59 protein-coding genes (1 of these 59 cut by a window edge) are annotated in these 57,671 nt (G+C 33.4%); 33 read left to right on the forward strand and 26 right to left on the reverse strand.

Annotated elements, in window-relative coordinates; genetic code table 11:
• Positions 1-277 precede the first annotated feature (277 nt).
• The 3 genes from RB619_RS09520 to RB619_RS09530 all read left to right on the forward strand — a co-directional run bounded on the left by RB619_RS09520 (position 278) and on the right by RB619_RS09530 (position 4,277).
• Entirely contained in the window at positions 278-1,984 is a 1,707-nt protein-coding gene (locus RB619_RS09520) for a tetratricopeptide repeat protein (protein WP_308096767.1), read from the forward strand.
• A gap of 8 nt (positions 1,985-1,992) precedes the next feature.
• The gene (locus tag RB619_RS09525) at positions 1,993-2,661 is read left to right on the forward strand and encodes a response regulator (RefSeq protein WP_308096769.1); all 669 of its coding nucleotides are present in this window, start codon (positions 1,993-1,995) and stop codon (positions 2,659-2,661) included.
• A gap of 263 nt (positions 2,662-2,924) precedes the next feature.
• Positions 2,925-4,277 carry a GH1 family beta-glucosidase gene (locus RB619_RS09530; RefSeq protein ID WP_308096772.1) on the forward strand — a complete coding sequence of 451 codons (1,353 nt, stop codon included), beginning with the start codon at positions 2,925-2,927 and terminating at the stop codon, positions 4,275-4,277.
• 70 nt (positions 4,278-4,347) lie between these two features.
• Here RB619_RS09530 and RB619_RS09535 read toward each other — a convergent pair whose 3' ends face one another.
• Both RB619_RS09535 and RB619_RS09540 read right to left on the reverse strand, forming a co-directional pair.
• Complete coding sequence (locus tag RB619_RS09535) at positions 4,348-4,713, reverse strand: hypothetical protein (RefSeq protein ID WP_308096775.1); 366 nt, start codon at positions 4,711-4,713, stop codon at positions 4,348-4,350.
• A 357-nt stretch (positions 4,714-5,070) separates the two neighbouring features.
• Positions 5,071-5,706 (reverse strand): hypothetical protein, encoded by a 636-nt coding sequence (locus RB619_RS09540; RefSeq protein ID WP_308096777.1) that lies wholly within the window; start codon positions 5,704-5,706, stop codon positions 5,071-5,073.
• Between the two features lie 559 nt (positions 5,707-6,265).
• Between RB619_RS09540 and RB619_RS09545 the strand changes: the two genes are divergently transcribed.
• Positions 6,266-6,472: a hypothetical protein gene (locus RB619_RS09545; protein WP_308096780.1), complete on the forward strand. Its 207-nt coding sequence runs from the start codon at positions 6,266-6,268 to the stop codon at positions 6,470-6,472.
• A 52-nt stretch (positions 6,473-6,524) separates the two neighbouring features.
• Positions 6,525-8,234 carry an ATP-binding protein gene (locus tag RB619_RS09550; RefSeq protein ID WP_308096782.1) on the forward strand — a complete coding sequence of 570 codons (1,710 nt, stop codon included), beginning with the start codon at positions 6,525-6,527 and terminating at the stop codon, positions 8,232-8,234.
• Positions 8,235-8,477: 243 nt separating this feature from the next.
• Here RB619_RS09550 and RB619_RS09555 read toward each other — a convergent pair whose 3' ends face one another.
• The 5 genes from RB619_RS09555 to RB619_RS09575 all read right to left on the reverse strand — a co-directional run bounded on the left by RB619_RS09555 (position 8,478) and on the right by RB619_RS09575 (position 15,498).
• On the reverse strand, positions 8,478-9,917 hold the full coding sequence (locus RB619_RS09555) for a TolC family protein (protein WP_308096785.1): 1,440 nt from the start codon (positions 9,915-9,917) through the stop codon (positions 8,478-8,480).
• The gene (locus RB619_RS09560; protein ID WP_308096788.1) at positions 9,910-13,077 is read right to left on the reverse strand and encodes an efflux RND transporter permease subunit; all 3,168 of its coding nucleotides are present in this window, start codon (positions 13,075-13,077) and stop codon (positions 9,910-9,912) included. The genes RB619_RS09555 and RB619_RS09560 overlap by 8 nt, the downstream gene beginning before the upstream one ends.
• Positions 13,078-13,189: 112 nt before the next feature.
• Positions 13,190-14,272, reverse strand: coding sequence for an efflux RND transporter periplasmic adaptor subunit (locus RB619_RS09565; RefSeq protein WP_308096790.1), 1,083 nt, complete (start codon positions 14,270-14,272; stop codon positions 13,190-13,192).
• A gap of 178 nt (positions 14,273-14,450) precedes the next feature.
• Positions 14,451-14,834, reverse strand: coding sequence for a hypothetical protein (locus RB619_RS09570; RefSeq protein WP_308096793.1), 384 nt, complete (start codon positions 14,832-14,834; stop codon positions 14,451-14,453).
• Between the two features lie 259 nt (positions 14,835-15,093).
• Positions 15,094-15,498 (reverse strand): GNAT family N-acetyltransferase, encoded by a 405-nt coding sequence (locus RB619_RS09575; protein ID WP_308096796.1) that lies wholly within the window; start codon positions 15,496-15,498, stop codon positions 15,094-15,096.
• Between the two features lie 178 nt (positions 15,499-15,676).
• On the opposite strand from RB619_RS09575, the gene RB619_RS09580 reads away from it, so the two are divergent.
• Positions 15,677-16,240: a hypothetical protein gene (locus tag RB619_RS09580; protein WP_308096798.1), complete on the forward strand. Its 564-nt coding sequence runs from the start codon at positions 15,677-15,679 to the stop codon at positions 16,238-16,240.
• A 51-nt stretch (positions 16,241-16,291) separates the two neighbouring features.
• Here the strand turns inward: RB619_RS09580 and RB619_RS09585 are convergent, their stop codons facing one another.
• The 5 genes from RB619_RS09585 to RB619_RS09605 form a co-directional block, all read right to left on the reverse strand.
• Complete coding sequence (locus RB619_RS09585) at positions 16,292-16,903, reverse strand: hypothetical protein (RefSeq protein WP_308096800.1); 612 nt, start codon at positions 16,901-16,903, stop codon at positions 16,292-16,294.
• A gap of 145 nt (positions 16,904-17,048) precedes the next feature.
• Positions 17,049-17,447, reverse strand: a complete 399-nt coding sequence (locus RB619_RS09590; RefSeq protein ID WP_308096802.1) for an ACT domain-containing protein — start codon at positions 17,445-17,447, stop codon at positions 17,049-17,051.
• An 8-nt stretch (positions 17,448-17,455) separates the two neighbouring features.
• Entirely contained in the window at positions 17,456-19,333 is a 1,878-nt protein-coding gene (locus RB619_RS09595; RefSeq protein ID WP_308096804.1) for a M1 family metallopeptidase, read from the reverse strand.
• Positions 19,334-19,580: 247 nt separating this feature from the next.
• Positions 19,581-21,161 carry an NADP-dependent glyceraldehyde-3-phosphate dehydrogenase gene (locus RB619_RS09600; protein ID WP_308096806.1) on the reverse strand — a complete coding sequence of 527 codons (1,581 nt, stop codon included), beginning with the start codon at positions 21,159-21,161 and terminating at the stop codon, positions 19,581-19,583.
• 77 nt (positions 21,162-21,238) lie between these two features.
• Complete coding sequence (locus RB619_RS09605) at positions 21,239-21,550, reverse strand: rhodanese-like domain-containing protein (protein WP_308096808.1); 312 nt, start codon at positions 21,548-21,550, stop codon at positions 21,239-21,241.
• Positions 21,551-21,900: 350 nt separating this feature from the next.
• Between RB619_RS09605 and RB619_RS09610 the strand changes: the two genes are divergently transcribed.
• Both RB619_RS09610 and RB619_RS09615 read left to right on the forward strand, forming a co-directional pair.
• A complete protein-coding gene (locus RB619_RS09610; RefSeq protein WP_308096810.1) occupies positions 21,901-22,542 on the forward strand; it encodes a Crp/Fnr family transcriptional regulator in 642 nt (213 codons plus the stop codon).
• A gap of 126 nt (positions 22,543-22,668) precedes the next feature.
• The gene (locus RB619_RS09615; RefSeq protein WP_308096812.1) at positions 22,669-23,454 is read left to right on the forward strand and encodes a sulfite exporter TauE/SafE family protein; all 786 of its coding nucleotides are present in this window, start codon (positions 22,669-22,671) and stop codon (positions 23,452-23,454) included.
• Between the two features lie 268 nt (positions 23,455-23,722).
• Here RB619_RS09615 and RB619_RS09620 read toward each other — a convergent pair whose 3' ends face one another.
• The 4 genes from RB619_RS09620 to RB619_RS09635 form a co-directional block, all read right to left on the reverse strand.
• Positions 23,723-24,214, reverse strand: a complete 492-nt coding sequence (locus RB619_RS09620; RefSeq protein ID WP_308096814.1) for a hypothetical protein — start codon at positions 24,212-24,214, stop codon at positions 23,723-23,725.
• A 177-nt stretch (positions 24,215-24,391) separates the two neighbouring features.
• Complete coding sequence (cydB, locus tag RB619_RS09625) at positions 24,392-25,468, reverse strand: cytochrome d ubiquinol oxidase subunit II (RefSeq protein WP_308096816.1); 1,077 nt, start codon at positions 25,466-25,468, stop codon at positions 24,392-24,394.
• 2 nt (positions 25,469-25,470) lie between these two features.
• Positions 25,471-26,817 (reverse strand): cytochrome ubiquinol oxidase subunit I, encoded by a 1,347-nt coding sequence (locus RB619_RS09630; protein ID WP_308096818.1) that lies wholly within the window; start codon positions 26,815-26,817, stop codon positions 25,471-25,473.
• Between the two features lie 295 nt (positions 26,818-27,112).
• Positions 27,113-27,706 carry an HD domain-containing protein gene (locus tag RB619_RS09635; protein ID WP_308096820.1) on the reverse strand — a complete coding sequence of 198 codons (594 nt, stop codon included), beginning with the start codon at positions 27,704-27,706 and terminating at the stop codon, positions 27,113-27,115.
• Positions 27,707-27,916: 210 nt separating this feature from the next.
• Here RB619_RS09635 and RB619_RS09640 point away from each other — a divergent pair, with 210 nt between their 5' ends.
• From RB619_RS09640 to RB619_RS09750, 23 genes are all read left to right on the forward strand, one after another.
• On the forward strand, positions 27,917-29,335 hold the full coding sequence (locus RB619_RS09640) for an MBL fold metallo-hydrolase (protein WP_308096822.1): 1,419 nt from the start codon (positions 27,917-27,919) through the stop codon (positions 29,333-29,335).
• A gap of 153 nt (positions 29,336-29,488) precedes the next feature.
• Positions 29,489-30,052, forward strand: a complete 564-nt coding sequence (locus tag RB619_RS09645) for a YeeE/YedE thiosulfate transporter family protein (protein ID WP_308097201.1) — start codon at positions 29,489-29,491, stop codon at positions 30,050-30,052.
• A 10-nt stretch (positions 30,053-30,062) separates the two neighbouring features.
• Positions 30,063-30,539: a DUF6691 family protein gene (locus tag RB619_RS09650; RefSeq protein ID WP_308096824.1), complete on the forward strand. Its 477-nt coding sequence runs from the start codon at positions 30,063-30,065 to the stop codon at positions 30,537-30,539.
• A gap of 453 nt (positions 30,540-30,992) precedes the next feature.
• Positions 30,993-31,454 carry a MarR family transcriptional regulator gene (locus RB619_RS09655; RefSeq protein WP_308096826.1) on the forward strand — a complete coding sequence of 154 codons (462 nt, stop codon included), beginning with the start codon at positions 30,993-30,995 and terminating at the stop codon, positions 31,452-31,454.
• A 4-nt stretch (positions 31,455-31,458) separates the two neighbouring features.
• Positions 31,459-32,091, forward strand: coding sequence for an NAD(P)H-dependent oxidoreductase (locus RB619_RS09660; RefSeq protein WP_308096828.1), 633 nt, complete (start codon positions 31,459-31,461; stop codon positions 32,089-32,091).
• Positions 32,092-32,122: 31 nt separating this feature from the next.
• Complete coding sequence (locus RB619_RS09665) at positions 32,123-32,689, forward strand: YceI family protein (RefSeq protein WP_308096830.1); 567 nt, start codon at positions 32,123-32,125, stop codon at positions 32,687-32,689.
• A 204-nt stretch (positions 32,690-32,893) separates the two neighbouring features.
• The gene (locus RB619_RS09670) at positions 32,894-34,174 is read left to right on the forward strand and encodes a hypothetical protein (RefSeq protein ID WP_308096832.1); all 1,281 of its coding nucleotides are present in this window, start codon (positions 32,894-32,896) and stop codon (positions 34,172-34,174) included.
• 301 nt (positions 34,175-34,475) lie between these two features.
• Positions 34,476-35,876 carry an anthranilate synthase component I family protein gene (locus RB619_RS09675; protein ID WP_308096834.1) on the forward strand — a complete coding sequence of 467 codons (1,401 nt, stop codon included), beginning with the start codon at positions 34,476-34,478 and terminating at the stop codon, positions 35,874-35,876.
• Between the two features lie 95 nt (positions 35,877-35,971).
• The gene (locus tag RB619_RS09680; protein WP_308096835.1) at positions 35,972-36,415 is read left to right on the forward strand and encodes a hypothetical protein; all 444 of its coding nucleotides are present in this window, start codon (positions 35,972-35,974) and stop codon (positions 36,413-36,415) included.
• An 88-nt stretch (positions 36,416-36,503) separates the two neighbouring features.
• Positions 36,504-37,070 carry an aminodeoxychorismate/anthranilate synthase component II gene (locus RB619_RS09685; protein WP_308096837.1) on the forward strand — a complete coding sequence of 189 codons (567 nt, stop codon included), beginning with the start codon at positions 36,504-36,506 and terminating at the stop codon, positions 37,068-37,070.
• Between the two features lie 116 nt (positions 37,071-37,186).
• Entirely contained in the window at positions 37,187-37,591 is a 405-nt protein-coding gene (locus RB619_RS09690) for a GNAT family N-acetyltransferase (RefSeq protein ID WP_308096838.1), read from the forward strand.
• Positions 37,592-37,729: 138 nt separating this feature from the next.
• A complete protein-coding gene (gene trpD / locus RB619_RS09695) occupies positions 37,730-38,722 on the forward strand; it encodes an anthranilate phosphoribosyltransferase (RefSeq protein ID WP_308096839.1) in 993 nt (330 codons plus the stop codon).
• Positions 38,723-38,802: 80 nt separating this feature from the next.
• Positions 38,803-39,585: an indole-3-glycerol phosphate synthase TrpC gene (trpC, locus tag RB619_RS09700; RefSeq protein WP_308096840.1), complete on the forward strand. Its 783-nt coding sequence runs from the start codon at positions 38,803-38,805 to the stop codon at positions 39,583-39,585.
• Positions 39,586-39,749: 164 nt separating this feature from the next.
• Positions 39,750-40,382, forward strand: coding sequence for a phosphoribosylanthranilate isomerase (locus tag RB619_RS09705; RefSeq protein ID WP_308096843.1), 633 nt, complete (start codon positions 39,750-39,752; stop codon positions 40,380-40,382).
• Between the two features lie 12 nt (positions 40,383-40,394).
• Positions 40,395-41,576: a tryptophan synthase subunit beta gene (gene trpB, locus RB619_RS09710; protein WP_308096846.1), complete on the forward strand. Its 1,182-nt coding sequence runs from the start codon at positions 40,395-40,397 to the stop codon at positions 41,574-41,576.
• Positions 41,577-41,721: 145 nt separating this feature from the next.
• Positions 41,722-42,039, forward strand: coding sequence for a gamma-glutamylcyclotransferase family protein (locus RB619_RS09715; RefSeq protein ID WP_308096848.1), 318 nt, complete (start codon positions 41,722-41,724; stop codon positions 42,037-42,039).
• Positions 42,040-42,053: 14 nt separating this feature from the next.
• Positions 42,054-42,791 carry a carbon-nitrogen hydrolase family protein gene (locus RB619_RS09720; protein WP_308096850.1) on the forward strand — a complete coding sequence of 246 codons (738 nt, stop codon included), beginning with the start codon at positions 42,054-42,056 and terminating at the stop codon, positions 42,789-42,791.
• A 102-nt stretch (positions 42,792-42,893) separates the two neighbouring features.
• Positions 42,894-43,655 (forward strand): tryptophan synthase subunit alpha, encoded by a 762-nt coding sequence (gene trpA, locus RB619_RS09725; RefSeq protein ID WP_308096852.1) that lies wholly within the window; start codon positions 42,894-42,896, stop codon positions 43,653-43,655.
• A gap of 16 nt (positions 43,656-43,671) precedes the next feature.
• The gene (locus RB619_RS09730; RefSeq protein WP_308096854.1) at positions 43,672-44,010 is read left to right on the forward strand and encodes a lipocalin family protein; all 339 of its coding nucleotides are present in this window, start codon (positions 43,672-43,674) and stop codon (positions 44,008-44,010) included.
• A gap of 176 nt (positions 44,011-44,186) precedes the next feature.
• Complete coding sequence (locus tag RB619_RS09735; protein ID WP_308096856.1) at positions 44,187-44,816, forward strand: TetR family transcriptional regulator; 630 nt, start codon at positions 44,187-44,189, stop codon at positions 44,814-44,816.
• Complete coding sequence (locus RB619_RS09740) at positions 44,806-46,143, forward strand: TolC family protein (RefSeq protein WP_308096858.1); 1,338 nt, start codon at positions 44,806-44,808, stop codon at positions 46,141-46,143. Before RB619_RS09735 ends, RB619_RS09740 begins: the two co-directional genes overlap by 11 nt.
• A 12-nt stretch (positions 46,144-46,155) precedes the next feature.
• Positions 46,156-47,235 (forward strand): HlyD family secretion protein, encoded by a 1,080-nt coding sequence (locus RB619_RS09745; RefSeq protein WP_308096861.1) that lies wholly within the window; start codon positions 46,156-46,158, stop codon positions 47,233-47,235.
• A 5-nt stretch (positions 47,236-47,240) separates the two neighbouring features.
• Complete coding sequence (locus RB619_RS09750; protein ID WP_308096863.1) at positions 47,241-48,830, forward strand: MDR family MFS transporter; 1,590 nt, start codon at positions 47,241-47,243, stop codon at positions 48,828-48,830.
• Positions 48,831-49,013: 183 nt separating this feature from the next.
• Here the strand turns inward: RB619_RS09750 and yaaA are convergent, their stop codons facing one another.
• Complete coding sequence (gene yaaA / locus RB619_RS09755) at positions 49,014-49,772, reverse strand: peroxide stress protein YaaA (RefSeq protein WP_308096866.1); 759 nt, start codon at positions 49,770-49,772, stop codon at positions 49,014-49,016.
• A gap of 383 nt (positions 49,773-50,155) precedes the next feature.
• Between yaaA and RB619_RS09760 the strand changes: the two genes are divergently transcribed.
• Positions 50,156-51,616: an HD domain-containing protein gene (locus RB619_RS09760; RefSeq protein WP_308096868.1), complete on the forward strand. Its 1,461-nt coding sequence runs from the start codon at positions 50,156-50,158 to the stop codon at positions 51,614-51,616.
• 12 nt (positions 51,617-51,628) lie between these two features.
• Positions 51,629-52,654: a COX15/CtaA family protein gene (locus RB619_RS09765; protein WP_308096870.1), complete on the forward strand. Its 1,026-nt coding sequence runs from the start codon at positions 51,629-51,631 to the stop codon at positions 52,652-52,654.
• A 291-nt stretch (positions 52,655-52,945) separates the two neighbouring features.
• On the opposite strand, the gene RB619_RS09770 is transcribed toward RB619_RS09765, so the two are convergent.
• The 9 genes in view from RB619_RS09770 to RB619_RS09810 are tightly spaced (at most 35 nt apart) and all read right to left on the reverse strand, a layout consistent with a single transcriptional unit that may run on beyond the window.
• Entirely contained in the window at positions 52,946-53,713 is a 768-nt protein-coding gene (locus tag RB619_RS09770) for a LytTR family DNA-binding domain-containing protein (RefSeq protein WP_308096872.1), read from the reverse strand.
• A 35-nt stretch (positions 53,714-53,748) separates the two neighbouring features.
• The gene (locus RB619_RS09775; RefSeq protein WP_308096873.1) at positions 53,749-54,117 is read right to left on the reverse strand and encodes a 2TM domain-containing protein; all 369 of its coding nucleotides are present in this window, start codon (positions 54,115-54,117) and stop codon (positions 53,749-53,751) included.
• Positions 54,118-54,135: 18 nt separating this feature from the next.
• Entirely contained in the window at positions 54,136-54,504 is a 369-nt protein-coding gene (locus RB619_RS09780) for a 2TM domain-containing protein (RefSeq protein WP_308096874.1), read from the reverse strand.
• A gap of 18 nt (positions 54,505-54,522) precedes the next feature.
• The gene (locus RB619_RS09785; RefSeq protein ID WP_308096875.1) at positions 54,523-54,828 is read right to left on the reverse strand and encodes a 2TM domain-containing protein; all 306 of its coding nucleotides are present in this window, start codon (positions 54,826-54,828) and stop codon (positions 54,523-54,525) included.
• Between the two features lie 2 nt (positions 54,829-54,830).
• The gene (locus RB619_RS09790) at positions 54,831-55,160 is read right to left on the reverse strand and encodes a 2TM domain-containing protein (RefSeq protein WP_308096877.1); all 330 of its coding nucleotides are present in this window, start codon (positions 55,158-55,160) and stop codon (positions 54,831-54,833) included.
• 2 nt (positions 55,161-55,162) lie between these two features.
• On the reverse strand, positions 55,163-55,465 hold the full coding sequence (locus tag RB619_RS09795) for a 2TM domain-containing protein (RefSeq protein WP_308096878.1): 303 nt from the start codon (positions 55,463-55,465) through the stop codon (positions 55,163-55,165).
• A 2-nt stretch (positions 55,466-55,467) separates the two neighbouring features.
• The gene (locus tag RB619_RS09800) at positions 55,468-55,770 is read right to left on the reverse strand and encodes a 2TM domain-containing protein (protein ID WP_308096880.1); all 303 of its coding nucleotides are present in this window, start codon (positions 55,768-55,770) and stop codon (positions 55,468-55,470) included.
• Between the two features lie 2 nt (positions 55,771-55,772).
• Complete coding sequence (locus tag RB619_RS09805; protein ID WP_308096882.1) at positions 55,773-57,131, reverse strand: 2TM domain-containing protein; 1,359 nt, start codon at positions 57,129-57,131, stop codon at positions 55,773-55,775.
• Between the two features lie 22 nt (positions 57,132-57,153).
• Positions 57,154-57,671 carry the 3' portion of a hypothetical protein gene (locus RB619_RS09810; RefSeq protein ID WP_155102064.1) on the reverse strand. It continues 106 nt past the right edge of the window, so 518 of the gene's 624 nt are visible here — the last part of the coding sequence; its start codon lies off the right edge, out of view — the gene reads right to left on this strand; the stop codon is at positions 57,154-57,156.

The raw sequence follows: 57,671 nt of genomic DNA on the forward strand, positions 1-57,671 counted from the left end.
CAAAAAAACGATTCAGAACAGTTCAGAACAGCAATGCTTATGCCAAATTTTTAAATCTTAAAAAAATGAAATAAAATATTTTTATTGGAAGCGTTCGCTTAATTGAACACAACCCTCTTTTCTTTTACTGTTGATGAATAAGATGTTGCAAAAAAAGAAATCAAACCTTTTAGACCAACTTTTGCTGATGATATTTCTGTCATACCAATGCCTCCAAAAAATGAATAAAAAAATTGTACTTAATAATTAATTAGTACTTTCGGCGAAAGTAAGTTTTATGTTGCGATCCCCTTTTTTTTGTTTTCTCTTTTTTGTCTTTCTTCTTTCCTGCAAAGACAAAACAGATGTTCCTGTAAAAAATGAGGCTCTAAAAAAAGAAGCCAAAGAACTTAGAGGTAAAGGAATCAAAACGCTTGAGAAAGAAAACTATGATAGTGCGTTTTACTATTTCAATAAATCTATAATTTTATATAAAAAGACGGCTGACAGCGCTAATATTGTATATGTCCTTTCTCAAGTGGCTAATATACAGCAAATCAATGGCGATTATTACGGAAGTAAAGAAACACTTACAGAAGCGTTGCCCTATGTGAGAAAAAAAGATATTTATTCCTCTTATATAAATAATCTTTTTGGAATAGCTGAAAAAGAATTGTCTAATTACAAAGATGCAATTTACTATTATAATGAAACCATAAAAGATTATAATAAGCCTGGAGTTAAACGATATTCTTTAAACAACATTGCGGTTATATATATCAACCAAAAAAAATATGATAAAGCTATAAATCTACTAGAATCTGCTATAAAAATAAAAATAACTAAAACAGAATTACAATATGATACATCCCGGATCTTAGATAACTTAGGCTATGCTTATTTTAAAAATGGATTGCCAGAAAAAGGGCTTTTATACATGAACAAAAGCTTAGAGTTGAGAAAAACTTATCCAGATGATTACGGAAGTATAGAAAACAGCCTCCATTTATCCGAATTTTATAGTGAAACTAATCCTCAAAAATCAAAAGAATTTGCATTAAAAGCTTATGGTACAGCTACAAAAATGCACAGTATTGATGAACGCCTAGAATCTTTAGCTTTATTAATGTCAAATAAGTCGGTTGCTGAAAATACTGAATATGCTAAAAAATTCACTTTTTTAAACGACAGCATTACCAAAATCAGAAATAATTTTAAAAATAAATCTGCTAAAATAAAATACGATTCTCAAAAGGAAAAAAATGAAAATGAAAAACTTCGTTTAGAAAAAGCTGAAAATCAATTGGCATTGCAACGCGCGCAGTATCGCCAATTTATATTTATTTCGATTTTTCTTCTTCTTTTTCTTCTGATATTTTATCTGAGAAAATATTACCGAAACAAAAACCGGATTGAAAAACTAAAAACTGCCTATGAAACTGAAATCAGAATTTCTAAAGATATTCATGACGAACTCGCCAATGATGTTTTTCATACAATAGCATTTTCGCAGACACAACCATTGGAAAATGAAAATTCCAAAGAAACACTGATTCAAAAATTAGATCATATTTATGCTAGAGTCCGCAGTATTTCAAAAGAAAACAATACTATTGATACCGGAATACATTATGTTACAAACCTGAAAGAAATGCTTTCGACCTATAATAATGAAACCAGAAACATTATTATAAATAGTATTGAGAAAATAAATTGGGAGGCAATTGACGATATTAAAAAAATCACAATTCAGCGCCTATTACAAGAATTAATGGTCAATATGTCTAAGCACAGCGAGGCTTCACTGGTGGTTGTGAAATTTGATCACGATACAAATAAGATATTTATAGACTATACGGACAACGGAAAAGGAGCTAAAAAAAATAAAATTATTAAAAATGGTATCCAAAATATGGAAAACCGTATTTTGTCTACAAAAGGAACCCTTACTTTTGACACTGAACCCAATAAAGGTTTTAAAGTAAAAATATCCATGCCTAAATAATTTTCAATATGTTTAAAAAAGTAATAATAGCCGAAGACCTTGACAGCATTAATTTTGGAATAGAACAAGTCCTAAAAGATTTAGGGATTGAAAACTTTCACTATTCTAAATATTGTGATGATGCTTTTTTAAAAATACGAAAAGCTGTTCAGGACAATGAACCATACGATTTATTGATAAGTGATCTTTCATTCAAAACAGATCATCGTGAAGTAAAATTGGCCAGCGGTGACGAATTAGTTCAAAAAACGCGTGAATTACAGCCAAATATCAAAATACTTACATACTCAGTCGAAGACAAAAGCTATCGTATTAAATCGCTTTTTGAAAATGCTGCCATAAATGCTTTTGTGTTAAAAGGCCGAAACAGTATTGAAGAACTAAAAAAAGCCATTAATCTTATTTCGGCTTCTGATGAAAAATTTATTTCGCCAGAAATTGCTTCTATACTACAGGAAAAAAACAATTTTGAGATTGATGATATTGATATTAAAATCTTGAGATATTTAGCCGAAGGAAAATCGCAGGACGACATCATAAATATCTTTAAAAATGCTGATATCAAACCAAACAGCAAAAGCGCGATCGAAAAAAGATTGTCTAAACTGAAAGATTTTTTCAAAGCAAATAATAGTGTTCAGTTGATTTCGATTATTAAAGATATGGGGATAATCTAGTCTCTTATAAAACTATAATTTCTAAAGCTCCAAAAGGAGCTTTTTATCGTTTTTTACATCACTTTCATCTTATTTAATTATTTGATAATAATGACTTTACAATTTATTCACATTAGTTTTATTAATTTGAATAAAAGTAAAAGTTATGAAACTCTTTAATCTAAATTTTCTAGTATCATTCAAAGAATGGCTTTTTTTAAGAGCTATGCAATCTTCTTTCCTTCATTAAGAAATCATTTAAAAATCAAGGAATATATAATTGAATGAATAAAATTGAAAACTCGTTTCTGAACAAAAATCAATTTGGACAGGATTTCTTGTGGGGTGTTTCTACCGCCGCATTTCAAATTGAAGGTGCTCATGATGCAGACGGAAAAGGTTCTTCGATCTGGGATGTTTTTACCTCTCAAAAAGGGAAAATTAAAAACGGACATCATGCTGTAACCGCTTGTGATTTCTATAATTCGTATCAAAATGATATTAATTTAATCAAAGAATTAAATATCCCGAATTTTAGATTTTCGATCAGCTGGCCCCGAATTATGCCTACAGGAACTCATCCTGTAAATCAGGCCGGAATTGATTACTACAATAAAATCATCGATTCATTATTGTCACAAGGAATTGAACCTTGGGTTACGCTTTACCATTGGGATTTGCCTCATGCGCTCGAACAAAAAGGCGGCTGGACAAATCGCGAATCGGTTTCTTGGTTTTCAGATTATGTTGAAATTTGTGCCAAGCATTTTGGCGATCGCGTCAAAAACTGGATGGTTATCAATGAACCTTCTGTGTTTACCGGAGCTGGTTATTTTTTAGGCATTCATGCCCCAGGAAAAAAAGGCATTACAAATTACCTAAAAGCCATGCATCACGTTACGATGGCAACCGCTGCGGGAGGAAATATACTTAGAAACAAGATTCCGAATGCAAATATTGGGACCACTTTTTCATCTACTCATATTGAGCCTTTTTCTCAAAATCAAAAAGATGTCGAAGCAGCTAAACGCGTCGACACTTTATTAAACAGAACTTTTATCGAACCGCTCCTCGGACTTGGATATCCAAAGGATGATTTACCTGTTCTAAAAAAACTAAATAATTATATTGCGCCAGATGATTTACAAAACATCGCGTTTGATTTCGATTTTATTGGTTTGCAATGTTATACCAGAGAAGTTGTAAAATCGTCGTTAATAATTCCGTACATAGGTGCCGAATTAATTAGTGCCGAAAAAAGAAATGTCATAGCAACTGATATGGGCTGGGAAGTTTACCCTCCGGCTCTCTACCATGTTTTAAAAAGATTTAACGAATACGACGGCATCAAAAAAATTATTATTACCGAAAATGGCGCCGCTTTCCCAGATACTGTTACAAACGGAAAAGTGCACGACATCAAACGTACGCATTATATTCAGGATCATTTGGAACAAATTTTAAAAGCCAAAGAAGACGGCTTAAATGTAGACGGATATTTTGTTTGGACACTTACCGACAACTTCGAATGGGCCGAAGGCTACAACGCCAGATTTGGACTTGTTCATGTTGATTTTGAAACCCAAAAAAGAACCATTAAAAACTCTGGATTCTGGCTCAAAGATTTTTTATCTTAAAGCTTTCCTTAAAAATAATAAAAGCCTTTCGCATTGAATGTGAAAGGCCTTTTTGTTTGCGATAAGCTTATCAATGAACTCTAAAATTATATTGCTGTTTTAAAATTCCGATGGTAAGCTTTCCGTTGTTATTTAAATGGGCAGTTACCATAATATATTTTTCTTCAGGATATTTTATATCAAAACTAAAGGTTGTGTCTTTTGCTTTAACCTCAAGAACGTGTTTTCCTTCTTCAGATATTGAAAGTTCTGCTGTTTCGTAAGTCGGCATTTCATTTGTTGCGTTTAAGTTAATATCCTGAACTTTCTTTTTATCCAGAAATACTTCCAATTTTAACTTATCCAATTTCATATTTGTTGGTTGTTCAAACAACACTACATACTTTTTACAACCGATAGCGCATAAAGCGATCAATAGAATTAAAACCTTTTTCATAAATGCTATTTTAGATTGATTTTAAACCGAAATCAAATTGTTCCTCACTCCTCTATAAATATAAATAAATTTATTTCAATACCTCCAAAAAACAAGTTTTAGCGCCTCATTTATTAAGCATTAAAAACATGAAAAAAAATCAAAAAAAATAGCTAAAAAAATCACTTATTTTACTGATTTTATTTGGTTTAACCGTATATTTTTCGTATCTTTATATTGTAAATAACAGTAAATATATGCCGAAAAACAAACTTTTTAAATGCCTAAATTACACTTCAAAAAATTATTCTTTTTCCAACTTTTTGCATTTTATTTTTCAAAAAAATGCTTTCAATCTTCATTTGGAAATTATCCTTTTTAATCTTTTTTCTGCACAAAGTATAAACATGCAGAAGACACTAATGCGACCGCTCCAATTGCAATCGTAATTACTTTTCTTGGATATATTATCTGACCTATTTTTTTAGAAAATATATCTTTTAAATTGAAAAAAAGATTTCCTCTTTTAGGAACTTCTTTAGACGCTACATTTTCATTTTTCACAAAACTCTTTAATTCTATGACTTCATTCTCGATTGCAGCAGTTGCTCCTATTCCTCCTATGTTTTCTGCCAACTTGGCTTCTTCATTTCTACACTTTCCATTAAACCTTTTAAAAGGGCGCGGTTGAAAATCGACCAAAATGGCCGCAAGATTTATTGCGTCAATATTTGAGGGATCTGTTTCACCTTTAAAAAAGGTTTCGATGGGTCTAAACTTATCTTTTTGTTCCTTAAACCTATTCTTTTTTGTATGATCAAAATCCAAACACAATAAATTCCTAAAAACATTCAAATCATCTTGAGTTGGGTTATTCTCGAAAATAAGCCAGCACAAATCGCGCAGTTTTCCTCGAGACGGGCTATACAAATAATCAAAGTATTCTCCCTCTTTTTCGAGTTCGTATTTAATTTTAATCCCTTTTTTATATTCTTCTAATGTATTATTCATCATGTCTTTTTTAGGAATCTCTTTAGACTCTTTACTTTCATTTTTAATCTAAATCTTTTTATATGCCTTTAATTTTGACTTCTAAAATTCAAATCTGTACAAGCCTTTCAATTTTTATTTTAATTCTAATTTATTTCTACTTTTTTTTCACAATTCACCCAACTTTTTTCAGGTTTATTGCATCTATTATTATAGGGATTTGTCTAAAATCAAATAAAATTTAATCAAAAAATAGGCATCGCATTTTTATTTTATTGGGAAATCATAGGAATCTCAGGAAAACATAGGAATTCCGGGAATTCCGTATCTACAGTGCTCTAAAACTGCCTTTCCTTTGTATCAGAAATTAGTTCAAGTTTTGTCTGCAGACTAAAACAAAAATAAAAAACTAGTTCTAATTAATATTGTGGAAAACCGTAAGACCGAGTTTATTCGGGAAGTTTAAATTACGTCTTACTGTTCTACACGATCAACTTCCCAAAATCAATTTGGTATTGTCAATAATGAACTCTGGATAACTCCGGACAGCAATACCTATGTCTAATTTCTAAATCAAATCAAAATGAAAAAATTATTATTTTTTAGCGCTTTTGCGTTATTATTCAGCATATTTTCTTGTACTCCTGACGAATTTGAAACGCAGCCAAAACAAGAAACCAAAAAAATTGTTAATCCAGCAAAAGACACTTTTGCTGATGATGGACCTGGTGATACTGGTGGTACTACGACACCTCCAACACCACCACCTCCAACGCCAACGGATCAATAAAAATATTTTTAGTATCTAAATTAATTACTATTTTCGGGGAAAGTAAATTTATATGTTACGGTCCCCGTTTTTTTATTTTATTCTTCTTCTTTTTCTTTTTTCTTGTAAAGAAAAAAAGACCGTCGATCCTAATACAGCAGCTATACAGAAAGAAGCTCTTAGCATACGAGATAAAGCTATTGAAAATTTTGGAAAACAAAACTTTAATGAGGCTTTTCATGGCTTTAATAAATCCAAAACACTTTACGAAACTTTAAAAGATAGTGCCAATATTGGATATATTCTTTTACAACTGGCAGCAATACAGCAAGTCAACGGAGATTATTATGGTAGCAAGGAAACTGTTACTGAAGCATCAACCTATTTCAAAAAAAAGAATAAATACACCGCCTCTATAAATATCACATTAGGCATTGCCGATAAAGAACTTTCTCTATACAATGATGCTATTTTTTATTATAAAGAATCTGCGAAAGAGTATAAAGATCCTATTGAAAAACTAGGCCCTCTATCTAATATTGGCCCAATCTATATCCAACAAAAAAAGTATGATAAGGCAATTGCTCTTTTAGAATCTATTTTGAGCAAAAATTTATTAAATGATAAAGGTCACGCCCCCATTAAAGCTCGAATTCAAGATAATTTGGGTTATGCCTATTTTAAAAATGGAATGGAAGAAAAAGGATATTATTTAATGGATAAAGCGCTTCAGAAAAGAAACGAAATTAAAGAAACGTACGGAAGTATTGAAAGCTACTTACACTTAGCTGATTATTATTCAAAAAAAGACATTCAAAAATCTGATGAAAATGCGCTAACAGCATATAGCATCTCAACAAAACTAAATAGTGTTGATGAAAGATTAGAAGCGTTGCAAATTTTAATTTCAAATGATCACAGCCCTAAAAAACACAAATATGTTCACCAGTATTTTACACTAAATGACAGTATCATTAAAGTTAGAAACAACTTCAAAAATAAATTTGCCAAAATTAAGTACGATGCTAAAAAAGAAAAAGACGAAAACGAAAAACTTCGTTTAGAAAAAGCAGAAAATTTATTGTCTCTTCAAAAAGAGAAATACCTGCGAATTGTTTTTGTCATCATATTTGTTTTCCTAGTCATTTTAATAGCAATTCTAATTCGCTATTATAAAAATAAAAACAAAGCAATCGAATTTAAAGCTTCGTATGAAACCGAAACCAGGATTGCTAAAAAAATCCATGATGAACTGGCAAATGATGTTTTTAATGTGATTGCTTTTACCGAATCGCAACCTTTGTCTATAGAAAACACAAAAGAGAATCTACTTCAAAAATTAGATGATATTTACGGCCGTGTAAGAGGAATTTCAAAAGAAAACAATAGAATTGATACTGGTACCAATTTTACCAGCAACATAAAAGAAATGCTTTCGAGTTATAATACGAGCGAAAGAAATATCATATTTACTAATTTCGAAAACATACATTGGGAAATTATTGATGATATAAAGAAGATTACCATTAGCCGAATTTTACAAGAGTTATTGGTAAATATGAAAAAACACAGCAAAGCGAATCTTGTTGTTTTAAAATTTGAAAATGATCCAAATTCAATCTTAATAAACTACAGCGATAATGGCATTGGTTGCGAAAAAAATAAGATTGTAAAAAATGGCCTTCAAAACATGGAAAGCCGTATTCATGCCGTTAAAGGAACTGTTGATTTTGAAACAGAACCTTATAAAGGTTTTAAAGTGAAAATAAACATTCCTAAATAAGCAAAAATTAAAAAACCTCCCAGAATATCCTTAAAGGCTTTTTGCATTATCTTATCTAAACTGGACTGAAGTCCAGTTCAGTTTTACAATATAATTTATCCTTTTCGAACTATAGAAAGAGCCTTTGATTCTTAATATATTGTAGGTGTTTCGAAGCTTTGGGATTAATTGTGTGCAAATAAAAAACCTCTCAGAATTTTACTTCTGAGAGGCCTCTACTAATAACTAATTAAAATGGGCATTCTACTTCCAACCTCCGCCTAGGTCTCTGTAAACATGAACCGCAGCGTTAAGTTGTTCTTTTTTAGTATCAATCAATTCTAAATTTGCTTCTAATGCGTCACGTTGCGTCATTAAAACTTCGAAATAATCTACTCGTGCCGATTTAAATAAATCATTTGAAACATCAATAGATTTGTTTAATGCCTCAACTTGTTGTGATTTTAAATCATAACCTTTTTGCAAATTATCAATTTTAGAAAGCTGATTAGATACTTCTAAATAAGCGTTTAAAATCGTTTTATCATAATTATATAATGCCTGAAGTTGTCTCGCATTTGCGCTTGAAAACTCTGCTTTAATTGCATTTCTGTTGATCAGCGGTGCGGCAAGATCTCCTGCTAACGAATATAAAAGTGATTCAGGAAACGTAAACAAGTATGATGGCTTAAATGCCTGAACTCCAAAAGCAGCAGAAATATCAAGTGAAGGATAAAACTCTGCTCTAGCTACTTTTACATCTAGTTTTGCAGCTACCAATTCTAATTCTGCCTGTTTAACATCAGGACGATTCATTAACAATTGAGACGGAATTCCAGCACTTACTGAAGCTGGCAATAAAGTCAAGAACTTCGTATTTGTTCTTTTAATTTCTTGCGGATAACGTCCTAGTAAGAAATTGATTTTATTCTCCGTTTCTTTAATTTGCTGTAAAATATCAAACTCCAAACTTTTTGAAGTCAATACTTCAGCTTCAAACTTTTTAACCCCAAGTTCAGTCGCTCTTGCGGCCTGCTTTTGAATTTTTACAATTTCTAAAGCATTACTTTGCAAAGTAATCGTTTGTTTTACAATATCAAGCTGACTATCTAAAGCCAATAATTCATAATAAGAATCGGCTATCTCAGCAATAAGATTGGTAACTACAAAATTTTTACCTTCCACAGTTGCTAAATATCTGTTTACTGCTGCTTTTTTAGAATTACGAAGTTTTTTCCAAATATCAACTTCCCAGTTTGCATAAGCAGCAATTGTAAAATCACCAAGCGGGTCTGGAGTTTCAACACCCGGTTTAATTTCAGTAGTGGCATCACCAGCACCTTGGCTGGTATACCTTCCTACTTTTTCTACTCCAGCTCCGGCACGAACGCCAACTGTTGGCAATAAAAGTCCTTTACGAACTCTAACGTCATTTTTTGCGATCTCGATTTCCTGTAGCGTCATGTTTAACTCCTGATTGTTTTTCAGGGCCACATCAATCAAATCAACAAGGTTTTGATCCTTAAAAAACTCATTCCATTTTACAGTTGAGGTATTGATTGTATCCAGAGTGGCAGCAGCACCAAATGATTGCGGAACCGGCGCACTGGCAGTTGCAGTCTCGGGAGCAGGAGTTTTACAACTCACTGCTGCTAGACATAATCCCAATACGGCACTATATTTATATACTTTTAATTTATACATGATTGTTGTCAATTTCTTCAGTTAATGGATTCTCTTCTTCATGTTTTACCAGTTTGTGTTTCTCGGCAATTCGTCCAAAGATGTAATACAATCCCGGAATTAGGAATACACCGCAAATCGTTCCGATAAGCATACCTCCAGCTGCTGCAGTACCAATTGTTCTGTTACCAATTTTACCTGGACCAGTTGCAAACGCAAGCGGAAGCAAACCAGCGATAAAAGCAAATGAAGTCATCAAGATAGGTCGGAACCTTGCTTTTGCTCCTTCCATCGCTGCTTCAAAAACTGTTTTTCCTGCGGCATGTCTTTGAATCGCAAACTCTACAATCAATACGGCATTTTTACCTAATAAACCAATAAGCATTACCATGGCAACCTGAGCATAGATATTGTTTTCTAATCCTGTGAATTTCAATAAAAGGAAAGCTCCAAAAATACCTGCCGGTAAAGAAAGAATTACTGATAATGGCAAAATAAAACTCTCATATTGAGCTGCTAAAACCAAGTAAACAAATCCTAAACAGATCAAGAATACCCAAATCGCCTGATTACCTTGAGCAACCTCATCGGCAGAAATACCTGCCCAATCAATGTCATATCCTCTTGGTAATTTTTTAGCTGCAACTTCCTGAATTACTTTAATTGCTGTACCAGAACTATAACCCGGAGCAGCTCCACCACTAATTTCAGTAGAGTTGTACATATTATGTCGTGTGATTTCTGAAAGTCCGTAAACCTTTTCTAGTTTCATAAAAGCAGAAAAAGGAACCATTTCATCACGATTGTTTTTTACGTACAGTTTTAAGATGTCATCTGGCTGTGCACGATATTCTGGCGAAGCCTGAACAATTACTTTATAGTTGATTCCGTATTTAATGAAACTGATTTCGTAATTACTACCTACAAGAGTTGACAAAGTATTCATTGCATTTTCGATAGAAACACCTTTTTGCTGTGCCAAATCATTGTCAACTTTCATCATATATTGAGGGAAACTCGCACTAAAGAAACTAAATACGTTCGATAATTCTGGACGTTTATTTAGTTCTTCAACGAACTCTTTATTCACAGCTTCCATTTTTTTGAAATCCCCAGAACCGGTTTTATCCAATAAACGTAGCTCAAATCCTCCTGCCGCTCCATAACCCGGTACTGCAGGTGGTTGGAAAAACTCAATATTTGCACCCGGAATATCTTTTGATTTTTCTTCCAGTTCGGTCATAATTTCCTGAACTGATTGTTTACGGTCGCTCCAATCTTCTAAGTTAACCAAACATGTTCCGGCATTAGATCCTGTACCTTCCGTTAAAATTTCGTAACCTGCTAATGAAGAAACTGATTTTACACCTTCTACACTTTCAGATATTTTTTGAAGTTTCTCAGCAATATTATTTGTACGCTCTAAAGATGAACCCGGAGGTGTCTGGATAATAGCGTAAAACATTCCCTGATCCTCATTCGGAATAAATCCAGAAGGAACTGTACTACTGATAAACCAAGTCCCGATACAGAAACCAATAAGTGCTGCAAATGTAACAACTCGTCTGTCAACGATTTTTCCTAACACATTTTGGTATTTACCTTGTGCTAAGTTGAACTTTTCATTAAAAGCATCAATAAATCTGTTTACTGGCGTTTTCTTTTTAGGAATACCATGCGTATTCTTTAACATCATTGCACAAAGAGCTGGTGTTAAAGTCAAAGCCACAATACCAGAAAGAATAATTGCAGTTGCCATTGTAATAGAAAACTGTCTGTAGAAAACTCCAACAGGACCTGACATAAACGCCACCGGAATAAATACCGCCGCCATTAAGAATGTAATTGCTACAATAGCTCCAGCAATTTCGTGCATCGCTTTTTTAGTTGCTTTAAGTGGCGAAAGATGTTCTTCTTCCATCTTAGCGTGAACGGCCTCAATTACCACAATCGCATCATCGACGACGACTCCAATTGCCAATACTAAAGCAAACAAAGTAATTAAGTTCAATGAAATATCAAAAAAAGTCATGAACACAAATGTTCCTACCAATGATACCGGTACCGCAATTGCGGGAATAATAGTTGAACGCCAGTCTCCTAAGAAAAGGAATACCACTAAACCTACCAAGATAAATGCTTCAACAAGCGTGTGAATTACTTTTTCGATCGAAGCATCAAGGAATTTAGAAACGTCATAAGAGATTTCATAATCCATTCCTTTTGGAAATTTTTGTTTGATTTTTTCCAATTTCGCTTTTACATCTTCAATAACCTGATTTGCGTTACTTCCAAAAGATTGTTTCAATACAATCGCTGCAGAAGGTCTTCCATTCAAATTAGAATAGATATCATACATCGAACTTCCAAATTCAACATTTGCAATATCTTTCAAACGTAAAAGTTCTCCATTTGAATTTGAACGAACTACGATATTTCCGTATTGTTCTTTAGTTGTAAAACGTCCAGAATATTTCAATACATACTCAAAAGCCTGAGAACGTTTTCCAGAACTTTCTCCCGTTTTACCAGGTGAAGCTTCTAAACTCTGACTAGATAATGCTTCCATCACCTCATCAGCAGATATTTTATAGGCTAACATACGATCTGGTTTTAACCAAATACGCATTGCATATTCACGTGTTCCTAAGATATCTCCAGATCCAATACCATTTACCCTTTTTAATTCTGATAATACGTTGATATCTGCGTAGTTGTAAAGGAACTTCATATCAGTATTTTTATCTGTACTGTAAAGATTCACGTACATCAACATACTCGGAACCTCGCGTGTAATCTTAACACCTTCACGAACTACCAAAGGAGGAAGTTTATTAGTAACCGAAGCCACACGGTTTTGAACGTTAATTGCAGCTTGATTCGGATCTGTACCTAAATTAAATACAACCTGAATACTTGCTTCACCATCATTTCCGGCATCTGAAGTCATGTATTTCATTCCAGGAACACCATTTAAGGCTCTTTCCAACGGAATAACAACTGACTTGATCATCAATTCACCATTCGATCCAGGGTAATCTGCTGTAACGTTTACCATTGGAGGAGAAATTGAAGGGAACTGAGTAATTGGTAAATTCAATACCGACAATACCCCTAAAAAGACAATTATCAGCGATATTACTATCGACAGAACAGGTCTTTGAATAAATTTATTAAACATTTTATATTTTTTTAATGATTAAAACCAATTTTAAGTTTAAAGTGTTTCAGGTTTCAAGTTTCAAGTTTCATGCGAACGTGAAACTTGAAATCTGAAACTTTTTAAACTAAATCTACTCTGCTTTTACGCGAAGATTATTTATTACCTTTTGAGGAGCTTGGTATTCATATTTAATTTTGTCGTTCTCTTTTACTTTCTGAACTCCGTCAAGCAAAATTCTATCGTTTTCAGAAAGTCCGCTTTTAATAACGTACAAATCAGGAATTTCACCAGTAATTGTAATTTCTCTAGAAGTTACTTTGTTGTCTTTACCCACGATAAAAACATATTTTTTATCCTGAATTTCATAAGTCGCTTTTTGCGGAATTACGATCGCATTTTTAAGCGGAACATTCATTTGAACTTGTCCAGTTTCTCCGTTTCTTAGTAATTTGCCCGAATTTGGAAATCTTGCTCTAAAAGCGATATTTCCAGTTTCATTGTTGAATTCACTTTCGATAACTTCAACATTTCCTTTTTCTTTGAAAATATCTCCATTAGCCAAAACCAAAGCCACTTTATTATCTGCACGATCTTTAATATTCGTTTCATAACTAATGTATTCTGGCTCAGAAACATTGAAGTAAGCAAACATCTGACTGTTGTCTGAAAGACTTGTCAGTAATTCGCCTTCATCAATTAAACTTCCAAGTTTTAACGGAATTCTGTCGATTGTTCCATCAAATGGAGCTCTGATTTCTGTGAATGATAAATGTAATTTTGCCAATGCAACTTCAGCTTTTGCTGACTGTAATTTGGCCTGAGCAACACTTAATTCGTTTTTAGAAACGATATTTTTATCTGCCAATAGTTTTGAATTTTGTAATTCAATTTCTACTGATTTTTGTTCCGCCTGCGCTTTAAGCAATTCAGACTGGTACATGTTTGGCATAATTTTAAACAAGATTTGTCCTTTTTTAACAAACTGTCCTTCGTCAACATAAATGTTTTGTAAAAACCCTTTTTCCTGGGCACGGATTTCAATATTTCGAACAGATTTAATCTGCGAAACATATTCTTTAGTAAATGAAGTGTCAATTTTTACCGGACTCGTTACAGTGAACGTTTCCACTTCTTCTTTTTCTTCTTTTTTAGTTGTACAACTAACAAGGCACACAAAGGCAATTAAGCCTGTGAACAAAATAATTCTTTTCATGATTTAGTTTGGAAATTAAGCGATTGGATGCTTGGAATACAGTGATTCCTCTAGATGGAAAAATGCATCAGAAACCGGTAAGTTATAACCTCACTTTCAAACAAGAAGAAGTAGAAAAAAAATATACATCAACAAGACAGCAAGATTACTTCTTAGGTAACCGATGTATAGTATTGAATCAAATTCTTAATACGCGTTGCGTAATGTAAATAGGATTTGAAGGCGCAAGAAAAGGCGCAAAGATTTTAAAACGATTTGATTCGTTTGTTGCAGATTGATCTGAAAAAGTCAAATACCAGTTATCAAGTAAACTGTAATTAACCGCAACAAATTTAGCAGTAAGCCCATCATTAACATCATCATTTCCAAGTAAATCTTCTTCAAGATCGATATCAGCGTCTTCAATAAGTGAAGTGCCTCTTTCTTGATTAGTGAATTTTACTCGATGCTTTTTTTCAAAAGTATGATGGTGAGAAGCACCAAAAGTACTTGCATTCAAATATTGGCCTCCGCCTGACAGAAGCAAATTCATGAATACTAAAAATACTATTAACTTTCTCATTTGGGTGCGAAAGTAAGCAAAGTATCTAAACAAAAAAATATTTTTTAATAAGCTTTAACATTTAATAAAACCGAAAACGTTTTCATTATTTTAAAAAGCACCATTTTTATTAAAATCTTATTTTTTTATACAGAAAAATAACAAAAAAACGACTATGGATTAGAATTCCATCATGATAGATTGCATAATGAAGTCAAAATTATCAAAATCACAACTATCTGACTTTGTATACATTATTTATCAAAACTGCTTTTAATTTCTATAGCAAAATTTCCATTATAGTAAATTCTTGTTCTGCTTTGACAAAAGTTTGCTGCGTATCTTTCATTCCGAATTTTTCGTAAAATGATTTTTTATTGCTTCGTGCATTGCACCAAACTCTTTTCATTTTTTTCTCTTCTGCCAGATTTAAAATATATTGCAGCAATTCAGATGCAATTCCTTTTTCTTGATATGCTTCTAAAGTCGCTAATTTTCTAAACTGCATTTCCTCTTCAGTAAAAAAACAAGAAACAATTGAAACCAGTTTTTCATCTTCAAAAACGCCAAAGTGCAACCCGAAATCATCTTCCTTTAATTGAACAAATTCAAAAGGCTGATCAGGCCACATTACTTCATGGCGAATTTGCCAAGTCTCCGAAGGTTCAATTGCTCTAATTATCATTTTAAAAAATATTTGATTTGATTCAAATTTACATCATTTAGAAATGCTATTTTCTTTCAAAACAAAAAACAGCAGTCGGCTAAAAATCAAAAAGATAACCTAAAATAAATCAGAAAAATCATGCTGTTTAAATTAATAATAATTAATTTTATGGAATCAAAAACAAATAAAACCAGTTATGAAAAAATTCTTTCTTGCTACATTATTATGTATTTGTGCCAATGGATTTGCACAGTTAATACAAGTTGGACCTCAATTTTCTACTAACATAACTTCTGCAATTACAGATGATTTTGCTTCAAAAAGCTCTGGTACGGAATATGGTTTTGCCGGTTTTGTGCGCGTAAATCTAGCGCTTTTTTATGGTCAGGGAGAATTTGGTTACGCCAAGTCAAAATTTAGTGTTTCGCAAACCGGAATTGGAGAAACAGAATACGAACTTGGAGGCACTGATGCGACGCTAATAGCCGGTTTAAAAGTTGTTCCGCTAGGAAAACTTGGAAATGTAAGGATTTTTGTTGGCTACAACTGGAAAAATTATTCTGATATTAATGCAAGCAACAATCTTAATTTTATTGCTTTTGAACGAAACAACAGCAGTTTCTTAGGTGGTGCCGGGGTTGATTTATGGCGATTTACTATTGATTATAGATACCTTGCCGGAGTAACAGATCTTGATCCTTCTGGAAGAAGTATTAAAACTGGAATTTCGAATTTTTCTGTCGGATTTAAATTCTTATAAGATACACTGTAAAACATAAAAAAAGGGAATCAAAACTGATTCCCTTTTTTATTATTTCATTTTAACAAAATAAGCTTCTTTATTATCGCTGGTTATTTTTTCAAAACCTGTTTCCGTCTTTTTGCCAATATTAATAACATGCAATACATTAGTTTCTTTATTTAGAAGACAACTCCAAATCGTTCCATCAGAAAGAATAATATCTGAAAACGCTGCGTCAGATGCATCTTTGTTATAATACTTTAAATCTTCTGTTTTGATCAATTTTTTGATTTGTGTTTTCGTATCCGTTTCATAAAACAAAATCTTTTCTTCGCTGATTTCAACTATTTCTTCGATTTGATTTTGACCTGTACCCGAAGTCTGCGCCCAAGTAGGTTTATCTCCTGTCATTTTCCAAGTACCAACAATATAACTCAAAGCATCATCTCGCAATATGTTTTTTAAAGCATCTACTTTTTTGATCGACTCTTTTCCTAATTCATTTTCAGGTTTAAGTTTAGATGCAATAGAAAATAAATCTAATGCATTTTTAAAATCTGCTTTATTGTAATAGGAAACAGCCAGATCGTATTTGTTTTTCTGAAACTTGATTTTAATATCCGTTTGTGCTATATTTTTTATTGAAACTAGCATAAAAACAAGAATAAAATAATTTTTCATTGGTTTGGGGTTTGTTTTTTAAAATTTCCGCAAACTTAGTAAATTAATCATTCTAATAGTTACGGTTTCCCACAATAACAGCATAAAAAAACTGCTTCATTTTTGAAGCAGTTTTATATGAGCAATTTAAAAGTGAAATAAAAATTTATTCCTGATTTGAAAATGAATTTAAAATTTCCATCGCTTTTTCTGTATCATTTTTATTTACAAAAATATGATCATGATAAAATGCTGCAACAACGTTACAGCTGATTTCTTTTTCTGAAAGTGCTTTAGAAAAAGCTGCCGTTAATCCAACAGCTTCTAATGAAGAATGTACAGTGAGTGTAATCCAAGACATTACAATGGAATAATCCAGATTTAATCTTGATGCAATTTCTTTTTTCAGAATTAGCGTTATGGCTTCTTCTTCTCTAAAAATCATATCAATTTCATTTAAATCCAATCCTTCTAATTTTTCTAATTTACAAAAAACATAGTCCCCCAATTTATGTTTAGGTTTCATTGTTTTAAGCAACTTTTGAAGGTCTTTTTCTCCAGACATTTCTTCTTTTAATTTTGTTTATTCAACCAAAAATTATTTGAAGGCGATGCATCCATAAAAATACCACCATCAATAGTAATCTGTTTAATTTCTTTCTTATTTTTTAGAAAAATTACTGCCAATTTTTGGTTTTTCTCCCAAATTGCAGGCGTTTGATGAACCGTTTCAGCTGAATTATCAGTGTAAACAACTACTAGATCAAACGGAACTGCAAAACCTCCCACATTTTCAATTGAAACTTTATTTTTGTCTAAATTTTTAACCGAAAGATCAATGTAATTATTGGTAAAAAACCAATTATTAAAAAACCAATTCAGATTTTTTCCTGTTGCCGAATTTAAGGAATTGAAATAATCCCAAGGAATTGGGTGTTTTCCGTTCCAATTTTCCATGTACGCATGAAGCGCTTTTTTGAATACATCATCGCCAAGCATGTCTTTTAAAGCTATGTAAGAAAGAGAAGCTTTTCCGTAAGAGTTGTTTCCGTAACCAGCATCAGAAACCTGAGATGACATTGAAATAATAGGCTGATCTTCTTCTGTTGAAGGATCATTGATATAGTTTTTTACTCTAAACTCTTTATAGAATTTATCAGCAGCTTCTTTACCATGTTCGGCAATTCCAATTAAATATTCAAAAGTTGTTGCCCATCCTTCATCCATAAAAGCATAACGCGTTTCATTGATTCCCATATAAAAAGGAAAATACGTATGCGCTACTTCATGATCTTGAACCAATTGTGCAAATTTAGGATCACCCATTTGCGAATCGTTACACATCATTGGATATTCCATATCAGCAAAACCTTGAAAAGCGGTCATTTTTGAAAACGGATACGGAACTCCCGGCCAATTGTTCGAAAACCAATCTAAAGCGTATTGATTGTTTTTTACCGAAGCCACAAAATCAGTTCCTTTTACATCATAAGCAGCTTGAACACTCGCGCGTCTGTTTGTTTTTTTATCTACCACAACACTGCTTGCATCCCATAAATAATGATCGCTTAATCCAAAACAAACATCTGAAATATGTTTGGCTTCAAACTTCCAGACATTCCAGTCGTTTTGTTTTGTTACAACTCCAGATTTCATTTCCTGCTCGTTTGCTATGTGCAGAATTTCATTTGTAACATATGATTTTTTCAAACGCTCAGCAAACTCAGGCTGTAAAACCTCATCAGGATTTAGCAAATCTCCAGTTGCATAAACCACGTAATTTTTAGGCGCTTTTACCGAATAGGTATAGTCATTAAAATCATTGTAAAATTCCTGACGATCTGTATGAGGCAATCTGTCCCATTTGTTATAATCGTCAAAAACTGAAACGCGCGGATAGCTATATGCTACAAAAAAAGTAGTTTCATCAATTTGTCCTTCTCTCCCACTTTCTTTAGACAAAGGATAATTCCAGTCAATATTAATTGTGGTTTTAGAATGTGGCGGAATCGCTTTTTTAAGCCTTACGTTGCCTACAGTCCCCCATTTTCTGCCATCTTCCTTGTAAACTTCACCAGCAATTTTCAATGAGGTAATTGTTAATCCCTCACTTAAAAAATCTTGACTTACAGTGCCACTTCTTGGTGATGATGGTTTATGAAGATTATTTACAAATCTAATCGGCAAGTTTTTTAAAGTATCGTTACTATTGTTTTCGTACTCGATTGTTTCTGTTCCGCTTACTATTTTTGTTTTGGCATCAACGGTAATTTCCATTGTATATTTTCCATGATTCTGCCAATAATTTTTTCCCGGTTTTCCGTCCATCGAACGAGTACCTTTTGCATAAGCATCTTTTATATTTCTAGGCATATAAAGATCTTGTGCAAAGCTGTTTTGTGCAAAAAATGCAAGAGCAATTAATAAAAACTGCAGTGAATTTTTTCTCATAAATTGTTTTAAGATTTTGATGATTTAATTTGATATAATATTAGTGGATATTTTTAACTTATTGTTACAACTAAGTTAAAAAAATTAAAGTTTCAGGTTTCAAGTTTCAGGTTTGTCAGTCAGAAAGAGAGCAAAGGATGAAAACCTTAGCACCTCAGAACCTTTGTCCCTTTGTCCCTTTCAAAAAAAAACCGTCTCTTTCAAAAAGAAAAAGACGGCCCCTACAATTAATATATAACCCTGATGACTACAAAATATAATCGGTGTTAATAAAATTTGATTCTTTGCTGTTTAGCAATTCCTGCAAAATTTCATTGTTATAATCGATATCTTTTGAAGCTACAAACGTACGTATTGAAAAAGAACGCAAAGCATCTGGAATACTTAAAGTTCCTACAGCCGAATCCTTACGGCCTGTAAACGGGAACGCATCTGGCCCACGCTGACATGAACTGTTGAGGTTAACTCGGCACACTAAATTTACCAAAGCATCAATAAGCGGTGCCAAAGTTTTAATGTCTTTTCCGAACAAACTTACTTGTTGTCCATAATTTGATTCGGCCATATCATCAAGAGGTTCGTTGATATCTTTAAAAGAAATAATTGGAACCACTGGACCAAATTGCTCTTCGTGATATACTCTCATTTCTTTATTTACTGGATATAAAACGGCTGGAAAAATAAAGTTTTCTGAATGTTTTCCTCCTTTTTCATTCAGGATATGCGCGCCTTTGCTTTTTGCATCGTCAATTAATCCTTGAATATATGCTGGTTTATCTGTTTCTGGAAGCGGTGTTAATGAAACTCCTTTTTCCCACGGATTTCCAAATGCTAAACTGTCTACTTTTTTAGCAAAACGTTTATTGAATTCTTCTCTAATTGATTCGTGCACGTACAACACTTTTAAAGCCGTACAACGCTGACCGTTAAAAGATAAAGTTCCCGCGATACATTCCTGAATAGCCAAATCTAAATCGGCGTCCGGAAGAATAATCGCTGGGTTTTTAGCTTCTAATCCTAAAATCAAACGAAGTCTGTTTTTGTTTGGATGCTGATCCTGCAAAGCAATCGCCGATTTACTGTTTCCAATTAATGCCAAAACATCAATTTTTCCCGATTTCATAATTGGCGAAGCAACTTCTCTTCCGCGTCCGTAAACGATATTGATAACGCCTTTTGGAAAACTACTTTTAAACGCTTCTAACAATGGCGAAATACATAAAACACCATGTTTAGCCGGTTTAAAAATCACGGTATTACCCATAATCAAAGCCGGAATCAATAAAGAGAAAGTTTCATTTAAAGGATAATTGTAAGGCCCAAGACATAAAACTACGCCAAGAGGTCCGCGACGAATCATAGCATTAACACCTTGCACTTTTTCAAAATGCGAACTGCGTCCGTTTAATTCTTTATAACTGGCAATTGTATCGTAAATATATTCAACTGTTCTGTCGAATTCTTTTTGCGAATCGCCAAGGTTTTTTCCAATTTCCCACATTAAAAGTTTCACCACTTCTTCGCGGGTTTCCTTCATCTGTTTTACAAAATTCTCCATGCATTTAATGCGATCAACCACTTTCATAGTTGGCCATAAACCTTGACCTTTATTATAGGCCGTGTTTGCAGCTTCAACCACTTCCGCAGCTTCTTTTTCTGCCATAAACGGAATTGATCCTAATAAGGTTGGAGTGTACTTTTCAGTTGATGAAATCGTCGAAAATACTGGTGTAGTCTGCCCTGTCCATTTTTTCAGTTCTCCATTTACAAGATAGGTATCTTGATTTATCAGACTTTTGATCTGATATTCTTCGGGTATTAAACTCATAATCTGGTAATTTATAGTTTGGTTATTAATAGCATTTTAAAACGAAAAAAGAGGCTTTATTGCGCCTCTTCTTTCCTTTATGATTGTACGGTGTCGCCTTCCCAGTCCAGTATTCCACCAAGCAAATTATAGGCATTTTCTATACCTAATTCATTCATTATCTGGCATGCTTTTGCACTTCTGGCACCAGAGCGGCAATACACATAATAATTTTTGTTTTTATCTAATTCTTCAATTTCATAAATAAAAGCCTGACCTTTATTGATGTCAATATTTACAGCATTTTCAATATAGCCATCATTAAATTCGTCTTCAGTTCTTACATCAAGTATAACTGCATTTTCGTCAGCATTTAACTGAGCAACCCAATCTTCTTGTGATAAATTCATAGTAATATGTGTTTTTGTAAAATTACGACGTTTCTATTAATTAAAAACGTACCAAATGCGATTTCGATTATTATTCTCAGAAAACGTTTTAGAGAAAGGATTATAATCAGTGAATTACAAATTTACTTACTATTTTTAAAAATTCAGTCTATAAAATCGATAGAAAATAGGTTTTTTGCATTTGCATAAAATGCATCTTAATTACCGTTTTCTGACAATTAATGCCAGCCGAATCTATTATCTTTGTAAAAAATTACAATTTTTAATTCGATATTGATAAAAACATTAGCCACGAATTGCACAAATTCTCACGAATTAATCGATGTAAATCCGTGGAAAAAAACTTTACAATGCAAAACTCCTTAAAAAATATCTTTCCCAATTTCTCCAGCGAACTTGTCGCAACTATTGAAGAAAACGGAAACCAGCAAAACTTTGAAGCCGGAACCATTTTAATGCGTACCGGACAATATATTAAAAACACGGTTTTGATTCTAAAAGGAAAAATCAAAATTTACCGCGAAGGCGAAGATGGCGGAGAGTTTTTAATGTATTATTTACAACCGGGACAAGCCTGCGCCATTTCGATGATTTGCACTGCCAAAAGCGAAAAAAGCCAAATCATGGCAAAAGTAGTCGAAGATGTTACCGTCATGATGATTCCGCTTACGCTAATGGACAAATGGATGATGGAGCATCGTTCTTGGTACGAATTTGTAATTGAAACGTACCGAAGCCGTTTTGAAGAAGTCTTAGAAGTTGTCGATAATATCGCTTTTCGTTCTATGGATGAACGTTTGGAATTTTATTTAAAAAGACATTCTGATGCTTGTGGTTGTTCCGAAGTCAAACTTTCGCATCAAGAAATCGCAACCGAATTAAATACATCAAGAGAAGTTGTTTCCAGATTATTAAAAAAAATGGAACAACGTGGTTTAGTCAAACTCAACCGAAACCAGATTGAATTATTAAACACGAATTTCACGAATTAGCACGAATTATTTAAACATATAGAATCTGTGTCAATTCGTGAAATTCGTGTTTAATAATTCTCTTCTGTGATAAATGTTACTGTAGGTTTCTAATTTCCGAAGCAACTTTGCATCAAAACAAATGCAATGGAATATATAGGCTATTTTGCTTCAATCATAATCGGGATCTCGTTGGGCTTAATTGGCGGTGGCGGATCGATTTTGACGATTCCAATTCTGGTGTATTTGTTTAACGTAAATCCCGAGCAAGCTACATCTTATTCCTTATTTATTGTTGGACTTACGGCTCTTTCCGGAAGTTACAGCCATTATAAAATGGGAAATTTAAAATTAAAGTCGGCGTTGTATTTTGCGATTCCTTCTGTGATTTCCATTTTGATTATTCGTGAAGTTATTTTTCCACAGATTGCTTCTACCCTATTTTCAATCGCTTCTTATTCGGTTTCAAAAGATTTTCTGATCATGATTGTCTTTTCGGTTTTGATGATTACCGCAGCAATTTCTATGATTCAGAAACCTCAGCCAGAAATAAAAAACTGCGAAACAAATTATCTTCAATTAAGCATCATTGGCTTTTTAGTCGGAATTGTAACGGGATTTCTTGGAGCCGGAGGCGGATTTTTAATCATCCCTGCGCTTTTATTTTTTGCCAAATTACCAATGAAACAAGCCGTTGGAACTTCTCTTTTAATTATTACAATAAACTCTTCCATTGGTTTCGCAGGTGATTTATACATTGGAACCCCCATAAATTACTCATTTTTATTAGGCGTTTCAGGAATGGCACTTCTCGGAATGTTCATCGGAAGTCAGCTTTCTAAAAAAATTGACGGAGCAAAATTAAAACCGCTTTTTGGCTGGTTTGTTCTCGTAATGGGATTTTATATTATTGCGAAAGAGGTTTTGTTTTAGAATTTATAGTTTCACGCAGATTTGGCAGATCTGGCTGATTTTTTAAATATTTTCAATTTAGTTCACTTGTAGAGTAATCTTTGTCAGAGCTTTAGGCTTTGACAAAGGTGAAACTAAAAATTCATTTTCGTGAAGTAGACAGATTTGTATTTTATGGGCGTTGCCTCCGGCCGGGCTATCCGCTTGTATCTTTTCCTTGCTAAAGAAGCAAGAAAAAGGATACCGCTTCTATCCCTAACGCAAATTCGGGTAAATGAGAAATTTTCATTTATAAACTTTCTAAGCTTTTATCAATTAGCCAAGGAATATAAGCTTCAAATTCTACCTGAATTAAATCATCTTTATTTTCAAAAAATGTCAAACTGTTTTGTTCGCAAAAACCTATTGAAAAATTATCACCAATTGCCGTTAATTCTATTTGGAAGCTTTCATTTTCAATGTCTCTTTTGCAATTCTTACCATCAATCATTTTGCCTTTAAAATGAAACCATCCTGCAATATGATGTAATCCATTTGGCAAAATTTGATAAGATAAAATTTCAACTTCTTTTTTATAATCAATTCCTAGATTTAAAAACAAGATTTTAACTTCTTCAGGAAAAATGTATTCTCTACTTTCAACATAATTTTTGCAATCATTACAGCTACATGAAACTGCTCCACCACTAACAATTCCTGCATAAGTTTCTATTGTTAGGGATCTATCAACTTCAAACTTCCAGTTTTTAAACTGCACTATTTCCATATTGTTTTTTTTCAATTACCTCCAGCTTTAGCTGGAGGTAAACAAATCTATACAAATAAAAGGCTTTAGCCAAACTTTGCGATTTTGGCAAAAGCCTAATTCAAATTCAAACAAAAAACCTCCAGTTAAAACTGGAGGCAATTCATATAATTAATTCGTGAAAATTAGTGCAATTAGTGGCTAACAAAAAAATCAATGTTCCCCATACCCAACATCATCCATTTTCCCGCTAAAAACGCGATACTGAATAATAAAATAAACAATTACCAAAAACAAAGCAACAAAAAACCAACTTAATCCGGCATTCAATCCATATTCTCCAGCGGCAGTATTATAAATAGTCAACGACGGATTTACATTATTAGTTGAAGGCAAAACATTCGGGAAAATTGAAACAGCGGTTGAAGCAAATCCTCCAACTAAAAACAAGGTAGAAAATACAAAACCATAGCCATCTTTTTTAAAGGAACGAACTTTAAATAATCCTGCAATTCCAACGAAAGTCATTATCGGAAAAAACCATAAAATTGGATTTTCGATAAAATTATGGAACGGTTGAGGTTCAATAAAATGCCAAATTCCCAGCGAAATAAAAACCAAAAGAAGTAAAACACAGTTTAATTTGAAAACCACATTTTTAAGTTTCGGATTCAGAGACGAATTTGTTTTATAAATAATCCAATTCGCGCCGTGAATAGTTAAAGCGACCGTGCTTACAATTCCTAAGAAAAGCGTAAACCAATCAATAATTCCCAATTCATTTGCTTGCGGACTAAAAGTTGGATTCCACAAAGGCAGAAAGAAAAAATGCGGTTCTTGAGTCGAAACGCCATTTTGAACCATTCCGAGATTTACTCCACGAACAATATTTCCTAAAGCAATTCCGAAGAAAAGTGCCAAAAGCAAACTCGCAATTCCGAAAGCCTTATCCCAAATTGCTTCCCACATGTGATTATGCACTTGTCCGCGCATCTCCAATCCGATAGCACGGAAAATCAAAAGCCATAAAATCATAATCAAAGGCAAATAAAACCCGCTGAAAGAAGACGCATATAAAGTTGGAAAAGCAAAAAACAAAACGCCTCCTGCAGCGATTAACCAAACTTCATTTGCATCCCAAAACGGACCAATTGAATTTGTGATTACTTTTTTATCTCTTTCTGTTTCGGCAAAAAATAAATGAATAATTCCTGCGCCAAAATCGTAGCCGTCTAAAACCAGATAAACAGCCAAAATTCCCATTAAAACTACGTACCAAAAAAATTCCATACTTATATTTTTTCTGTTGAAAGTTCCACATGATGCGGACCTTTATTGATAATTTTTCCAATCAAAAGCAAAAACAGTATTCCGAGTAAAAGATACAATCCGATGAAACCTAATAAAGTAAATAAAGTGTTTCCGGATGAAACCGTTGGCGACGCGCCCGAAGCCGTTCGCATTAAATTATAAACGAGCCACGGCTGTCTTCCTAATTCAGCGGTGTACCAACCTGTAGTGTTGGCGATGTAAGGAAAAGGCATCATAAACATTAATGACCACAAAATCCATTTGGTTTCGAATAATTTTCCTCTTATTAATTGAAAAAGCGAGAGAATCATCAAACCAATAAACACAGTTCCGAGGCCAACCATAATATGATAGGCATAATATAAACCAGAAATATTGGTTGGATGCAAATCTTCTTCAAACTGATCTAAACCTTTAATTTCTTGATTCCAGTTTCCATAAGTCAAGAAACTCAAGATATTAGGAACCGCAATTTTATTATCCAGCTTTTTGTCTTTCACATCGGGCTGACCAATTAAAACAATTTCAGAACCTTTTTTCTCGGTATGAAAAATTCCTTCCATTCCGGCAAAAGTTACGGGTTGGTATTTTACGACATTTTTAGCCAGTAAATCTCCCGTTGGAACTGCAACAATAATACTCGAAATCAATCCGAAGATAACACCGGTTTTAAGAAACAGTTTTCCGAAAGAAACATTCTTATGACTTAAAATATAGAAAGCGCCAATTCCAGCAACAACAAAAGAACTCGTTACCAAAGAAGCGGCTTGATTGTGTAAATAAGAAGGCCAAAGCCAAGGATTTAAAAACAAAGCCTGAAAATTATTCAGAACAAATTTTCCGTTTTCCAGAATTTCATAACCAACAGGATTCTGCATCCACGAATGTGTTGCTATAATTAAAAATCCGCTGGCCCAGGAACCAATACAAATTAATAATCCGGTGACAAAATGCCATTTGTGGCCGAGGAGTTTTTCTCCAAATAAAAATATTCCCAGAAAAGAGGATTCTAAAAAAAACGAAAACATTCCTTCCATTGCGAGCGTTTGGCCAATAATTCCTCCTGTTAATTCGGAAAATTTAGCCCAATTTGTTCCGAATTGAAATTCCATTGGAATTCCGGTTACAACGCCCATTGCAAAATTCAGGGCAAAGATTTTCATCCAAAAATGCGTGGCGTGATTATATTGTTCGTCTTTAGTTTTTAGATATTTCCATTTGAAGTAAACTATGATGAGCGAAAGACCCATTGTAAGTTGCGGAAAAAGATAGTGAAAGGTAATTGTGAAGGCGAATTGCATTCGGTCATAAAAAAGCATTTCTTCCATAGAGTGGTATTGTTTTATGAGGTTCCACAAATTTACCCATTAAAACCCGAAATGTCACTCTCAAAAAAAAGTTTATGTACCAATATTTGTGAAACTTTTCAACAATTTGAAAGGTGGAAATTACATTTATTCTTTACGATTACTCGCTGAGGTTTGTCATTTCGACGAAGGAGAAATCCTCGCAAGAAGCTCGACAAAGATTGGGTTTACGTTGCGGAGTTACTTGCGAGGATTTCTCCTTCGTCGAAATGACAATATTGTCTATAAATCGTAATTAGAATACGAATTCGAAAAACTATCCTTTCTTCAAAATCCCTTTTTCAACGCTTTCATTAATCAATCCTTCTGCATAATTCCAAATCGATTCTGAACCTTTTTTAATCACGCTTTTTTTCTCATAAACCTTGTCATAGCTCACATCAAATTCTTTCCAAGTTCCGCCATTGTTAGAAGTGTTTTGCAATAAAGGCTCTAATCTGTCCATTGATCTTGCAAATTTAGCTTCGTTGGTTTCTCCGGCTTCAAATTCTTCCCAAATGGCAATAAAATCTTCGGCTTGTTTTTTCGGAAGCAAACCAAAAATCCTGTTTGCCGCTAATCGCTCTTCACCCGTATTATCATGACTTTTTACAGTATCATAAATAAAAACATCTCCAGCATCGATTTCTACAATATCATGAATCAAAACCATTTTTACGACTTTTAAAACATCAATTGGTTCGTTTGAATGTTCGGCTAAAACAATTGCCATTAAAGCCAAATGCCAGCTGTGTTCTGCATCATTTTCGCATCGATCGCTGTTAAATAGTTTCGTTTTTCGCTGAATGTATTTTACTTTATCAATCTCTTTTATAAAAGCAATTTGATCTAATAAATCTTTTGTATTCATATAACTGATTATTTTTTTTCTTAAAAATGACATTCGTAATATGCAAAATTAAAGCTTAAAGCGTAATTGCTCAACTTTAAATTACTTAAATAACTTGTATAATGAAAATTCACTTCTTTTTACACAGAAATCAAATTTCTGTAACATTAGTCACCTATTTTACGAAAAAACAAACTTACCTTTGTGTTCCATATTTTAGATTTCCAAATCATGAAAATTGAACAAATTTACACCGGATGCCTTGCGCAAGGTGCATACTATATCACTTCAAACGGCGAAGCGGCCATTATTGATCCGCTGCGAGAAATTCAGCCTTATTTAGATCGTTTAGAACGCGACAACGTTACATTAAAATACATTTTTGAAACGCATTTCCACGCTGATTTTGTTTCGGGACACGTTGATTTAAGCAAAGAAACTGGAGCGCCAATTGTTTACGGACCAAATGCTGCTTGCGAATTTGACTGCATTTCTGCAACAGACGGACAAGAGTTTAAACTTGGAAAAGTTACGATTAAAGTATTGCATACTCCAGGTCATACGATGGAAAGCACTACTTTTTTATTGATTGACCAAAACGGAAAAGATCACGCAATTTTCTCTGGCGACACTTTATTTATAGGTGATGTTGGACGTCCTGATTTAGCTCAAAAAGCTGCTGGAATGACGCAAGATCAATTAGCCGGAATTTTATTTCATTCATTGAGAGATAAAATCATGACTTTGGCTGATGATGTGATCGTTTATCCAGCGCACGGTGCGGGAAGCGCATGCGGAAAGAATATGAGCAAAGAAACTGTTTCGACTATCGGGAATCAAAAAGCGACCAATTATGCATTGCGCGCCAACATGACCGAAGAAGAATTCATAAAAGAAGTTACCGACGGATTATTACCTCCTCCAGCCTATTTCAGCATGAACGTTGCGATGAACAAACAAGGTTACGAAAGCTTTGAAACTGTTTTGCATAACGGAATGAAAGAAATTAAAGCCGAAGAATTTGAAGCTGTTGCTGAAGAAACCGGAGCTTTGATTCTAGACACAAGAAGTGCTGCCGATTTCAGTAAAGGATTTATTCCGCAATCAATTAACATCGGAATTAATGGCGATTTTGCGCCGTGGGTTGGTACTTTAATTGCCGATGTAAAGCAACCTATCATTTTGGTTACTACTATTGGGATGGAAGAAGAAACCGTTACACGTTTAAGTCGTGTTGGTTTTGATACTATTATAGGACATCTTGAAGGTGGTTTTGAAGCTTGGCAAAAAGCTGGTTTTGAAATTGATACTGTTAACCGAATTACTGCTGAACAATTTGCAAATGAGGTCAACATTCAAGAAGACAAAATAATCGACATTCGTAAAGAAACCGAATACGAAGCAGAACATATTGAAGATGCCTACAGCAAACCTTTGGCTTATATTAATGACTGGGTAAAAGACATTAACCCGAATGAGCATTTTTATTTACATTGTGCTGGCGGATACAGAAGTATGATTGCAGCTTCGATTTTACAGGCTCGTGGTTTCAGAAATTTTTCTGAAATTGAAGGAGGTTTCGGAGCGATTTCTAAAACTAATGTTCCAAAATCAGATTTTGTTTGTCAAAGCAAAACATTAAACGCATAATTTTTTTTAAACCATTAAGATATTAAGTTAATTAAGTTGGAATGCTTAATTTTCCTTAACCTTCTTTGAAAAGTTTCATTAAGTCAGATTGGCTTAATTTCCTTAATATCTTAATGTTTAAAATAAAAAAACTAAATTTTAAAGTAAATGAGTATACTTGAAATCATTAAAGAACCATGGCCTTGGTACATTGCAGGTCCGTTGATTGGATTAACTGTTCCAATTTTATTAATTATCGGAAATAAATCTTTTGGGATTAGCTCGTCGTTGCGACATATTTGTGCGGCTTGCATTCCTGCGAATATTTCATTTTTTAAATACGATTGGAAAAAAGAAAGTTGGAATTTATTCTTTGTTCTGGGAATATTCTTAGGCGGATTCATTGCTGCTTATTTTCTATCAAATCCAAATCCGGTGGAAATTGCTCCAGAATTATCAGAAAAACTGGCAACTTATGGAATTACAGATCATACAGGTTTAGTTCCGTCGCAATTATTTTCTTGGGAAAGTCTGTTTACGCTTCGTGGCTTTATTATGATTGTTGTTGGTGGATTTTTAGTTGGTTTCGGGACGCGTTACGCTGGCGGATGCACGAGCGGACATGCGATTATGGGATTATCAAACTTGCAATGGCCATCGTTAGTAGCGACAATCTGTTTTATGATTGGTGGTTTTGTAATGGCTCTTTTGATTTTGCCTTATATTCTTTCACTTTAAAATTTGAAAAATGAGTTTAGAAAATAAAAATATCGACGGCGAAGGAATCAACGCAAGCCAGAAAAAAGAAAATGGATTAGCAAACATTAAATATTTAATCGTTGGAATCTTTTTCGGAATTGTTTTTGTAAAAGCCGAAATCATCAGTTGGTTTCGTATTCAGGAAATGTTCAATTTAGAATCATTTCATATGTATGGAGTGATTGGATGTGCTGTTGCTGTTGGATTAGTATCTGTTCAATTGATTAAAAAATTCAACATCAAAACTCTTGATGACGAAAAAATCGAAATTCAGCCAAAGACTTTTAGCAAAGGACAAATCTATGGTGGTTTATTATTTGGTTTTGGATGGGCAATTACTGGAGCTTGTCCGGGTCCGCTTTTTGCTCAAATTGGTACTGGAGCGACTGTAATTGTTGTGACTTTGGTAAGCGCCATTGCAGGAACTTGGGTTTATGGTTTGATTAAAGATAAATTGCCTCATTAATACTATACCTTATATTATATACTGTATTAAACCCGACAGGTTTTAAAAACCTGTCGGGTTTCTTGTATGCTGTGCTCGCGTGAGGGATAGAAGCTGGCTACCGAAGTAGCGCGTATAGCCCGACAGTATTTAAGAAAAGGCCTCATGAACGCAAAGTATAGTAGGCCTTTTTTTAAATACCGGCACGCCCTAATGATCAAAATTTACATTCTGTTAAAGCCAATTATTTTAAAGAATTAAAACTTAAACGTATCTTTATCAAAGCTTTAAAACATTTGACGAAGATTTATTTGGAACCTTCAAAAAATAAATAGTACTTTTATACTAATTATATAGGCTTTGTCAAGTTATTAATTTTAGCGTTATTTCAATTAACAAAAAATTAACACAACATTTGTATATACAACTATTAAAAGTTATACATTTGTATATACAAATTATACACTTACGACTATGACAATTGAAGAGGTTATTAAGAGTACAGTTAAGATGGATAATGCGAAAAAAGTTATTCTGAATATCATGTACACACAGAATGTGATTCAGGATCATTTTAACGAGATAATGAAACCGTATGATTTATCTGGAGAACAATATAATGTGTTGCGCATATTAAGAGGACAAAAAGGAAATCCTGCTAATATGTGTGTAATACAAGAACGTATGTTAGCCAAAACGAGTAACACAACCCGATTAGTTGACAAATTATTACTGAAGGAATTTGTAACCAGAAATGTATGTCCGGACAATCGACGAAAAATCGAGGTTTTGATTACTCAAAAAGGATTAGATGTTTTAAAAGAATTAGACCCAAAAGTAGATGAGCATGAACGCTTATTTGCCGAGAATATAAGCCCAGAAGAGTTAGAATTATTAAACAAGTTATTAGAAAAATACCGAACCCAACAAAATTAATATTATGAGTACATTATTAGACAATTTAAGCTGGAGATATGCAACTAAGAAATATGATGCAACTAAAAAAGTATCTGCAGCAGATTTGAATACATTAAAAGAAGCGGTTAGATTAGCAGCTTCTTCATACGGATTACAACCTTACAAAGTAATTATTGTTGAAAATCCTGAAATTAGAGAAAAATTAAAAGCAGCGGCTTGGGGACAAACGCAACTTACTGATGCTTCTCAAATATTCATTTTTGCAAACGACTTAAATGCAGGACCAGAATCTGTAGCGGCTTACATTAAAAACATTAGCGAAACTAGAGGTGTTCCTACTGAAGCATTAGGTGGTTTTGCAGATATGATGAATGGCGTTATTTCAAACTTATCACAAGAGGCTAAAAATATTTGGACAGCAAAACAAACTTATATTGCATTAGGAACATTATTAGCTGCAGCTGCTGAATTAAAAATCGATGCAACTCCAATGGAAGGTTTCAACGCAGCGCAATTCAATGAAATCTTAGGTTTCGATAAATTAGGCTTAAATGCTGCTGTTATCGCTGCTGTAGGTTACAGACATGATGAGGACGACGCTCAGCACTACAAAAAAGTTAGAAAATCACAAGAAGAATTATTTATCACTCTATAATTATTATTAATCTAAATTCAATTTTAACAACATGAAAAATTTAAAAACAATTGCAATAGCATTATTCGTAGCAGCGGCTAGTATTTCAGTAAATGCTCAAACTAAAAAAATCGACGTAAAAGCATCTACTATCAAATGGGTAGGTAAAAAAGTAACTGGAGAGCACTCTGGAACTGTAAACTTTAAAGAAGGTGCAGTAGTTTTCAAAGGAAAAAAATTAGTTGGTGGTTCTTTTACAGTTGATATGACTTCATTAACTGCAACTGATTTAACTGGAGAATACCAAGGAAAATTAAACGGGCACTTAAAAGCTGACGATTTCTTTGGAACTGATAAATTCCCAACTGCTAAATTAGTTTTCAAATCTATCGGAGCTAAAGCAACTGACGTTTATACTGTAACTGCTGATTTAACTATTAAAGGAATTACTAAACCTGTAACTTTTGATATCACTGTAGCTGGAAACACTGCAACTACAGCTTTCAAAGTTGACAGAACTAAATACGATATCAAATACAACTCTGGTAACTTCTTCCAAAACTTAGGAGATAAAACTATCAATGACGATTTCGAATTGGCTGTAGCTTTAAAATTCTAATCCAGAATTTACAGATTCAAACATAAAACAAACCCCAATAGTTTAGACTATGGGGGTTTTGTTTTTTACTCACTTCTTTTCAAAAACATAACGTTCTTAATACTAAAGTAACGCTTTCATAATAACTATAACCGAATTGATTAACATTCGGACTCTAATTTTGAGCAAATTAAAAATCAAAAACTAGAAATTTAAATTATAGTTATGAAAACAAAAACTACTCTTGCTTTTTTTATCGTTTTAAGCACTTTTTTTCTACAAGCTCAGCAACAAACTAAAGGCATTATTGGAACCGCAAATTGGATGAACAATTGGACCAATTTTAAACCTGCTGCCAACGAATACAACGAAGCAACCAATATAATTGCCGGAACAATAGACAAAGATTTAAAATTATTAAAACGTAATACGTATCAATTAGTTGGTGTTGTTTACGTGACTAATAATGCTACTTTGACAATCGAACCCGGAACTGTAATTCGTGGCGATGACAAAACCTGTGGTACACTTGTAATTACAAACGGCGCTAAAATTATGGCCGAAGGTTTAGAAACTGATCCTATTATTTTTACTTCAAACAAAGAAAAAACAGAAAGAAAACCAGGCGACTGGGGCGGTATTGTTGTTTTAGGAAAAGCGCCAATAAACACTTTAGGCGGGCTTCATACTTTGCCATTTGATCTTGAACCACTGTTAAATCATTATGGAGGTCAGGATGCTGAAGATAATTCAGGGATTTTAAAATATGTTCGAATTGAATATGCTGGAAGAAAATTAAGCTCATTGAAAGAGTTAAACGGACTTTCATTGGCTGGAGTGGGAAGAAAAACAGTTTTAAGCAATATTCAGATCAGTTTTTCAAATGATGATTCGTTTGAATGTTATGGTGGAGATTTGAATATGAACAATTTAATTTCGTACCGAACTACAGATGATGATTTTGATTTTACGCAAGGCGCGCAAATCACCATCAGCAATAGTATTGCAATTCGTCATCCATTTTCATCAGACATTTCGGGATCAAGATGTTTTGAAGTCGATTCGTATGACAAAATTGGAAACACTGATATGTCTAAAAAAATGACGAAAATAAATGCTTCAAACATTACTTTAGTCAATTTAGAAGAGAACAATCAGGGATTAGTTCGTGAGTCTGTTTATGTTAGAGAAGATACTTTCTTTAATTTATCAAACAGTATTATTTCTGGTTTTACGCCTTTTGTTTTATTAGAAGGAAATATTGGAAATGGCGAAGCAAATTTATCAAAACTTACGTTCAAAAACTTAATTGTAAACAATTGCAACGGCGGTATTACCAGTGAATCAGCATCAAGTAATTCGGTTATTGAAAACTTTTACAACAGCCAAAATTCAGGTATAGAATACACAAAAGTCAAAAACACAGATTTATTTACAACGCCAAACATTAAAGGAAATCCAGATTTTAGAGCAAACGTAAATAACACGTTAGCTATTGGAAACTAAGGGATTAATAAGTTATTGCATTTTAAAATTTAACAAATTTTCTAATTTCGAAAAGTTTTTTTTGAAATTTTATGACTTCTAATTCAAATTACCTTTATATCTTTGTGATATCAAAATAAGGAAATGAAAACATTAATGAACAATACTTGGTGGTGGAAGAATTTACGTCAAACGTCGTGAACTAAGCTTCCTATGGTATTTTCAAAACTATAAATATAAAAGGCTTGTCATCACGACAAGCCTTTTTTTTTTGGTCCAAATTTTTACAGAAAATATATTAAAAACTAAAAAACAACATACTTTGAAACCTTTTATACTCAATACGCATTACAAACAAATTCTGGCAGATACGATTACGCCGGTAAGTATTTATTTCAAAATAAGAGATAAATTCCCAAACAGCTTATTATTAGAAAGTAGTGATTATCACGGAAATGATAATAGTTTCTCTTACGTTTGCTGTAATCCAATCGCAACGATTAAAATCGAAAACGAAACGATTTTAAAAACGTTTCCAGGTGGAAGTTCAGAACAAATTAAAATTGATGCTTCGACTAATATTCCAGAAGTAATTCAGGAATTTTCGCGCCAATTTCAGTCGGAGAAAAATGATTTCAAATTTATCAATAACGGTTTATTCGGATACATTTCTTACGATGCAGTTCGCTATTTTGAAAAAGTTTCGATTGCTAAAAAAGATAATGCAACTTCAATCCCGGATGTGTTTTACGCGGTTTATCAAAACATTATTGCTATTAACCACTTTAAAAATGAAGCGTATATTTTCTGCCATAGCGTTGATGGAAAAAACAACATTTCGGAAATTGAACAATTATTGCAATCAAGAAATATTGCTTCGTATAAATTCACTAAAGAAGGCGAAGGTTTCTCTAATTTAACTGATGAAGAATTCAAACATAATGTGGCTTTAGCCAAAAAACACTGCTTCCGCGGAGATGTTTTTCAGTTAGTTCTTTCTCGTCGATTTACACAAGGATTTAAAGGTGACGAGTTCAATGTTTACAGAGCTTTACGAAGCATTAATCCATCTCCTTATTTATTCTTTTTTGATTATGGAGATTTCAAAATATTTGGGTCTTCGCCCGAAGCACAAATTATCGTAAAAAACAGAAAAGCAGAAATTCATCCAATCGCTGGAACTTTCAAAAGAACCGGAAATGATGAACGTGATGCGCTTTTAGCCAAAGAACTTTCGGAAGACAAAAAAGAAAACAGCGAACACGTAATGCTTGTCGATTTGGCAAGAAACGATTTAAGCCGAAATGGTCACGACGTTAATGTAGAAAAATACAGAGAAGTTCAGTTTTTCTCACACGTGATTCACTTGGTTTCTAAAGTTACAGGTCATTTACACGATAAAGCTACGACGATGCAAGTTGTTGCCGATACTTTTCCAGCCGGAACTTTAAGCGGCGCTCCAAAACACAGAGCAATGCAATTGATTGAAGATTATGAAAAAACAAATCGCAATTTTTACGGAGGCGCAATTGGTTTCATGGATTTTGAAGGAAACTTTAATCACGCTATTATGATTCGAACTTTCCTTAGTAAAAATCACCAATTACATTCTCAAGCCGGTGCCGGAATTGTAGCAAGTTCTGACGAAGAAAGCGAAATGCAGGAAGTATACAACAAATTAAGAGCCTTGAATACAGCGCTGGAAATGGCGGAGAAAATTTAGTTTCAAGTTTTCTTTGTTTCAGGTTTCAAGTTGTTGGACCCTGAAACTTGAAACCTGAAACCTGAAACAATTAACAAACAAAACCATAAACAATCATGAAAAAAGCAGTATCAATTTTTATTTTAATCATTACGCTAACCTCTTGTAATTCTGAGAAAAAAGAGAATCCTATTAAAGGAACCTGGCGACTTATAGCAGCAGAAACAACAGAAAAAGATTCAACGTTTTCGACTTTCAATCCAAAAACAAAAATGATTAAGATTATAAATGATACGCATTTTGCTTTTTTCAATCATGATTTACATAACGGCAAAGATTCTACAAATGCAGTTTTCTTTGGCGGAGGCGGAAAATATACTTTGAAAGATAGTGTTTACACAGAAAATTTAGAATATTTCAATAACCGTCAATGGGAAAATGGCAAATTTGAGTTTGTAGTAAAAGTTAAAAACGATACCCTAACTCAAAAAGGAGTAGAAAAAGTAGAGAAATTAGGAATCGACCGCATTATTACTGAAAAATACGTTCGAGAAAAATAAAAAATTTTGTTTCAGGTTTTCTTTGTTTCAGGTTTCAAGTTGTTGGAACCTAAAACTTGAAACCTGAAACTTGAAACAAAACAACACAATGAAAAAAATATTAGTTATAGACAATTACGATAGTTTCACTTACAATTTAGTGCACTATTTAGAAGATTTGAACTGCGAAGTAACCGTTTATAGAAACGACGAATTCGAAATTGACGAAATCGCATCTTTCGAAAAAATCTTGCTTTCACCGGGTCCAGGAATTCCAGATGAAGCTGGTTTATTAAAAGCGGTAATCGAAAAATATGCGCCAACAAAAAGTATTCTTGGCGTTTGTTTAGGACAACAAGCTATAGGAGAAGTTTTTGGAGGAACGCTTTCAAATCTTGACAAAGTATATCACGGAGTTGCTACAAATGTAAAAACTGTAGTTTCAGATGAAATTTTGTTTGAAGGTTTAGGATCTGAATTTGAAGTGGGAAGATACCATTCGTGGGTTGTTGACGCGAATTTACCAGAAGCTTTAGAAGCTACTTCTATTGATGAAAATGGACAAATCATGTCTTTAAGACACAAAACTTTTGATGTAAGAGGCGTTCAATTTCACCCTGAAAGTGTTTTAACTCCTAACGGAAAAAGGATTTTAGAGAATTGGATAAAGTCTTAGTTAAATTTTGTTTCAAGTTTCAGGTTTCAAGTTTGTTGGAACATGAAACCTGAAACTTGAAACCTGAAACAAAACTAAAAACCTTAGCATCTTAGAACCTTAGCAACTTTAAAAAAATGATTACACTTTCAGAAACTCGAGAAATCAATATTGAAGATATTTTAGTTTTATATAAAGCAAATGAATGGAGTTCGGCCAGCAAACCAAATGAATTGTATAATGGCCTTTTAAATTCGGAAACTTTAATTACGGCTTGGGAAGGAAAAAAATTAGTCGGACTTGGGAATGCAATTTCTGATGGATTTTTGACTGTTTATTATCCACATTTATTGGTTCTTCCGGAATATCAGGGAAAAGGAATTGGAAAATTAATTTTGGATAAAATGCAGGAGAAATACAGCCACTTTCACATGCAAATGCTAACCGCCGACGGAAAATCGGTTGATTTTTATAAAAAGAACGGTTTTGAAAGAGCAGGAAAAACAGAACCAATGTGGATTTATCAGGGAAATGAACATTAAAAAAAGTAATCAGTGGTTAGTTTTTTAGTATTCAGTCGCAGTTTTCAGTCGCAGAATTAACATGAAACTTGAAACTTGAAACCTCAAACAAAAAAACTTAGTATCTCAGAATCTTAGCAACTTAGAATCTTAAAAAAAATGAAAACTATATTAAACAAATTAATCAACCACGAAGTGCTTTCTAAAGAAGAGGCTAAAGATGTCTTGATTAATATTTCAAGCGGACAATACAATCCGAGTCAGATTTCGGCATTTTTGACCGTATATATGATGCGAAGCATAACAATTGATGAACTTTCGGGTTTTCGTGAAGCTTTATTAGAATTGTGTATTCGCGTTGATTTAGCAGCGTATAATACAATCGATTTATGCGGAACTGGCGGTGACGGAAAAGACACTTTCAACATTTCGACTTTAGCTTCTTTTGTTTCAGCTGGAGCCGGAATTAAAGTAGCAAAACATGGAAATTACGGTGTTTCATCCATTTCAGGATCGAGCAACGTTATGGAAAAAATGGGAATTAAATTCAGCAACGATCCTTCATTTTTAGAAAAATGTATTGATCAAGCCGGAATTTGTGTTTTACACGCTCCCCTATTTCACCCAGCGATGAAAAATGTTGGACCAATCCGTAAAGAATTGGCTGTAAAAACATTCTTTAATATGTTGGGACCAATGGTAAATCCGGCATTTCCACAGAATCAATTGGTTGGTGTTTTCAATTTAGAATTAGCGAGAATGTATGCTTATTTATATCAAAACACCGATACCAACTTTACAATACTTCATTCGCTTGATGGTTACGACGAAATTTCTTTAACTGGTCCAACAAAAATCATAACAAGTCATATGGAAGGCATGTTGAAACCCGAAGATTTTGGTGTTCGTCTATTATCACAAACAGAAATTGAAGGCGGAAAAACCATCGAGGAATCGGCTGAAATTTTCACGAGTATTATTTCAGGAAAAGGAAACGAAGCACAGAATAATGTAGTTTGTGCCAATGCTGCAATGGCAATTGCAACGGTTACAAAATGTTCATCTTTAGAAGGATTCGAATTGGCAAAGGAAAGTTTATTGTCTGGAAAAGGATTGAAAGCATTACAGACATTACAGGAATTAAGCAAGTAAAAAATTGTTTCAAGTTTCAGGTTTCAAGTTTCAAGTTGTTGGAGCGAACCTGAAACTTGAAACCTGAAACAAAATAAACAATGAACATCTTAGATAAAATAATATTTGATAAACAACGAGAAGTAGTACTGAAGAAATCCATCATTCCGATTTCGCAATTGGAGGCTTCAGTATTTTTTGGAAAACAAACCATTTCTCTTAGTCAGAAATTGAGAGAAAGCAATTCGGGAATTATTGCCGAACACAAACGTCGTTCTCCTTCAAAATCAATCATAAATAACAATTTTACAGTTGAAGAAGTGGTTAAAGGCTACGAAAATGCAGGCGCTTGCGGAATCTCGGTTTTAACCGATTCCAAATATTTTGGAGGTTCTTTAGACGATTTACTTTTGGCAAGAGCTTCAGTAAATATTCCGCTTTTGCGAAAAGAATTTATTGTCGATGAATATCAAATTCTAGAAGCAAAAGCCCACGGAGCCGATTTAATTTTATTGATTGCAGCAGTTTTAACACGTGAAGAGATAAAATCTTTATCTGAATTTGCAAAGAATTTAGGTCTAGAAGTTCTATTGGAAGTACACAATCAAGAAGAATTAGAAAAATCAATTATGCCGAGTTTAGATATGATTGGTGTAAACAACAGAAATTTAAAAACATTTGAAGTTAGCTTAGATTTCAGCAAAGAATTGGCATCACAAATTCCAGATGATTTTGTAAAAGTTTCAGAAAGCGGTATTTCATCAATCGAAGCCATTCGCGAACTAAAACCTTACGGTTACAAAGGTTTTTTAATTGGAGAAAACTTCATGAAAACCGACAATGCTGGTAATGCAGCAACAGAATTTATTAAAAGCTTACAATAAACACGAATTTCACGAATTAGCACGGATAAGAATTAGAAAAAACTTTGTGTCTTCGAGCCTTCGTGGCAAAAAAACAAACACAAAGCTTTGCGAACTTTGCGTTTTTAAACGCAATCAAAATAAAAAAAATCTTAGCGCACTTTGCGTTAAAAAACCACAACGAAATGAAACTCAAAATATGCGGCATGAAATATCCCGAAAACATTCTCGAAGTAGGCGCACTCCTACCCGATTATATGGGATTTATTTTCTGGGAAAAATCCGCTAGATATTTTAACGGAACAATTCCGGAATTGATCGGAACCATCAAAAAAGTAGGTGTTTTTGTAGATCAAACTCAGGAAGAAATTCTGGAAAAAGTAACAAAATATAATTTACAAGCCGTTCAATTACACGGAAAAGAATCGGTTGATTTTTTATCAGAATTAAAAAATAAATTGCCAAAGAAAATCGAAATCATAAAAGTATTTTCAGCTGACGAAAATTTTGATTTTGAAGTTATAAAACCTTTTGAAGCAGTCTGCGATTATTTTCTATTTGACACAAAAGGCAAACTTCCAGGCGGAAACGGAACAACGTTCGATTGGACGATATTAAAAAAATACAAATCTGATAAACCCTTCTTTTTAAGTGGCGGTATCGGAATAAATGAATTAAAAGCCATTGAAGAAATTTCAAAAAGCAATTTACCTATTTATGCTGTCGATGTAAATAGTAAATTTGAAATCGAACCGGGGCTTAAAAACAAAAATCTATTAAGCAATTTCAAACGAAAATTTGATGTTGCCAACTTTTAAAATTGGAATAAAATGAATTTTAATGTCAACGAAAAAGGATATTACGGAGAATTTGGTGGCGCTTTCATTCCTGAAATGCTGTATCCAAACGTAGAAGAATTACGTCAAAAATATCTAAAAATAATGGATGAACCAGATTTTAAAGCCGAGTTCAACCAATTGCTGAAAGATTACGTTGGGCGCCCTAGTCCATTGTATTTTGCGAAGCGTTTATCTGAAAAATACAATACCAAAGTTTACTTAAAAAGAGAAGACTTAAATCACACCGGAGCGCATAAAGTCAACAACACAATTGGGCAAATTTTATTAGCAAAACGTTTAGGCAAAAAAAGAATCATTGCCGAAACTGGAGCGGGTCAGCACGGTGTAGCAACAGCAACAGTTTGTGCATTAATGGGAATTGAATGTATCGTTTATATGGGCGAAATTGACATTGCACGCCAAGCACCAAACGTAGCTCGTATGAAAATGTTAGGCGCAGAAGTTCGTCCGGCACTTTCGGGTTCAAGAACCTTAAAAGATGCGACGAACGAAGCCATTCGTGATTGGATTAATAATCCGGTTGACACACATTATATTATCGGATCGGCGATTGGACCGCATCCTTATCCAGATATGGTGACACGTTTTCAAAGTATTATTTCCCAGGAAATAAAATGGCAATTAAAAGAAAAAGAAGGACGTGAAAATCCTGATTATGTAGTCGCTTGTATTGGTGGCGGAAGTAATGCTGCAGGAACGTATTATCACTTTTTACATGAGCCTGAAGTTGGAATTATAGCTGTTGAAGCAGCAGGAAAAGGTGTCGACAGCGGACACAGTGCTGCAACCAGTAAATTAGGAAAAGTAGGTGTTATTCACGGTTGCAAAACGCTTTTAATGCAAACGCCTGACGGACAAATTACAGAACCTTATTCAATTTCTGCAGGACTTGATTATCCTGGAGTTGGTCCAATGCACGCGCATTTGGCACAAACAGGACGCGGTGAATTTTTCTCTGTAACCGATGATGATGCGATGAACGCTGGTTTGCAATTGACAAAATTAGAAGGAATAATTCCGGCAATTGAAAGCGCGCACGCATTTGCAGTTTTAGATCAAAAGAAATTCAAACCAACAGATGTTGTCGTGATCAGTCTTTCTGGACGTGGCGATAAAGATTTAGACAACTATATTGATTACTTTAAATTGTAAAATCGTAAATTGGGCGTTCCCTTCGGGCGGGCTGTCCGCTATATTCCCGATTAACAAAAACTACGGCTAAAAAGCCTTGTTTTTCTAAATCGGGAGATACCGCTCCCATCCCTAACGCAAACAAATAACGAGAAAAATAATAATTATGGAACAGTTATTCTCATACGGAACCTTACGTTCAAAACAAATTCAAATGCAGGTTTTCAATAAAGTATTAACGGGAACTGCAGACAAATTGCTGGGCTACAAACTAAAAAGCCTGCAAATTGAAGAAGAATTTGGAATGGCAGATTATGTTGTCGCAGTAGCAAGTGAAAATCCTTCGGAAATTATACATGGAGTTGTTTTCAATGTTACTTTGGCAGATTTAGCCAAAGTTGATTTATTTGAATCTAACGCTTACAAAAGAGTTCAAGTGACATTGAAATCTGGAACTGTGGCGTGGATTTACATGGAAAATTAATAATTGAATTAAAAATGATTCTAGCGGCAGCACAAACAAAACCAACCCGAGGAAATATTGAGCGCAATTTAACTGATCATTATAATCTCATCGAATTGGCGGTGGAAAATGGAGCGCAATTAATTGCTTTTCCAGAAATGTCAATTACCGGTTATGAAAGAGCTGATGCGCAAAAATTAGCTTTTAAAAAAGACGATTCTCGTTTGGATCATTTGAGAAAATTGGCTTCTGAAAATAATATTACAATTATTGCCGGCGCTCCAATCGAAATTGAATCGGAGTTATTTATTGGTGAATTTGTTATTGCTCCAGATAATTCGGTTTCTGTTTATACAAAACAGTTTTTACATGAAGGCGAAGATGATTTTTTTGAATCCACATTTGATTATAATCCGATGATTACGATTGAAAATCAAAAGATTTCGTTTGCGATTTGCGCTGATATTGATAATCCGTTACATCCAGAAAATGCATCTAAAAAAGAAACTGATATTTATATTGCCAGTATTTTCTTTTCTCCAAACGGAATTCCGAATGCGTACAGAGATTTGCAAAATTATGCCGAAAAACATAAAATGAATGTTTTAATGTCAAATTTTAGTGGAGAATCTTGGGGATCACCTTCGGCAGGACAAAGCGCTTTTTGGAATAATAAAGGCGAACTTGTTGGGCAAATGAACGACTCAGATTCTGGATTATTATTGGTTGAAAATTACAATGATAATTGGAGAAGTCAAATCATAGTTACATAGCAGAAATTCCTGCAAGGTTTTCAAAACCTTGTAGGTATAAATACATTAAAAAAACACCTACAAGGTTTTGAAAACCTTGCAGGAAAAATAAAAGATATTAAAATGAACAGAATAACTCAAAAATTACAAGAAGATAAAAAGATACTTTCTATTTATTTTTCTGCCGGATATCCAAGTTTGAATGATACCGTTCAAATTATTCAGGATTTAGAAAAAAACGGAGTTGATTTGATTGAAATCGGACTTCCTTTCAGCGATCCTTTGGCAGATGGACCGACAATTCAGGCGAGTTCTACAGCAGCACTTCATAACGGAATGACAACTCAAATTCTTTTTGATCAGTTGAAGAACATCCGCGAAAGCGTAAAAATTCCGCTGATTATTATGGGATATTTTAATCCGATGTTGCAATACGGCGTTGAAGCTTTTTGTGCAAAATGTGCCGAAATTGGAATTGACGGTTTAATTATTCCGGATCTTCCGGTTGATGTTTATGCAGATGAATACAAAGCTATTTTCGAAAAATACGGTTTAATAAACGTGTTTTTAATTACACCGCAAACTTCAGATGAACGTATCCGTTTTATCGACAGCGTTTCAAACGGATTTATTTATATGGTAAGTTCTGCGAGTGTGACGGGTTCTCAATCGGGTTTTGGAAATGTTCAGGAAGATTATTTCGAAAGAATTGGAAACATGAATTTGAAAAACCCTCAAATCGTAGGTTTCGGAATTTCGAATAGAGAAACTTTTACTCAAGCTACTAAATATGCAAAAGGCGCTATTATTGGAAGTGCTTTTATTAAGCATTTGAGTGAAAGTGGAAGTGGGAAAATTGAGGAATTTGTTGGAGGGATTCGATAATTAAATTCAAATGAAAATGGTAAAATATTTAATCGCTACCGTTTTATTTATCTCAATAAGTTCATGTCACGAAATTCAAACTGATAAATTAATTGGAAGTTGGAAAATGAAAGATCTTGATAAAAACATCGAAGATAAAACAACTTTTACTAAAGATAATTTATTGATTCGTGAATTTATATCTCATGGCAAAACTATAGAAAAGGACGTTTTTAACTATAGCTTAAAAAATAACATTATCATTATGAAATTTAAAAATCAAGACTCTGATTTCAAGATTGTGAAGTTAAATGATTCTGAAATGGAATTATTTAATATTAAAGAAAACAAAGTTATTAGATATGTCAAATTTTAAAATTGACAAATAGTTATAAATATTTTAAAAGAAAAAGCTGAAACACATTAGTATTTCAGCTTTTTTTTGCTCGAAACTATCGAAACCGTTTTATGTTAATATTATGTTAAAATAAAATTAAACAAGTGTTTAAATTAAACAAGTGTTTAATTTTGTATTCGATTAGAAACAATACCATGTCACACATCGAACTTAATGATAAAAAAATTCAGATTCTAGAAGTTGCTGAAAAGCTATTTTCAGAGAAGGGATTTGAAGGGACTTCTATACGGGACATTTCAAAACATGCAAAAATTAACATTGCAATGGTTTCGTATTATTTTGGTTCGAAAGAAAGACTTTTGGAATCTTTAATTATCTACAAAACTTCTGATTTAAAACTACAACTAGAAAATTTATTGCAGGAAAATATCGAACCGCTTGAAAAAGTCAATAAATTAATCGAAATTTACATTAACAGAATCAGTTGTAACAAAGGCATTTTCAGAGTTTTACATTTTGAACTTACCTCAAAAAAGATCGAAAAAAGTCTAATTGCCTTTTCAGAATTAAAAAAAGAAAATTTAAAATCTGTTGAAACGATCATAAAACAAGGCCAGTCTCAAGGTGTTTTCAGGAAAGATGTCATCATTCCGTTAATCACACCAACAATTATTGGTACTTATTTTCATTTTCACATGAATAAATTTTTCTTCGAAGAATTACTGGATCTGAAAACCGAAGAAATGTATAACAATTACATAAAAACCAGTCTCACAAAGCACATTCAACAAACTATAAAAGCGCTACTTGTTTATGAAAATTAGTCAATTAATGCTCTTTGGAGTTTTCTTTATCGGAATATCTTCAATAGAAGCACAAGAAAAAACAAGTTTAACCTTAGACGAAGCCGTTAAAATGGCTTGGGAAAAGAGTAGTGAATCTTCGCTAGCCAACTCTAAGGTAAACTCAAAAAAATATGAATTGCAAACCGCAAAAGATACTCAGTACCCTGATCTTAAATTGTCGTCACAATATCAATATTTTCCAACAGCAAATATTCATATGGAATCACAATCTAGTGATTCTTCTGATCCTTCTGCAGGACCTGCACCAAAAATGAATCAAGTTGTTTTTGCTCAAGCAGGAGTTACAATGCCACTTTTTTCTGGATTTAAAATTCAGAATAATGTTGACCTTCGTAATAATATGTACTTAGCAGAAAGTGCTAATGCAGTAAAAACTAAAGAAGATGTTGCTTTACGTACGGTACAATATTATACCAACTTATATAAAGCACAAAAAAGTCTTGAATTATTAGAGGAAAACAAAAAAAGTTCAGCACAACGTGTAACCGATTTTATTGAGTTGGAGAAAAACGGCATCATCCCAAAAAATGATCTTTTAAAAGCTCAATTGCAACTTTCGAGAGTTCAATTATTGGTTGATGAAGCTAAAAACAATGTGAGTATTACAAATTATTATTTGGTAACCCTTCTTAAAATGGACCCAAATACTAAAATTGCTGTTAATGAAGCAGATTTAACTCGATTTGAACCTCGTGTTTTACAATCTGACACACAAATTGCTCTAGAAAACAGAAAAGATTTAGAGTCTGTACGATTACAGAGTAAAGCTAGCGAAAACAATATAAAGATTGCTAAAAGTAGCTACTATCCTTCAATTGTTCTTTTAGGTGGTTATGCTTTATTAGATGTTAAAAACTTTGTAAACGCTACCAATTTAACTAATGTTGGAGTTGGACTTTCTTATGACTTGTCTGGTTTAATAAAAAACAACAACAATGTTAAAGTGGCTGAAAGCAAATCTGAAGAAGTTAAACATTCTGAAGAAATTTTGACTGATCATATTAAAGTACAAGTTCAAAAAGCAGCTGAAGATTATGATTTAGCAATTAGCCAAGATGCTGTTTTTGAACAAGCTGTAGCTCAGGCATCTGAAAATTATCGTCTTGTAAAAGACAAATACGATAACGGCTTATCTGACACAAATGATTTACTTGAAGCAGACGTAGATCAATTAAGTACCCAAATTAACAAAGCATTATCAAAAGCCAATATCATTCAAAAGTATTACGAATTGCTTACGGCAACAGGACAAATTTCACAATCATTCAATCTTTCTAAAATATAATCGATAGCTCTCATGGAAAAGAAAAAGACAAATAAAAAATTCATCATCATACTAACCGTTTTGGTTTTAGTGGGAGGAACTTACGGAATATCAAAATACTTACACTCTCAGGCGCACGAAGAAACGGATGATGCTCAAATCGAGAAAAAAATGAATCCGATTATTCCTAGAGTATCAGGATATATCAGTAAAGTTTATGTGAAAGATAATGATTATGTAAAAAAAGGAGATACTTTATTTACTATCGATAAGAGAGATTATCAATTAAAAATTGATGAAGCAAATGCTGCTTTATTAGCTGCTGAAGGTCAATTTGAGGCTGCTAAAGCTGATATTGGAAGTGCGTATGCAAGCATTAATGTTTCTGATGCTCAAATGAGATCTGCAAGTGGTTCTATTGAAAGTGCAAAAATCAGATTGAGACAGTTGACAAACGATTACAACCGTTATAACAATTTATACAAAACGCACACCATTACAAAACAACAATATGAGCAGGCTTTGACTGCAAAAGAAGAAGCTGAAAATCAAGTACGCGTTTTAGAGCAACAACAAAAAGCAACTTCTTACCAAAAATCTGTAATTCAGTCAAAATCTAAAGTTTCAGACAAACAAACTGAGGTTGCAGCAGCTAACATCAAAAAAGCACAAACTATGCTTGATGTTGCAAAATTGAATCTTACTTATACTGTTGTAACTGCGGCGATTGACGGTCAGGTTTCTAAAGTTGATATTCAGCCAGGACAATTGGTTCAGCCAGGACAATCTTTATTTTATATTATCAATAACAACGAAGCTTGGGTTGTAGCTAACTTTAAAGAAACACAATTAAACAAAATGGTTGTGGGACAAAAAGTAAGCTTAAAAGTTGATGCATATCCTAATTACGAATTCAAAGGAATTGTAACTTCATTTTCTCCAGCTACAGGATCTCGTTTTTCATTACTTCCTCCTGATAATGCTACAGGAAACTTCGTAAAAACAATTCAGAGATTACCGGTAAAAATTAGTTTAGATCCTACAAACGATCCTGAAAAAGTAAAATTATTACGCCCAGGAATGAATGTTGATGTAGACGTACATTTGAAATAATATAAATGGCAACAGCAGTACAAGCAGACGACGATTTAGTAGAATACGGCTACAGACGTGTGATCATTACGATTACGGCAGTACTTTGTGCATTGCTGGAAATTGTAGATACAACGATTGTAAACGTAGCGCTGACAGACATGCGAGGAAGCCTTGGGGCAACTTTGACCGATGTGGCGTGGGTTATTACAGCATACGCAATTGCGAATGTTATTGTAATTCCGATGACGAGCTGGCTATCACAGCAATTTGGAAGACGTAATTATTTTGTGGCTTCTATCATAATATTTACGGTCTGCTCCTTTTTGTGTGGTAACGCCAGTAATATTTGGGAACTCGTAGCCTTCCGATTCGTACAAGGTATGGGCGGTGGAGCATTACTTGTAACAGCCCAAACGATTATTACCGAAAGTTACCCCGTAGCAAAACGTGGAATGGCACAGGCTATTTACGGAATGGGTGTAATTGTAGGTCCAACTTTAGGTCCGCCTTTAGGGGGGTATTTAGTAGATAATTATTCTTGGCCTTATATTTTTTATATCAATATTCCATTAGGAATTATTGCTACTATTTTGGCTTTAACTTTTGTTAGAAGCCCGAAATATGGTGAAAAATTAAAAGCAAATCAGGTTGACTGGTGGGGAATTATTTTATTGAGTGCTTTTATTGGTTCTTTACAATTCGTCTTAGAACACGGACAGCAAGATGATTGGTTTAACGATTCTACAATTGTAATCTTAAGTGTTGTTACGGTATTAGGTTTAGTTTTATTTATTTGGAGAGAGCTTACATATGACTATCCTATCGTAAACTTAAGTGTTTTAAAAGACGGAAATTTAAGAATTGGAACTATAATGTGTTTTATTCTTGGTTTTGGTTTGTACGGATCAACATTGATTATCCCGATTTACACGCAATCTATTTTAGGATGGACCGCAACTGATGCCGGATTATTATTAATTCCGGGATCGATTACAACAGCGATCATGATGCCATTTGTGGGTAATATGATTCAGAAAGGTGTTCCGCAAGGATACATGGTTGGAGTTGGATTTTTAATTTTCTTCTTCTTCACTTTCATGATGCAAACCCGAATGACACCAGATACTGGTGTAGAGCATATGTATTGGCCTTTAATTTTGAGAGGAATTGGTTTAGGATTGCTTTTCGTTCCTATTACAACACTTTCACTTTCGACTTTAAAAGGAAAACATATTGGTGAAGGTGCAGCCTTTACCGGAATGATGAGACAATTAGGTGGTTCTTTTGGTATTGCTATTATTACCACTTTTATAACACGTTTTAGTCAGGAACACAGAGTAAATCTAATTAATAATTTAGATCCTGCAAAATACGATGTACAACAACGAATTACAGGAATGCAGCATGCTTTTATGTCTAAAGGATATAGTGCAGATGTCGCACTAAAAAAAGCTTATCAGGCAATAGACTATTCTATTTTGAAACAAAGCACCGTAATGGCGTACATGGATATTTTCATGTATTTGGGAATTATGTTCTTATGCTGTATCCCAATCATCCTTTTTATTAAAAAAGGAAAGAACAAGATTAATGCAGCCGACGCAATGCATTAATAATAATAATTTTATAATACGCAAAAACGCCGAATTCATCATTTAGAATTCGGCGTTTGTTTTTTATAGTCACAGTTATCAGTGGCAGTATTCAATCGCAGTTTTCAGTTTACTAACTTTGCTAACTTTGCGGTTAAAAAACTTAGAATCTTAGAAACTTAGAACCTTAGCATCTTAAAAAAGCTATCTCGTAAAAACCAAATGATTTCCTTTTGAAAGATTCGCATCAAATTGATATCCTTCGTAATTGAAACCTTTTAAATCGTCTATTGTTTCAGCATTTGTGTCGATTATATAACGAACCATCATTCCTCTCGCCTTTTTCGCAAAGAAACTGATCATTTTTAATTTTCCGTCTTTGTAATCTTTGAAATCTGGAGTAATTACAGGAACTTTTAATGCTTTTACATCAACCGCAGAAAAATATTCATTGCTTGCTAAATTCACAAATAACTCGCCTTTTTTTAGTTCTTTATTTAGCGCTTTTGTAACTGTAGGTTTCCAAAATTCATGAAGATTTTTAGATTCTCCCACTGGCATTTTTGTTCCCATCTCTAGACGATAAGCTTGCATTAAATCTAATGGTTTCAAAAGACCATAAAGTCCAGACAAGATTCTTAATTTATCTTGCAAAACATCTAATTTCTCTAACGGAATTGAATAAGCATCTAAACCCGTATAAACATCTCCATCAAAAGTATAAACCGCTGGACGCGCATTTTCAGGCGTAAAAGGAGTTTTCCAATCTTGATTTCGCTTCCAATTTAAATCGGCTAGTTTGTCTGAAATCGACATTAATTCAGATAATTCAGAGGGCTTTTTTTGTTTTACTACTTTATGAACCACGCGTGCTTCTTTTAAAAAATGCGGTTCTGTATATTGTGCAGTTGGTAATTCTTTTTCAAAATTTAAGGACTTCGCTGGCGATATAACTATTTTCATTTGTGCTTTTTTGTATGATTCAAAAATACAAATTGAATTTTTAAAAATTAGAGATTGCAATTGATTTGTTTTATGACATTATAAATGATTTTTTTCGCCACGAATTACACTAATTTGCACTAATTATTCTTTTGCGCAAATTGTTATATTTTTTGCCGCAGATTACAGGATTTAAAGGATTAAAAAAATCTGTGCGAATCTTTTTAATCTGTGGCAGAAAAAATAAATTCGTGAAAATTCGTGAAATTCGTGGCAACCCTTTCTCAATTCATAAAAATCGACGTTCCAAAATGTGAAATTGTTCAAAAAAGTGAGCTTTAGATTATAATAGGCATTTTCTATGTTGTAAATTTGCATGCATTTTATTTATACTTAAATTTAAAATGCATTTTTATTCAAAAATTGAATTCGTGGCTATACAAACAAATTATAAAACTGCTTTACAAAACAAAATATTCGATATTATTTCGAAAGCTTCTCAGGAACTAAATGTTGAATCCTACGTGATAGGAGGATTTGTTCGTGATTTGCTTTTAAAACGAGGTTCTAAAAAAGATATTGACGTTGTAGCGGTGGGAAGCGGTATTGAATTAGCGCTTAAAGTTTCTCAATTACTTCCGAACAAACCAAAAGTTCAAGTTTTTAAAACTTATGGAACTGCGATGCTTCGTTTTGAAGATACAGATATTGAATTTGTTGGTGCCCGAAAAGAATCATATAATTTTGACAGCCGAAATCCGATTGTGGAAAACGGAACTTTACAGGATGATCAAAATCGTCGTGATTTTACGATCAATGCCTTGGCTTTATCTTTAAACGAAAATAATTTTGGAGATCTTCTAGATCCTTTTAATGGGTTAGCACATTTAGAAAGCAAAACAATCAAAACGCCTTTGGATCCAGATATTACGTACTCTGATGATCCTTTGCGAATGCTTCGCGCGATTCGTTTTGCCAATCAATTAAATTTTGAGATTGAAGAAAATTCGCTAAATGCCATCACAAAAAATGCCGAAAGAATAAAGATTATTTCTGGCGAAAGAATCGTAGATGAATTAAACAAAATTCTTTCTACAGATAAACCTTCGACAGGATTTTTACTTTTATATAAAACTGGACTTTTAGATTTGATCTTACCTGAATTAACAGCTCTGAATCAGGTTGAAGAAGTTGAAGGTCATACACATAAAAACAATTTTTACCACACGCTTGAAGTGGTTGATAATATCTGCCCAAATACAGATGATGTTTGGTTGCGCTGGTCGGCTTTGTTGCACGACATTGGAAAGGCACCAACGAAACGTTTCAATAAAAAACAAGGTTGGACTTTTCACGGGCATGAGTTTTTAGGCGGAAAAATGGCAAAAAAAATATTTGAACGTTTGCACATGCCATTAAATCACAAAATGAAATTTGTGCAAAAAATGGTCATTATGAGTTCACGTCCGATTGTTTTGGCTCAGGATATTGTAACCGACAGCGCTGTTCGTCGTTTGGTTTTTGATGCAGGCGAAGATGTAGAAAGTTTAATGACTTTATGCGAAGCAGATATCACTACCAAGAATCCAGCAAAATTCAAGAAATATCATAAAAATTTCGAAGTTGTTCGCAAGAAAATTGTTGAAGTTGAAGAACGCGATCATGTTCGTAATTTTCAACCGCCAATTTCTGGTGAAGAAATTATGGAAATGTTTGACTTAAAACCTTCACGCGAAATTGGAGTTTTGAAAGAAGCCGTAAAAGAAGCTATTTTAGAAGGTGATATTCCGAATGAATATCAGGCTGCTTATGATTTTGTGATTAAAAGAGCTGAAAAGTTAGGCTTAAAAAAAGTAGAGAAATAAGTATTTAATAAAATGAAAAAAGAGAATAAATCAGTAATCATTTGGTTACTATCAGGTTGTGTTTTATTATTTTTAATGGTTGTCGTGGGCGGTATTACACGTTTAACCAATTCAGGTTTATCAATGACCGACTGGCATTTGGTAACCGATACATTTCCGCCATTAACTGATGCTAAATGGCAAGCGGCCTTTGACGAATACAAGAAGTTTCCTGAGTATCAAAAAATCAATATTCACAACGATTTTCAATTAGCAGATTATAAATTCATTTATTTCTGGGAATGGTTTCACCGTTTCATTGGCCGCATTATCGGTTTGGTTTTCTTTGTTCCGTTTGTTTACTTTTTAGTTAAAAAGAAATTAGATACAGATACTATCAAAAAATGTGTCGTGCTTTTAGGAATGGGTGCTTTTCAAGGTTTTCTTGGCTGGTTCATGGTTCGCTCTGGTTTAATTGACAATCCAGATGTTAGTCATTTTAGACTTTCTCTTCACTTGACTTTTGCATTTATCACTTTTGCCTACACACTTTGGGTGGCGCTTGATTTGATTTATCCTGAAAGAAATATCAATAAAATAATTCCGCTTCGCACAATCGCCCGCTATGCTTTAGTCGCTTTGTTAATTCAGATTATTTACGGTGGATTTGTTGCTGGCCTAAACGCTGGATTAATTCACAATCACTGGCCTTTAATGAGCGATGGACAATTTATTCACGAATCGGTTTTTATTGAGCAATCGACTTTAGTGAAAAATTTAATTGAAGGGAAAAGTGGTGTTCAGTTTGTGCACAGAACTTTTGCTTATGTAGTTGTTGGGATTATTCTTTTTCTTTTCTTCAAAAGCAAAAAATATACGCTTACTAGTACACAATCAAACGGAATAAAAACGTTAGTTGCTTTTGTTTTCATTCAGTTTTTACTTGGCGTTTTCACTTTATTATATAGTGTTCCATTAGCTTTAGGATTAATTCACCAAATTATGGCGTTTTTCCTTTTGAGCGCGATGACGTATACCTTGCATCGATTGAGTAAATAAAATCGAATATATTAAACCATAATAAAAGCTGTCACACTAGGACAGCTTTTTTGCTGATCAGAATATTTATAAAATTTATTCTATGTAAAAAAACCCAGCGGGGTAAAATATTTATAGAATTACAATAAGACAAATAAAAAAAGCTCCGGAGGAGCGACATATTTTTTCTTCTAATATATGTCGCTCCTCCGGAGCTTTAGGTTGCAAACATTTATTTTTTCCTATAAATATTTCGCTTCTCCGAAGCTTATAAAAAAACTATCCTTTTGAGATAGCCTTTTATTTGGATTTTTATCCCAGCCAGGTTTTAAAATCCTGTACTTTTTCACGGCTTACAATTACCTCATCTTCTTTGTAAGTGGGCAAAATAACTTTAAGTCGGGAATTGGTGTACACCTGAATTTCTTTAATTGCTTGAAGCGGTACGATAAATTTTCTGCTTACGCGAAAGAAATTCTTCATATCTAATTCTTGTTCCAGAATTTCCAGAGTCGAATCGATTAAATAATTTCGGTTATCAAAAGTATGAATGTAGGTTCCTTTGTTTTCGCTAAAAAAACATTCGATTTCATCTGTAGTAATTACTTTTAAATGCTGTCCGATTTTAACGGTAAATCTCTTTTTGTAATTTTTCTCAAAAGGATTTGACAACATCTGACGAATTTGCTCAAAATCCAGTTGAAGATTCGAACTTTCAGAAACTGCTTTTGGAAGTCGCAATTTAAATTTTTCAACAGCAACTTCAAGGTCATCTTCATCAATTGGTTTTAAAAGATAATCGATGCTGTTCAATTTGAATGCTTTTAAGGCATATTCATCATAAGCAGTTGTAAAGATGATGGCGCTTTTAATATCTATTTTTTCAAAAATTTCAAACGACAAACCGTCCGATAGCTGGATATCCAAAAAAATCAAATCTGGATGTTCGTTGTTTGCAAACCAATCTACTGATTCTTCTACAGAATGCAGCATGGTTTTTACTGCAATATCCAGTTTTTCAAGCTTTCTCTGCAATAATCTTGCTGCAGGTTTTTCGTCTTCTATAATTAGTGTGGTCATTTATTTGGCTAAAAAATTGAAAATTCAATTCAAAATTACTCCCATTTATTGGTATTTTGGGCTTCTTTTTCCATAAATTTTTGGATTTTCTTTTGTTCCCAATCTTTGGTAAAAAAGACATCGGGTCCAAATACCGAAAATGCATGAATTAATAATGCTATTCCCCAATAAAATGCGGTAGAATATGTATGCCAGTCTGTTAAACCGTTGTAAATTATATCTTTTCCAAATATATCGCGGTTCAAATTTGTTATTATAATTATTGCATTTACAATAATATAAATTCTCAAATGCGAGTAAAAACCTTTTATTCTTTTTACTTTTCTGTATGCAATATTGAAGTTTTCATCTTTGCTAAATTCTTCGTCATAATCTTCAAAAACATTTCTTCTAAAACGTCCCATTTTAAATTTCTTTTAAAGTTATTGCCATTTATTGCTCTTTTGCGATTCTTGATTCATGTATTCCTGAATTTTTTTCTGCTCCCAGTTTGATCCAAAAAATAACTCGGGTCCAAAAACTGTGAAAGCGTGAATCAATAAAGCAATTCCCCAAAATATCGCAGTTGAATACGTTTCCCAGTCAAAAAAATCGTTTTCATTAAATCTAATCCTTAGAAAATCTCTGTTCATATTAGTAACAATAAGGATTATGTTCACTATCAAATAAACTTTTAAATGCGAGTAAAAACCTTTTATCCTTTTTACTTTTTTATATGCTATTTCAAAGTGTTCATCATTTTTAAATTCATGTCCGTATTCTTCGTACATGCGTCTTCTATAGCGTCCCATTTTGTTTTTATTTAAGGATTATTGCCATTTTTTTTTGTTCTCTTTTTCTTTCTCCATGAACTCTTTGATCTTTTTTTCTTCCCAGTCTTTTCCTAGAACCGGAAATAATTCAAAAACCTTCAATCCATGAAAAAGAACTCCAACGCCCCACCACATTAATGGCCAATAAAACCAAAGATGATTTGGTGAAGTCATTAAATTTATAACAATCAAAACTATGTTTACTGAAATGTAGGCCGTTAAGTTTCCATAAAAACCTTTAATATTCTCGACTTTCTTTTTTGCCAAGTAATATTTGTCTTCGTCGTTAAAATTTACTTCCATGATTACTCCCATTTTTGTTTTTTTACTTTTTTATCTAAAAGGCTTTTCATTTTTCGCTCTTCCCATTCTTCATCAAAGATTTTATACGAAGCAAACAAATCAATTACAGATACTAAAAATACACTTGTCCAGATTACCATTACAACACTGTTTAAATATTGTATCGGAAAGAAGTTAAGCGAAACTCCGTAAAATTCTTTTAAAATATAGATTATGAGCCCAATTGCATAAATAAATGCATGTATATATAAGGATTTAAGTTTGACAACTTTTTTGCTGAAGATTTGTTGAAACTCAAATTTTTCTTGGTCATTATTACAATTTGTTTCCATGACTATTTCCAAGTTTGTTTATTCTTTTCCTTTTCTAAAATTTCTTTTATTTTTCGTTCTTCCCATTCTTTACTGAAGCTGGGGGAAATTTCAAAAGTCTTTAACCCGTGTATCACTACTCCTATTCCCCATCCAAAAACACACCATATAAACCATAAATATTCTGGCGAAGTCATTAAGTTTATAACTATCAAGATTATAGTTACAAGAATAAAAACGGTTAGGTGCTCGTAAAATCCTCTAATCTCTTTTACTTTTTTTTGAGCTTTTTGATAACGTTTTGCATCAGTATGATCAGGTTCCATGATTATTGCCAGATTTGTTTGCTGTTTTCTTTTTCTAAAAGCGCTCTAATTTTTCGTTCTTCCCATTCTTTGCTAAAAGCCGGAGAAAACCTAAAAGCTTTCATTGCATGCATGACGATTGCAAATCCCCAACCTAACAAAGACCAAATAAACCATAAATAACCTGGAGAAGTCATAAGATTTACCACTATTACAATTGGATTACAAAGAAGAAACACGGTCAAATGTTGGTAAAATTCTTTAATCTCTTTTACTCTTTTTTGAGCCTCATAGTAACGTTCTGTTTCAGTATAATCTGGTTCCATGATTATTTCCAGTTTTGCTTGTTGTTTTCTTTCTCTAAAATCTCTCTAATTTTTCGCTCTTCCCAATCTGAGCTGTATCCAAAAACTTTAAAAGCATGCATTACAACTCCAAATCCCCAGCCTAAAGCCGAAAACCAAAACCACTGAAATCCAGGAGAATACCTCAAATTTATAAAAATTAAAAATGGAATCACACAACAATATGAAATTACATTTCCGTAAAATCCTTTTAATTCTTCTACTCTTTTTTTAGCTCTGAAATAAGCTTTATTTTCATCGCTATAGTCTGCACTTGTTTCCATAACTGTTATTTGTTTGGTTAAAATCGGAATCTTAACGGTGAACGTTTCTTCATTTTGCTCAATCACCACTTTTCTGTTCGTTACAATTCCGTATCGGTTTACAATATTCTGCAGTCCAACTCCTTTTCGGTCCTGCAAGACTTCTTTCTTTTGAAAATCATTCTGGATTGCCAGATAATCTCCATCAATAAATATTCGAATGTGTAAAGGCTTTTGCTCACTTACAACGTTGTGCTTTACAGTATTTTCTAATAAAAGCTGTAACGACAGCGGTACTACTTTTGCATCTGGATTTATATCTGTTGTTGGCAATTCATAAAACAGACTATTTTCGAAACGCATTTTCAGCAAATTCATATAGGTTTTTGCGAATGACAATTCATCTTCAACAGATACTAATTCTTTATCTTTTTGCTCTAAAACATAGCGATAAATTTTAGATAAAGAAGTTGTAAATCGCTGTGCATTATCTGGATTTTCTTCGATCAAAGAACTTAAAACATTCAAGCTGTTGAAAAGGAAATGCGGATCAATCTGATTTTTTAAACTTTCGAATTGGGCATTTGCCGTTCCTGCGATAATCTTTTGCTGTGTTATTTCAAATTTTGAAGCTTGTTTCCACTTTACCATAAAACTTCTGGCTTGCAGGAAAGTTGAAACTGCTAGAGAAACTACAATATAAAAAAGATGCACCCAAAGCATTCTAGCACTAAAAAACACATCTAAAGTCACATGCTGCAGAACAACAAAAATGAAATAATTTATTCCTAAAACTACAGGAACTGTATAAAGAACCGTACAAAGAATTCCGTAATAAACTCTCAGATTCGTGTGCTCCAGCCAGTCCCATTTTTTATCAAGAAAGACACTGATGTATCCGTTCCCGAAACCGAGTCCGAAAGAATAAAGACAGCTCACAAAAAAAGTTACTGCAACGTTTTTAACACTTAAATCGTCACCTAAAAATGCTGAAAACAATATGGCAAAGACCATAGAAATTTTGAAACAGGTTATCGTTCCACTTCTTACATCTGCAAAGCTACTTCTATAGTCTTTCATTCTAAATCAGCTTAAATTGGTTTTATTTTTTACAATTTTTTTGAGTTTCCAAAGCTCTTTCTAATCCCCATTTTGGAGAAAAAGGAGTTGCAGGTTTAAATGTAGCAAAAAGTTCAATAGCTCTGTCAACTTGTGCACACAATGGTTTTGTATCAACACCTGACCATTTTGCTCCGCCAATTTGGTAATCAGCTTCACCAAAAACAATTCTTGGATTATTTGGATCGATCGCTTTTCCTTTTGCGTAAGCTTCCATCACCTTAGCCGAATATTTCATTCCGTTTGTCATTGGATCTGCAACTACCCACGCTGTATAAATTAAAGCTTGCAAAGCATAAAGCTCGGCATTGTTTTGATCTTTTATAAATTCAACATCTAATGCATCTTGAGCTTTAGTCAATAACAAATCGATTTTCGTTTTATCTTTTTCGCTGAAAGCTGATGTCGTGTTAATCAAAGCTACATAATAATTTGGCAGATAACTATTTTTCTCTGCTGCTGCAATTCTTTCAAACATAGCCGAAGCTTCTGCATTTTTTC

This window comes from Flavobacterium sp. LHD-80 (assembly GCF_030929605.1).
Lineage (GTDB): Bacteria > Bacteroidota > Bacteroidia > Flavobacteriales > Flavobacteriaceae > Flavobacterium.

What these genes read in the sequence shown, in the direction of transcription:
- RB619_RS09705 (WP_308096843.1), top strand. Translation starts at nt 39,750, where the DNA reads ATGAAACTCAAAATATGCGGCATGAAATATCCCGAAAACATTCTCGAA.
- RB619_RS09530 (WP_308096772.1), top strand. Translation starts at nt 2,925, where the DNA reads ATGAATAAAATTGAAAACTCGTTTCTGAACAAAAATCAATTTGGACAG.
- RB619_RS09775 (WP_308096873.1), bottom strand. Translation starts at nt 54,117, where the DNA reads ATGGGACGTTTTAGAAGAAATGTTTTTGAAGATTATGACGAAGAATTT.
- RB619_RS09585 (WP_308096800.1), bottom strand. Translation starts at nt 16,903, where the DNA reads ATGAAAAATTATTTTATTCTTGTTTTTATGCTAGTTTCAATAAAAAAT.
- RB619_RS09595 (WP_308096804.1), bottom strand. Translation starts at nt 19,333, where the DNA reads ATGAGAAAAAATTCACTGCAGTTTTTATTAATTGCTCTTGCATTTTTT.
- RB619_RS09605 (WP_308096808.1), bottom strand. Translation starts at nt 21,550, where the DNA reads ATGAATTTATCACAAGAAGATTGGGTTGCTCAGTTAAATGCTGACGAA.
- RB619_RS09800 (WP_308096880.1), bottom strand. Translation starts at nt 55,770, where the DNA reads ATGGAACCAGATTATACTGAAACAGAACGTTACTATGAGGCTCAAAAA.
- trpC (WP_308096840.1), top strand. Translation starts at nt 38,803, where the DNA reads ATGAACATCTTAGATAAAATAATATTTGATAAACAACGAGAAGTAGTA.
- RB619_RS09785 (WP_308096875.1), bottom strand. Translation starts at nt 54,828, where the DNA reads ATGGAAGTAAATTTTAACGACGAAGACAAATATTACTTGGCAAAAAAG.
- RB619_RS09555 (WP_308096785.1), bottom strand. Translation starts at nt 9,917, where the DNA reads ATGTATAAATTAAAAGTATATAAATATAGTGCCGTATTGGGATTATGT.
- trpB (WP_308096846.1), top strand. Translation starts at nt 40,395, where the DNA reads ATGAATTTTAATGTCAACGAAAAAGGATATTACGGAGAATTTGGTGGC.
- cydB (WP_308096816.1), bottom strand. Translation starts at nt 25,468, where the DNA reads ATGGAATTTTTTTGGTACGTAGTTTTAATGGGAATTTTGGCTGTTTAT.
- RB619_RS09565 (WP_308096790.1), bottom strand. Translation starts at nt 14,272, where the DNA reads ATGAAAAGAATTATTTTGTTCACAGGCTTAATTGCCTTTGTGTGCCTT.
- RB619_RS09560 (WP_308096788.1), bottom strand. Translation starts at nt 13,077, where the DNA reads ATGTTTAATAAATTTATTCAAAGACCTGTTCTGTCGATAGTAATATCG.
- RB619_RS09795 (WP_308096878.1), bottom strand. Translation starts at nt 55,465, where the DNA reads ATGGAACCTGATCATACTGATGCAAAACGTTATCAAAAAGCTCAAAAA.
- RB619_RS09630 (WP_308096818.1), bottom strand. Translation starts at nt 26,817, where the DNA reads ATGGAAGAAATGCTTTTTTATGACCGAATGCAATTCGCCTTCACAATT.
- yaaA (WP_308096866.1), bottom strand. Translation starts at nt 49,772, where the DNA reads ATGAAAATAGTTATATCGCCAGCGAAGTCCTTAAATTTTGAAAAAGAA.
- RB619_RS09610 (WP_308096810.1), top strand. Translation starts at nt 21,901, where the DNA reads ATGCAAAACTCCTTAAAAAATATCTTTCCCAATTTCTCCAGCGAACTT.
- trpD (WP_308096839.1), top strand. Translation starts at nt 37,730, where the DNA reads ATGAAAACTATATTAAACAAATTAATCAACCACGAAGTGCTTTCTAAA.
- RB619_RS09780 (WP_308096874.1), bottom strand. Translation starts at nt 54,504, where the DNA reads ATGGGACGCTATAGAAGACGCATGTACGAAGAATACGGACATGAATTT.
- RB619_RS09580 (WP_308096798.1), top strand. Translation starts at nt 15,677, where the DNA reads ATGAAAAAATTCTTTCTTGCTACATTATTATGTATTTGTGCCAATGGA.
- RB619_RS09545 (WP_308096780.1), top strand. Translation starts at nt 6,266, where the DNA reads ATGAAAAAATTATTATTTTTTAGCGCTTTTGCGTTATTATTCAGCATA.
- RB619_RS09615 (WP_308096812.1), top strand. Translation starts at nt 22,669, where the DNA reads ATGGAATATATAGGCTATTTTGCTTCAATCATAATCGGGATCTCGTTG.
- trpA (WP_308096852.1), top strand. Translation starts at nt 42,894, where the DNA reads ATGAACAGAATAACTCAAAAATTACAAGAAGATAAAAAGATACTTTCT.
- RB619_RS09730 (WP_308096854.1), top strand. Translation starts at nt 43,672, where the DNA reads ATGGTAAAATATTTAATCGCTACCGTTTTATTTATCTCAATAAGTTCA.
- RB619_RS09650 (WP_308096824.1), top strand. Translation starts at nt 30,063, where the DNA reads ATGAGTTTAGAAAATAAAAATATCGACGGCGAAGGAATCAACGCAAGC.
- RB619_RS09685 (WP_308096837.1), top strand. Translation starts at nt 36,504, where the DNA reads ATGAAAAAAATATTAGTTATAGACAATTACGATAGTTTCACTTACAAT.
- RB619_RS09740 (WP_308096858.1), top strand. Translation starts at nt 44,806, where the DNA reads ATGAAAATTAGTCAATTAATGCTCTTTGGAGTTTTCTTTATCGGAATA.
- RB619_RS09635 (WP_308096820.1), bottom strand. Translation starts at nt 27,706, where the DNA reads ATGAATACAAAAGATTTATTAGATCAAATTGCTTTTATAAAAGAGATT.
- RB619_RS09790 (WP_308096877.1), bottom strand. Translation starts at nt 55,160, where the DNA reads ATGGAAACAAATTGTAATAATGACCAAGAAAAATTTGAGTTTCAACAA.
- RB619_RS09520 (WP_308096767.1), top strand. Translation starts at nt 278, where the DNA reads ATGTTGCGATCCCCTTTTTTTTGTTTTCTCTTTTTTGTCTTTCTTCTT.
- RB619_RS09660 (WP_308096828.1), top strand. Translation starts at nt 31,459, where the DNA reads ATGAGTACATTATTAGACAATTTAAGCTGGAGATATGCAACTAAGAAA.
- RB619_RS09665 (WP_308096830.1), top strand. Translation starts at nt 32,123, where the DNA reads ATGAAAAATTTAAAAACAATTGCAATAGCATTATTCGTAGCAGCGGCT.
- RB619_RS09750 (WP_308096863.1), top strand. Translation starts at nt 47,241, where the DNA reads ATGGCAACAGCAGTACAAGCAGACGACGATTTAGTAGAATACGGCTAC.
- RB619_RS09770 (WP_308096872.1), bottom strand. Translation starts at nt 53,713, where the DNA reads ATGACCACACTAATTATAGAAGACGAAAAACCTGCAGCAAGATTATTG.
- RB619_RS09760 (WP_308096868.1), top strand. Translation starts at nt 50,156, where the DNA reads ATGCATTTTTATTCAAAAATTGAATTCGTGGCTATACAAACAAATTAT.
- RB619_RS09570 (WP_308096793.1), bottom strand. Translation starts at nt 14,834, where the DNA reads ATGAGAAAGTTAATAGTATTTTTAGTATTCATGAATTTGCTTCTGTCA.
- RB619_RS09735 (WP_308096856.1), top strand. Translation starts at nt 44,187, where the DNA reads ATGTCACACATCGAACTTAATGATAAAAAAATTCAGATTCTAGAAGTT.
- RB619_RS09765 (WP_308096870.1), top strand. Translation starts at nt 51,629, where the DNA reads ATGAAAAAAGAGAATAAATCAGTAATCATTTGGTTACTATCAGGTTGT.
- RB619_RS09655 (WP_308096826.1), top strand. Translation starts at nt 30,993, where the DNA reads ATGACAATTGAAGAGGTTATTAAGAGTACAGTTAAGATGGATAATGCG.
- RB619_RS09720 (WP_308096850.1), top strand. Translation starts at nt 42,054, where the DNA reads ATGATTCTAGCGGCAGCACAAACAAAACCAACCCGAGGAAATATTGAG.
- RB619_RS09680 (WP_308096835.1), top strand. Translation starts at nt 35,972, where the DNA reads ATGAAAAAAGCAGTATCAATTTTTATTTTAATCATTACGCTAACCTCT.
- RB619_RS09550 (WP_308096782.1), top strand. Translation starts at nt 6,525, where the DNA reads ATGTTACGGTCCCCGTTTTTTTATTTTATTCTTCTTCTTTTTCTTTTT.
- RB619_RS09540 (WP_308096777.1), bottom strand. Translation starts at nt 5,706, where the DNA reads ATGATGAATAATACATTAGAAGAATATAAAAAAGGGATTAAAATTAAA.
- RB619_RS09690 (WP_308096838.1), top strand. Translation starts at nt 37,187, where the DNA reads ATGATTACACTTTCAGAAACTCGAGAAATCAATATTGAAGATATTTTA.
- RB619_RS09590 (WP_308096802.1), bottom strand. Translation starts at nt 17,447, where the DNA reads ATGTCTGGAGAAAAAGACCTTCAAAAGTTGCTTAAAACAATGAAACCT.
- RB619_RS09525 (WP_308096769.1), top strand. Translation starts at nt 1,993, where the DNA reads ATGTTTAAAAAAGTAATAATAGCCGAAGACCTTGACAGCATTAATTTT.
- RB619_RS09535 (WP_308096775.1), bottom strand. Translation starts at nt 4,713, where the DNA reads ATGAAAAAGGTTTTAATTCTATTGATCGCTTTATGCGCTATCGGTTGT.
- RB619_RS09575 (WP_308096796.1), bottom strand. Translation starts at nt 15,498, where the DNA reads ATGATAATTAGAGCAATTGAACCTTCGGAGACTTGGCAAATTCGCCAT.
- RB619_RS09600 (WP_308096806.1), bottom strand. Translation starts at nt 21,161, where the DNA reads ATGAGTTTAATACCCGAAGAATATCAGATCAAAAGTCTGATAAATCAA.
- RB619_RS09715 (WP_308096848.1), top strand. Translation starts at nt 41,722, where the DNA reads ATGGAACAGTTATTCTCATACGGAACCTTACGTTCAAAACAAATTCAA.
- RB619_RS09670 (WP_308096832.1), top strand. Translation starts at nt 32,894, where the DNA reads ATGAAAACAAAAACTACTCTTGCTTTTTTTATCGTTTTAAGCACTTTT.
- RB619_RS09745 (WP_308096861.1), top strand. Translation starts at nt 46,156, where the DNA reads ATGGAAAAGAAAAAGACAAATAAAAAATTCATCATCATACTAACCGTT.
- RB619_RS09805 (WP_308096882.1), bottom strand. Translation starts at nt 57,131, where the DNA reads ATGAAAGACTATAGAAGTAGCTTTGCAGATGTAAGAAGTGGAACGATA.
- RB619_RS09640 (WP_308096822.1), top strand. Translation starts at nt 27,917, where the DNA reads ATGAAAATTGAACAAATTTACACCGGATGCCTTGCGCAAGGTGCATAC.